This window comes from Enterobacter sp. AC1 (assembly GCF_050434705.1).
In the GTDB taxonomy this organism is placed as follows: domain Bacteria; phylum Pseudomonadota; class Gammaproteobacteria; order Enterobacterales; family Enterobacteriaceae; genus Enterobacter; species Enterobacter cloacae_L.
On the sequence record NZ_JBNDIZ010000007.1, the window covers coordinates 56,244 to 113,914 of the forward strand.

The window sequence follows — 57,671 nt, forward strand, 5'->3', positions numbered from 1 at the left end:
GACCGTTTACAGCGCCAACCGCTTTCAGTACGCCTTTGCCCAGGAAGCGGGATTTGTCGCCATCGCGCAGTTCCAGCGCTTCGCGGGAACCGGTAGAAGCACCTGATGGAGCAGCAGCCATACCAACGAAACCACCTTCCAGGTGAACTTCGGCTTCAACGGTCGGGTTACCACGGGAGTCGATGATTTCACGACCGATGACTTTAACGATTTTGGACATTAGATTTTCCTCAGTACAAGTTAAACTAAAACTCCAGACAAACAACGCGTACCAGGGTACGCGTTGCCGTTCTAACTTTTTTTACTTCGCCTGACGCTTCTGGTACTCGCTGGCGGCCTTCACGAAGCCTGCAAACAGCGGATGCCCGTCACGTGGCGTAGAAGTAAATTCCGGGTGGAACTGGCAGGCGACAAACCAAGGATGGTTTGGCACTTCAATGATCTCGACTAACTGATCATCCCCGGAGCGGCCCGCAACACGCAGGCCCGCGGCTTCAATTGGTTTCAACAACATGTTGTTGACTTCATAGCGGTGACGATGGCGCTCGGTGATGACCGGCTCGCCATACAGCTTGCGAACCACGCTATCGTCAGACAGCTGGCAGGCCTGTGCGCCAAGACGCATGGTGCCACCCAGATCGCTCTTCTCGGTACGGACTTCGACGTTACCTTCTTCGTCACGCCATTCAGTGATAAGCGCCACTACAGGGTACTTACAGTCTGGCACAAATTCCGTAGAGTTCGCGTTTTCCATTCCCGCTACGTTGCGCGCAAATTCGATCAGCGCAACCTGCATACCCAGGCAGATGCCGAGGTATGGAATATTGTTTTCACGCGCATAGCGCGCGGTGGCGATCTTGCCTTCCACACCACGGTAGCCGAAGCCGCCAGGGATAAGGATAGCATCCAGATCTTTCAGAATTTCGACGCCACGCGTTTCAACATCCTGCGAATCAATCAGCTTGATGTTCACGGAGACGCGGTTCTTCAGACCACCGTGCTTCAGCGCTTCGATCACTGACTTATAGGCATCCGGCAGTTCAATGTACTTGCCGACCATTCCGATAGTCACTTCGCCTGCCGGATTGGCTTCTTCGTAAATAACCTGTTCCCATTCAGACAGGTTAGCTTCCGGACAGTTCAAGCTGAATCGTTTACAAATATAATCGTCCAGGCCCTGAGATTTCAACAGGCCCGGGATTTTATAAATGGAATCGACATCTTTCATTGAAATAACGGCTTTTTCAGGCACGTTACAGAACAATGCAATTTTCGCACGTTCGTTCGCCGGAACGGCGCGATCGGAACGGCAAACCAGGATGTCTGGCTGAATACCAATGGAGAGCAGCTCTTTCACAGAGTGCTGAGTCGGCTTAGTTTTCACTTCACCTGCGGCTGCCATGTAAGGCACCAGCGTCAGGTGCATGAACAGCGCGTGTTCACGACCAATATCGACCGCCAGCTGACGAATCGCTTCCAGGAATGGCAGGGATTCGATATCACCCACGGTACCGCCGATTTCCACCAGCACCACGTCGTGGCCTTCGCCACCCGCAACAATGCGTTCTTTGATTGCGTTAGTGATGTGCGGGATAACCTGAACGGTTGCACCCAGATAGTCACCACGGCGCTCTTTACGCAGAACGTCGGAGTAGATGCGGCCAGTCGTGAAGTTGTTACGACGGGTCATTTTGGTGCGGATGAAACGCTCGTAGTGGCCAAGATCCAGATCGGTTTCAGCGCCGTCTTCAGTAACGAACACTTCCCCGTGTTGGATTGGGCTCATGGTGCCCGGATCGACGTTGATGTACGGATCCAGTTTCATCATGGTCACATTGAGGCCACGGGCTTCAAGAATGGCTGCGAGGGAGGCTGCGGCAATGCCTTTACCCAGAGAGGATACAACCCCGCCGGTCACAAAAATATAGTTCGTTGTCATGCTGAACCTGAGAAGTTAGGGTGAAACGATGGAATAACCAGGACGGGAAAGTAGTATACCCGAACACGGCGAGCGCCACAAACTTTCATTCTCCGTCTCCATTCCAGGCCATGACAAACATAAGGAGTGAGAAAATAGCCCCTTTTGGGTAAATGTTTTTGACGCAAATCAAGCGCTTGTCATTTAAAAAATCACACAAATTGCGCTTGATCGCAAAATTCCGTTAGAGATCAGATTCCTGGCGTTTTACTTCCTGCCAGACTTCTTCCATCGCCTCGAGGTCAATTCCACTCATTTCCAGGCCTCGCGAGGACACAATCCGCTCAACTTCGCGAAAGCGTCGTTCGAATTTTATGTTGGCTTTTTGCAGGGCCGTTTCCGCTTTTACGCCCAGGTGGCGCGAAAGGTTGACGGTCGCAAACAGCAGATCGCCCACCTCTTCTTCAAGCTTCGCTTCATCCACTACCGCCTGCTGCGCTTCGTGCATCACTTCGTCAATCTCTTCGTGCACTTTGTCCAGCACCGGGCCGAGGGAGGTCCAGTCAAAACCCACGGCGGAGCAGCGTTTCTGAATTTTATGCGCGCGCATCAGCGCGGGCAGGCTCATTGGAATGTCATCCAGCGCAGAGTGCTGGGATTTTTCTGCGCGCTCGGCGCTTTTAATTTGTTCCCAGCGGGCCAGCACCTCGGTGCTGTTCCCTGCGGTGGCATCGCCGAAAATATGGGGATGACGGCGCTCCAGCTTGTCGCTGATGGCAGCGCAGATATCGTCAAAGTTAAAGCGCCCTTCTTCCTGCGCCATTTGCGCATAGAACACCACCTGGAAGAGCAAATCGCCCAGCTCGCCGCGCAGGTCGTCAAAATCTTCGCGGGAAATGGCGTCCAGCACCTCATAGGTCTCTTCGAGGGTATACGGGGCGATGGTGGCAAAAGTCTGCTCTTTGTCCCACGGGCAGCCGTTTTCCGGATCGCGAAGGCGTTTCATAATGCCGAGCAGGCGGTCGATTTGAGTCATAATCTGTTCCATTAAAAAACAAGCCGGTTGGCGGCAAAGCCTTACCCGGCCTACATAAGAAAGTGCAGTTAACCGCCGTGCAGACGACGCGCGTCAATCACATCCGGTACCTGGTTCAGTTTGCCAAGCACGCGGCCCAGCACCTGCAGGTTATAGATTTCGATGGTCATATCGATGGTGGCAAGCTGCTCGCGGGTATCGCTGCGGCTGGCAACGCCCAGCACGTTGACCTTCTCGTTGGCGAGAATGGTGGTGATATCGCGCAGCAGACCGCTGCGGTCGTTCGCGGTGACGCGAACCACCAGCGAGTAACCGGCGGAATAGCTTTCGCCCCAGACCGCTTCCACAATGCGCTCCGGCGCATGAGACTGAAGCTCGGCAAGCTGGTCGCAGTCGGAACGGTGAATCGAGATCCCACGCCCCTGAGTGATAAAGCCGACGATGTCGTCCCCGGGAATCGGCTGGCAGCAGCGGGCAATGTGGTGCATCAGATTGCCCACGCCCTCGACCACCACGCGACCGTTGTCTTTGCTGCGCTGCTGCGGCGCGTAGGTTTTCTGCTGCAGCTGCTTCAGCGCCGCCGCGTCCTGCTCTGCGGCACTTGGCTTATTGAACTGCGCCTGCAGGAAATTCACCATCTGATTCAGACGGATATCACCGCCGCCAATGGCCGCTAACAGCTCGTCAAGCTCGTTGAAGTTGTAGCGCGGCAGCAGGAATTTCTCCGCCTCTTTCAGGCTTATCCCGATATGCTCCAGCTCGTCGTCAAGAATCTGGCGACCGGCAAGGATATTCTTGTCACGATCCTGTTTACGGAACCAGGCGTGAATTTTCGAGCGCCCGCGGCTGGTGGTGACATAACCCAGGTTCGGGTTAAGCCAGTCCCTGCTCGGGTTGGGCTGCTTCTGGGTAATGATTTCAATCTGGTCACCCATCTGCAGCTGATAGGTAAACGGTACGATACGCCCGCCAATTTTCGCTCCGATGCAGCGGTGCCCCACATCGCTGTGGATGTGGTAGGCAAAATCGAGCGGCGTGGAGCCTGCCGGCAGGTCGACAACGTCCCCTTTCGGGGTAAACACATACACCCGGTCGTCGAAGACCTGGCTGCGCACTTCGTCAAGCATCTCGCCGGAGTCGGCCATCTCTTCCTGCCACGCAATCAGCTTACGCAGCCAGGCAATGCGGTCTTCATGGCCTGAACGCGCCCCGCCGGACGTGCCTTCCTTGTATTTCCAGTGCGCGGCGACGCCCAGCTCAGCGTCCTCATGCATCTGCCTGGTGCGGATCTGAATCTCAACCGTTTTGCCGCCAGGGCCAAGCACAACGGTATGGATAGACTGGTAGCCGTTAGGTTTCGGGTTGGCGACATAGTCATCGAACTCATCCGGCAGATGGCGGAAGTGAGTGTGTACTATCCCCAGCGCGGCGTAGCAGTCCTGCAGACGCTCCGCCACGATACGCACGGCGCGCACGTCAAACAGCTCGTCAAAGGCGAGGTGCTTCTTCTGCATTTTGCGCCAGATGCTGTAGATGTGCTTAGGTCGGCCGTAGACTTCAGCGCGCACGTTCTCTTCTTTCATCGCCTGGCGCAAACCGCCGACAAATTCATCGATATAGTGTTCGCGGTCGATACGACGCTCGTGCAGGAGTTTGGCAATGCGTTTGTATTCCGCCGGGTGCAGATAGCGGAAGCAGTAATCTTCCAGCTCCCACTTCAGCTGACCAATCCCTAAGCGGTTCGCCAGCGGTGCATAAATGTTCGTACACTCTTTGGCAGCCAGCACGCGCTCGTCTTCCGGCGCATCTTTCACTTCACGCAGATGGGCGATACGCTCGGCAAGCTTGATGACCACGCAGCGGAAATCATCCACCATGGCCAGCAGCATCCGGCGAACGTTATCGACCTGTTCTGAGGAGACGGAATCGGTATGCGCGGCTTTAAGCTGGCGAATGGCCGCCATATCGCGCACGCCGTGGATAAGCGCAACGACGGATTTCCCAACGCTGTCGCCAAGCACGTCTTCGCTGACCACGTCCGCATCCGCAAGGGGGAAGAGAAGCGCGGCCTGCAGCGTTTCGATGTCCATGTTCAGCATGGACAGGATTTCAACCATCTCCACGCCGCGCCACAGGAGAAGATCGGCGTCGGTATGCCCCTGCGTGGTGCGCAGACAATAGGCCCAGGTTTCGGTTAAGCGTTCACACGACTGCTGGCTGGAAATTCCCAGACTTGCGATCCATTTTTGTGGGTCAAATTCCCCAGCTTTATTCAGATGTGCACTTCTTACCGCAACCATTGTCCTCTCCTTTAGGGACCAGGGCCTGTCGAAGTCGACAAGCCAAACTCATTAAATGTGCTCGAACAACACCATCGATTCCAGATGCCCAGTGTGCGGGAACATGTCCAGCATTGCCAGACGCTGAATCTGGTAACCCGCGCTGAGTAATGCCTCGCTATCGCGGGCAAGCGTTGCCGGGTTACAGGAAACATAGACCACACGCTTCGGCGCGAGTTTAATTATATGCTGCATTACACCCGGGGCACCTGCACGCGCCGGGTCGAGAAGAATTTTATCAAAGCCCTGCTTTGCCCACGGCTGTTGAGTCACATCTTCCTCAAGATTTTGATGAAAGAATGTCACATTTTGCAAGCCGTTCTGTTGCGCGTTCTCCTGTCCTTTCGCCACCAGCGCGTCAACGCCTTCAACGCCGACGACGCTGGCTGCCATTCGCGCCAGCGGTAGCGTGAAGTTGCCCATTCCGCAGAACAGGTCGAGCACCCGATCGCTTTTTTGAACGTCCAGCCACGCCAGCGCTTTCTCAACCATCTGCTGGTTAACGCCGTCATTCACCTGAATGAAATCCCGCGGGCTGAACGTTAAGCGTAGCCCGTTTGACGCATACCAGGGCGCATCGCCGGTAACCTGCTCAAGTATCTCGCTTTGTGGTGCCAGGAAAAGCGCCAGGTCGTGGGAATGCGAAAAGCGTTCCAGTTTTTCGCGATCTTTTTTCGACAGCGGCGCGGTATGGCGCAGGACCATGAGCGGGCCATTGTTTGCCATAACCAGTTCCACGTGCCCGAGGTAGCGAACGCCGTCCAGTTCAGAAAGGCAGGTGCGCACGTCCGGAAGTAACGCCTCAAGATGGGGCACCAAAATGGGGCACTGATTCACATCAACGATGTCGCTGGAGCCGGCCTTGCGAAACCCCATCTCCAGCCGCGCCGTTTTTGGCTGATAGCTCAGGCTCAGGCGCGCGCGACGGCGATAGCCCCAGGGCTCGTCGGCAAGGATCTCATCAACGTCGTGTTTAAGCAGGCGCGCCAGGGCGCTGCTTTTGCTTTTTTGCTGTAATTCTAAGCTCGCATGCTGTTGCTGGCAGCCTCCGCAAACCCCAAAATGTGCGCAGCGGGGCTTGACGCGCTCCGGGCTGTCATTGAGGCGACGCTTAACCTGCCCGCGCGCGAACTGGCGTTTATCTTCCGTCAGCGTAATTTCTGCTCGTTCTGTTGGCAGCAAACCTGTTATAAACAGAGCCTTACCGTTGTGACGCGCCACCCCCTGACCGAAAGGATCGAGGTCCGTGGCTTCAACGGTTATGATTTCACGCGTCGTCACGCGTCGCTTTGCAGAGTAGAATTGCGCCATCGCCGAGATTTTTCTCAAATAAACATAATTATCTTAATTGTCCCATAACGGAACGCCATGACCAACTACAGCCTGCGCGCGCGCATGATGATTTTGATCCTCGCCCCCACCGTTCTCATCGGTTTGCTGCTGAGTATCTTCTTTGTGGTGCACCGCTATAACGATTTGCAGCGACAGCTGGAAGATGCAGGAGCGAGTATTATCGAACCGCTTGCCGTCTCCAGCGAGTACGGCATGAACCTGCAAAATCGCGAATCCATTGGTCAGTTAATCAGCGTACTCCACCGCCGTCATTCGGATATCGTCCGCGCCATCTCCGTGTACGATGAACATAACCGCCTGTTTGTGACCTCGAATTTTCATCTCGATCCGGCAGCCCTGAAGATCCCGGACGGTACGCCGTTCCCGCGCCACCTCACCGTGCTGCGGCGCGGCGATATCATGATTCTGCGCACGCCGATCGTTTCGGAAAGCTATTCACCCGATGAGTCTGCGCAATCTGACGCCAAATCCAGCAACAATATGCTGGGATATGTGGCACTGGAGCTGGATCTCAAGTCAGTCCGGCTACAGCAGTACAAAGAAATCTTCATCTCTGGCGTGATGATGCTGTTCTGCATTGGTATTGCGCTGATCTTCGGCTGGCGCCTGATGCGCGACGTGACGGGCCCCATCCGCAACATGGTTAACACGGTTGACCGCATCCGCCGGGGACAGCTCGACAGCCGGGTGGAAGGGTTTATGCTGGGCGAGCTGGATATGCTGAAAAACGGCATCAACTCGATGGCCATGTCGCTGGCGGCGTACCACGAAGAGATGCAGCACAACGTTGACCAGGCCACGTCCGACCTGCGCGAAACGCTGGAGCAGATGGAGATTCAGAACGTTGAACTGGATCTGGCGAAAAAGCGCGCTCAGGAAGCGGCGCGTATTAAATCTGAATTCCTTGCCAATATGTCGCACGAGCTGCGTACGCCGCTCAACGGCGTGATCGGCTTTACCCGCCTGACCCTGAAAAGCGAGCTCAACCCGACTCAGCGCGACCACCTGCACACCATTGAGCGCTCGGCCAACAACCTGCTGGCGATCATTAACGACGTGCTGGACTTCTCCAAGCTGGAAGCGGGCAAGCTTATCCTGGAAAGCATTCCGTTCCCGCTGCGCAGCACGCTCGATGAAGTGGTGACGCTGCTCGCTCACTCGTCGCACGACAAAGGCCTTGAGCTGACGCTCAACATTAAAAACGACGTGCCGGATAACGTCATTGGCGATCCGTTGCGCCTGCAGCAGGTCATTACCAACCTTGTCGGGAATGCCATTAAATTCACCGAAAGCGGTAACATCGACATTCTCGTAGAGAAGCGCTCCATCAGCAGCAATAAGGTCCAGATTGAAGTTCAAATCCGCGATACAGGCATCGGTATTCCGGAGCGGGATCAGTCGCGGCTGTTCCAGGCGTTCCGTCAGGCGGACGCCAGTATCTCCCGTCGTCATGGCGGTACCGGCCTGGGGCTGGTGATCACGCAGCGACTGGTGAACGAGATGGGCGGCGATATCTCTTTCCACAGCCAGCCGAACCGCGGATCAACCTTCTGGTTCCACATTAATCTGGATCTCAATCCGAACGTGCTGACCGATGGTCCGGTGACGGACTGCCTGAAAGGCAAGCGCCTGGCCTACGTCGAACCGAACGCGGCGGCAGCGCAGTGCGCGCTTGATATCTTAAGCACCACGCCGCTGGAGGTGGTCTACAGCCCAACCTTCTCCGCCCTTGCCGTTGAGCATTACGACATTCTGCTGATGGGGATCCCGGTTACCTTCACCGGCGAACTGACCATGCAGCAGGAGCGGCTGGCGAAAGCCGCGTCGATGACTGACTATCTGCTGCTGGCGCTGCCTTGCCACGCCCAGCTCAATGCAGAAGAGTTGAAAAATGACGGGGCCGCCGCATGTCTGCTTAAACCGCTCACCTCGACCCGCCTGCTGCCCGCGCTCACCGAGTACTGCCGTCTTAGCCAGCATGCCCTCCCGCTGATTAACGACGAGCAAAAATTACCGATGAGCGTAATGGCGGTGGATGATAACCCGGCAAACCTGAAGCTCATTGGCGCATTGCTTGAAGACCAGGTTCAGCACGTTGAGCTGTGCACCAGCGGCGCGCAGGCGGTTGAACAGGCTAAGCAGATGCAGTTCGATTTAATCCTGATGGATATCCAGATGCCGGGTATGGATGGCATTCGGGCCTGCGAGCTTATCCACCAGCTGCCGCACCAGCAGCAAACTCCGGTTATTGCGGTCACCGCGCATGCGATGGCCGGCCAGAAAGAGAAGCTGCTGAGCGCCGGGATGAATGACTATCTGGCGAAGCCAATCGATGAAGAGAAGCTTCATAACCTGCTGTTGCGCTATAAGCCGGGTCATATTGGCGGGACGTACACGGTTTCCAGTGAGCAGGTTGAAATCAGCGTCAATCAGAATGCGACCTTTGACTGGCAGCTAGCCCTGCGCCAGGCGGCAGGTAAACCCGATTTGGCCCGCGAAATGCTGCAAATGCTGGTCGCGTTTCTGCCGGAAATCCGCAACAAGGTTGAGGAGCAGCTGGTGGGTGAAAACCCGGAAGAACTGCTGGAAGCGATCCACAAGCTGCACGGTAGCTGTGGGTACAGCGGCGTACCGCGTCTGAAAAATCTTTGCCAACTGCTGGAGCAACAGCTGCGTGCAGGTACCCCGGAATCGGAGCTTGAACCGGAGTTTCTGGAGCTGTTGGATGAGATGGATAACGTGACGCGGGAAGCGATGAAGGTGTTAGGGAACTGAGGTAAAAGCCCGATGGCGCTACGCTTACCGGGCCTAAAGGTACAGGTGCGGCCTGATGCCCTCACCCCGCCCCTCTCCCACAGGGGTGAGGGTTCCCCACAAAATAATGCCTGCACGGACGACCCCCTCTCCCTTGAGGGAGAGGGCTGGGGTGAGGGGGAACATACGGCTCTGGTGGTCATTCCGTTCACTTCATGTTCCTTGCAACTCTGTAACGTCATGACCTGTGAACGTGCCAGGGTGGCTCAATCGCCACCACCCTGGCGACCCGGGCTCCCGGCGGTAAATCGCCGCTTCGCGGTGCCCTCAGCTTATTCCTTCGGGCTCTCGGGTCGGGCATGAGCCTGCATCCCTGCAGGCCACGCCCTCTCGGCGCATCCCTGCGCCTCGCCCCGGCCCTACGGAAACGCTTCGGCGATTTACAGCCGGACCAGGGCATCGCTGTAAGCCATTAATTTTTCCGAAGCAACATTCACCGCTTCCGGTTAAAAAAATTACCGGGGCTCCCTCAGCCCACAGGGAGAAGGAGAACTACATCCCCTGCCCGACTTTCAGCACCGCCGCGATATTCCTTGCGGCCATTCTGACGTTCTCGCTGGCATTTTCCAGCGCATCTTCCAGCGAGCAGATGGTGTAGATGACGCTAAACACCGCATCAATACCGTGATCGTGTACCACGCCAACGTCCGCCGTCAGGCTACCCGCAATGCCGATGACGGGTTTGTTAAAGCGTTTCGCCACTTTCGCCACGCCTACCGGGACTTTACCGTGGATCGTCTGGCTATCGATGCGACCTTCTCCCGTGATCACCAGATCCGCATCGGCCACCTGGTCGGCCAGGTGTAGCGCATCGGTCACGATCTCAATGCCCTGACGCAGCTGCGCGCCGCAAAAGGCGTACAGCGCTGCCCCCATGCCACCCGCCGCGCCGCCGCCCGCAAGGTTAAGCACGTCGATATCCAGATCCCGGGCAATGACTCTCGCATACTGTGCAAGCGCGTTGTCCAGGGTAACGATCATCTCAGGCGTAGCCCCCTTTTGCGGGCCAAATACGGCTGACGCACCATCCTTTCCGGTGAGCGGGTTCGTCACATCACAGGCGACTTCAATCCGGCACGCCGCCAGACGTTTGTCCAGCCCGCTCAGGTCGATACGGGCAAGATTTCCCAGCTCGCCCCCGCCCTGCCCAAGGGGCTGCCCACTGTCGTCCAGCAGCTTTGCCCCCAGCGCCTGCACCATCCCTGCGCCACCGTCATTGGTCGCACTGCCGCCAATGCCAATAATGATATGCTTAACGCCTGCGTCCAGCGCGTGACGAATAAGTTCTCCCGTGCCCCAGGAGGTCGTTTTCAGGGGGTTACGCTGCGAAGGGACGACCAGCTCCAGGCCGCTTGCAGCCGCCATTTCAATAAAAGCACTCTGCTCGTCACCGGATAAGCCATAAAACCCTTCCACGCGCTCACCCAGCGGGCCGGTCACCGGAACATGCACAATGCGTCCCTGCGTTGCTGCGATCATCGCCTCAACCGTCCCTTCGCCACCGTCCGCGACCGGCAGTTTGACGTAAACCGCCTCGGGAAAGATCTCGCGAAAACCACGCTCTATCGCTGTCGCAACCTCAAGCGCACTCAAACTTTCCTTATACGAGTCCGGTGCGATAACAATTTTCATAAGCCATCCTTACGCATAGTCGTTACGTTAAGCATACACCACGTAAAAGACCGCCAATGGGAGCGGTCCCAATGCGTTTATCGTACCATGCACGGGCGTTTATTGTCGAATGTCCAGTCCGGAAACAGATACTGCATCGCCATCGCGTCGTCGCGTGCGCCCAGGCCGTGTTTTTGATACAGCTCGTGGGCCTTCATGAGCTGGTCCATATCCAGCTCAACCCCCAGCCCCGGTGTTGAAGGCACCTGCACCATGCCACCTTTGATCTCAAACGGCTGCTTAGTCAGACGCTGATTACCTTCCTGCCAGATCCAGTGCGTGTCGATTGCTGTAATCTTGCCCGGCGCGGCAGCGGCAACGTGAGTGAACATCGCCAGCGACACGTCGAAGTGGTTGTTGGAGTGCGAGCCCCAGGTCAGGCCAAACTCGTGGCACATCTGCGCCACGCGCACCGACCCCTGCATCGTCCAGAAGTGCGGGTCAGCCAGCGGAATGTCGACAGACTGTAATGACAGGGTGTGTCCCATCTGACGCCAGTCGGTGGCAATCATATTGGTCGCGGTCGGCAGCCCCGTGGCGCGACGGAATTCTGCCATCACTTCACGGCCAGAGAAGCCTTGCTCCGCCCCGCACGGATCCTCCGCGTAGGCCAGTACGCCCTTAAGCTGCTTGCCGATCGCGATCGCTTCATTAAGGGACCAGGCCCCGTTCGGATCGAGCGTTACGCGCGCCTGCGGGAAACGTTTTGCCAGCGCGGTGACGGCTTCCGCCTCTTCCTCACCGGCCAGCACGCCGCCCTTCAGTTTGAAATCATTGAAGCCATATTTTTCGTACGCGGCCTCGGCCAGACGTACCACCGCATCCGGGGTCATCGCCTCATCGTGGCGGAGACGGTACCAGTCGCATTGTTCGTCCGGCTGGCTTTGATACGGCAACGGCGTCAGCTTGCGGTCGCCGACAAAGAACAGATAACCCAGCATTTCGACCTCGCTGCGCTGCTGCCCTTCGCCCAACAGCGACGCAACGTTAACCCCCAGATGCTGGCCCAGCAGATCTAACATGGCGGATTCAATACCGGTCACCACATGGATTGTGGTGCGCAGATCGAAAGTCTGCAGGCCACGGCCACCGGCATCGCGATCGGCAAAGGTGTTGCGAACGGTATTGAGAACATTTTTGTACTCACCCAGCGTTTTGCCCACTACCAGCGGAATGGCATCTTGCAGCGTTTTGCGGATCTTCTCCCCGCCCGGAATTTCACCCACGCCGGTATGGCCGGCATTGTCTTTAAGAATCACAATATTGCGGGTAAAGAATGGCGCATGCGCGCCGCTCAGGTTCATCAACATGCTGTCATGGCCCGCAACGGGAACGATCTGCATGGAGGTGACTACAGGGGTAGAAAAAGTACTCATCGTTCAATCCTTTTATCAGTGACGTCCAAAAACAGGGCGCTTACGGTCAAATGTCCAGCCGGGAATAAGGTACTGCATCGGGCCCGCGTCGTTACGCGCGCCGCCCGGCAATTTTTTATACGCCTCATGGGCTTTATGGATCTGATCCCAGTCAAGCTCCACGCCCAGGCCCGGTGCATCCGGTACGGCAATCTTGCCATTTTTGATTTCCAGCGGATTTTTCGTCAGGCGGGCTTCCCCCTCCTGCCAAATCCAGTGGGTGTCGATGGCGGTCGGGTTACCCGGCGCTGCCGCGCCAACGTGAGTAAACATCGCCAGTGAAATGTCGAAATGATTGTTCGAGTGACAGCCCCAGGTCAGGCCCCACTCGTCGCACAACTGCGCTACACGCACGGCGCCCGAGAGCGTCCAGAAGTGTGGGTCCGCCAGCGGAATGTCGACGGCGTTGAGCATCACCGCATGGCCCATTTCGCGCCAGTTGGTGGCGATCATATTGGTCGCCACCGGCAGCCCGGTGGCACGACGGAACTCGGCCATCACTTCGCGGCCCGAGTAGCCCTGCTCCGCGCCGCAAGGATCTTCCGCATAGGTCAGGACATCCCCCAGCCCTTTGCACAGGCTAATCGCTTCATCCAGCAGCCATGCGCCGTTCGGGTCAACGGTGATGCGCGCATCCGGAAAGCGCTTCTTCAGCGCCCGGGCCGTTTCAATCTCCTGCTCGCCGGGCAGCACGCCGCCCTTCAGCTTGAAATCCTTAAAGCCGTAGCGATCCTGCGCGGCCTCGGCCAACCGGACTACGGCCTCCCCGGAGAGCGTCTCCTGATGGCGCAGCTGATACCACTCATGGTTGCCCGGCGAACGGTCCAGATAAGGCAGATCGGTTTTATTACGGTCGCCTACGTAGAACAGGTAGCCCAGCACCGTTACCGCATCGCGCTGTTTGCCCGGGCCCAGCAGTTCGCAGACCGGAACGTTCAGCGCCTTACCGAGCAAATCGAGCAGAGCGGCTTCCAGCGCGGCAACCGCGTTGACGCGCAGTTCAAACGTCCAGGCACCTTTACCGAACGTATCAAAGTCTGCCGACTGATTGCCCTTATGCACCCGCTGAACCACTTTGTTCAGACGGGCAATCTCCTGGCCCACCACCTGCGGAATGGCATCGACCAGCGTCTGGTAAATCACCTCTCCGCCCGGCGCTTCGCCCACGCCGGTATTCCCCGCGCTGTCGGTCAGTACCACGATATTGCGGGTAAACCAGGCGTTATGCGCGCCGCCAATGTTGAGCAGCATGCTGTCCTGTCCGGCCACCGGAATGACCTTCATCTCAGTGACGACTGGGCTTGATTGCGTTGTCATTATTCACGCTCCGCAACAGGCTTAAGTTCGATGCGTTTAATATCGCCGACCAGCACCAGGTAGCTCAGCACCGCCACCAGCGCATGCACACCCACGTAAATCAGCGCGCCGTTAAAGGAGCCGGTGGTGCCGACGATGTAGCCGATAGCGATTGGCGTCACAATGCCGGAGATGTTGCCGAACATGTTGAACAGGCCGCCGCTCAGGCCGCTGATCTCTTTCGGCGCCGTATCCGCCATCACCGCCCAGCCCAGCGCGCCAATGCCTTTGCCGAAGAAGGCCATCGCCATAAAGCCGATAATCATCCACTCTGCGCTGACGTAATTACAGAACACCATGGTCATGGAGAGCAGCATGCCGAGCACAATCGGCGTTTTACGCGCGATGTTCAGTGACCCCGTTCGGCGCATCAGCCAGTCGGAAATTACCCCGCCGAGCACGCCACCGACGAAGCCGCAGATTGCCGGGACCGAGGCAACAAATCCCGCTTTCAGAATCGACATGCCGCGAGCCTGCACCAGGTACACCGGGAACCAGGTGATGAAAAAGTAGGTTAAGGCGTTAATACAGTACTGGCCCAGATAGATGCCGATCATCATGCGCGAGCCGACGAGCTGTTTGATCTGCGACCATTTCTGGCTGAACGGGACTTTTGCTTTTGCGGATTTCTGATCCATGTTGATCAGCGCTCCGCCTTCCGCGATGTACTCCAGCTCTTTTTTGTTCACGCCAGGATGCTGGTTGGGTTCGTGGATCACTTTCAGCCAGACGAAGCTGATGACGATCCCAAGCCCGCCCATGAAGAAGAAGACGTGCGACCAGCCCACCTCATGCGTCAGCCAGCCCATGATTGGCGCGAAAATCACCGTTGCGAAGTACTGTGCGGAGTTGAAAATCGCTACCGCCGTTCCCCTCTCCTGCGCCGGGAACCATGCCGCCACAATGCGGCTGTTGCCCGGGAAGGAAGGTGCTTCCGCTAAGCCCACCAGGAAGCGCAGCGTGAAGAGCGCCACGATAATGCCGAAGCCGCTGAAGATATCGACAAACCCCTGCAACAGGGTAAACATCGACCAGATAAAGATGGACCAGAAATAGACGCGCTTAGAGCCAAAGCGGTCCAGCAGCCAGCCGCCAGGAATTTGGCCGATGACGTAGGCCCATGAGAATGCGGAGAAAACGTAACCCATGCCCACGGGATCAAGGCCGATATCTTTTGCCATTTCAGAGCCGGCAATCGACAGCGTGGCGCGGTCACCATAGTTAAAGGACGTGACGATAAACAGCATCACCACTATCCAGTAGCGGGCATTGGTGCGCTTTTCAGCGCCGCTCGCTGCGTGGCTTAATGTACTCATTGTTGCACTCCTGAAACATAGCTTTCGCCAGGTTCACTCTGTACAGCACCGTAGGGTAATCAGAATGAGATTTGTGTTTGTCGTTTTGGTACGGCCTGAAGCCGTTTTATAGTGACCGGGAAAGTATATGAAGGAGTGCCTCTTCACCTCACCGTGCAGAAACACAGTATTTAAGGGTGTATGAGAGGTTGTTTATGGCATAAGCCCAGGATAGTGGAAGATGGTTCACGGAATTGGGTTTGGTGTAGAGATATTGCCGGGTGGCGGCTTCGCCTGACCCGGCCTGGACAACCCGTTGGCCTCGCAAGCGAAGCGCCGCCGGGCAGAGCGTTATTTGAGAAGTGAGGCCCAGTTCTCCACCCACGGGTTTGATTCGCTTTCTGGCTCCGGGTGTTCGCCTGCGTCTATCAACAGCATCTCGCCGACGCGCTGGGCGCTCTGCTCCTGCAAAAGCGCATCGAACTGCTTACCGCCGCCGCAGAAGTTGGCGTAAGAGCTGTCGCCGAGGGCAATGATGCCGTAGTGCACGTCCGGCTGATAGCCTAGCTGGTCCTTAATTCCCTGGAACAGCGGCACGATGCTGTCCGGCAGATCGCCCTGCCCGGTGGTGGAGGTCACCACCAGAATGTATTTATCTTTATACTTTTCCCAGTCAGCCAGTTCCGGGTCTTCGTAGACCGTGGCTTTATGGCCCTGGCTGGCGAGTATTGCCTCAGCCTCTTCCGCTACCAGCAGCGAGTTGCCGTACATTGTGCCGACAAAAATGCCTACTTCAGCCATGTGTTTTTCCCATAATGAATGCGCTTACCGTTCATCCTGAACGTTGCCCGTTACAAACTCAACCCTTTCATTTTTGGGGAGTTGCCCCAGCCAGCCAAACTGTGACAGCGCCAGCATCCAGACGTCGTCCAGCCCCGCGCGGATCGTCAGCGGTTCACCGGTAAACGGGTGCGTCAGGCTAAGCTCGCTCGCGTGTAACATCAGACGGCCGCAGCCGAAATGTTCGGCAGCACTGCGGTTCTGACGCAGATCGCCATGTTTGCTGTCGCCAATAATCGGGTGACGCAGATGCGCAAGATGCCGTCGCAGCTGGTGCTTACGCCCGGTTTTGGGCAAAAGCTCAACCAGGCTGTAGCGTGTGGTCGGAAATTTGCTGGTGGCCACCGGCATTTCGGTCGTCGCCATGCCGCGATAATCCGTCACTGCGGGCTGCGGGCCCTTGTCATCGCGGGCAAATTTATCGGCGATTTTGTCCAGCTCCTCCACCAGCGGGTAGTCCAGCGTGGCGGACTCCGTGAGCCAGCCGCGGACGATCGCGTGATAGCGTTTCTGGATCTGGTGCTGTTCGAACTGCTGAGACAGCAAACGGCCGGCTTCGCTGGACAGCCCCATCAGCAGCACGCCGGAGGTCGGCCTGTCGAGACGATGGGCGGTAAAAACATGCTGACCAATCTGGTCGCGCACCGTTTGCATCACCACCACTTTCTCGTCGCGATCGAGCCAGCTTCGGTGCACCAGCCAGCCTGATGGTTTATTTACCGCCACCAGCCACTCGTCCTGATAGAGGATCTCAAGCGTCATGCCTCTTCACCGGCAAACAGGGCATCCAGTTTTTCCAGTTCGGCCAGCATCACGTCGCGCGCGGGGTGCGTCGCCTCCAGCGCCATTTCATAATAGGGAGAGACAGCAAATGCCTGCGGCAGCGGGTGGCCGCCCTCAAGCAACGCGTGCATGCGCGGGATCAACACCCACTGCAGCCACTCAAACGGGGCCAGCGTATCCAGGCAGAAGGGCTGGGTGCTTGCGAACGCATCTGGCTGCGGCGCGGTCTCCTGCCACAGCTGATGTTGGCGCAAAAGGGCTTCGATGGCGTGCAACTGAGCACGAACGCTATCGTGTTGCGTCATGGTAACCTCAACTGAAAAAGTGAACGGCGCGCAGCATAGCATTGCGGAAGGCAGAAATAAAAAAAGGGAGCACTGTAAAAACAGTGCTCCCGGTTCGTTTCGCAGCATTCCAGCTACAATTCGTGCTCCCTGCTCATCCGTGACAACTTTTCCTGAAGCCCGAAGGCCTGGTCATCCGTAAACCTGTACATCCTGCACACATCTTCCTGACGTGTTTGTTTCATCCTGAAACGTCCTGGTCTTCCTGACCCACCGACCATCCTGACCGGTTCTCGTTCTCCTTCCTGGAGGTGTCCCTTACGCATCCTGCGTTATCCGCTTGCTTCATCCTGAAGCCTTCCTGCAGCGCCATCCTGACGAGTCCTGAGTAAGAAACGCCATCATCCTGATGTTCGTTTCTCGTGTCGGCATCCTGTCGACGGAGATAGAATCCGCTATTCCGCTTCGTCTTACAACCCACCCTGTCAGCGTTGTGAGCCGTAAGAAATCCCTAAAAAAGAGCGTAAGAGCAAGTAATCCATTGAAAAACAGTGTGATAATAATCTTAATTAATTGAGGCGATACTGAATGTTCCAGCGATCTCTCACAAACCTTGTAAGAGATCTCTCACACGCGCTGTAGCATCATGGATTACAGAAGTGGCTCAAGTCGGGTAAGGAAATCCGCAAGTGAGGGGGCGAGGGTCTCGCGATTGCGGGTGCCGATAGTCTCTTTAATGACTTCGCCGGACAGGTTACAGACGGAGATAACGTCCAGTTCGCTGTCGAGCGTGGCGATAAAGAGCGTAGGAGAAAGCTTAAGACGTTTTTGCGTGACCAGATGACCAATCAGGTTTTCCTGAACACGCTGCAGATCGTCTTCGCTCCAGGTCTGCAACAGCGTCAGCGTGATATCAGCAAAGCGTGCAGGCATATCCCCTGCAAACTGCGTGGCGTAAAACGCATGAACCGCTGGTTGTACCACAATGTCCATTGCGCGTTCAACCGCATTTACATTTTGCGCACCGGTGTTGGGCTTCGGCTGCCAGATAACGTAATCGTCAAATGAAGAGATAATGCACGGCGAAGGTACGCCATATAAATCAGGACTTTGTGGCCACGTGCCCTGCTTTTCATGCCATGCGTCGCAATAGCGGGTTGTGAAGGTAGTAAGGGCATTTGCCGTTTCAATGTCCACCGATTTCTCTCTTCTTGTCAGACAGGATAAACTCAGGGCATAAGTGTACCTGTAAAGTGGCTATGAAACATGTCTTACGAAAATCATCAGGCATTAACCGGCTTAACGCTGGGTAAATCGACCGACTACCGCGATACCTACGATGCAAGCCTGCTGCAGGGCGTGCCGCGCAGCCTGAATCGCGATCCTCTGGGTCTGCATGCGGACGCGCTGCCGTTTGTCGGCGGTGACATCTGGACGCTGTACGAACTCTCCTGGCTCAACGCGCGCGGGCTGCCGCAGGTGGCGGTGGGCCACGTTGAGCTGGATTACGCCAGCCAGAATCTGGTTGAATCCAAAAGCTTCAAGCTTTATCTCAACAGCTTTAACCAGACTAAATTCAACAGCTGGGACGACGTTCAGCATACCCTGGAGCGCGACTTAAGCGCCTGCGCACAGGGCAAGGTGAGCGTTTCACTGTATCGCCTGCACGAGCTGGAGGGCCAGCCGATTGCCCACTTCAACGGAACCTGCATCGACGATCAGGATATCGAGGTGGAGAATTATGAATTCAGCGCCGATTACCTCGAAAACGCGGCAAGCGGAAAGGTGGTCGAAGAGACGCTGGTCAGCCATCTGCTGAAGTCCAACTGCCTGATCACCCACCAGCCGGACTGGGGTTCAGTGCAGATCCAGTACCGCGGACCGAAAATCGACCGGGAAAAGCTGCTGCGCTATCTGGTGTCGTTCCGCCATCACAACGAATTTCACGAGCAGTGCGTGGAGCGCATCTTTAGCGATATTCAGCGTTTCTGCCAGCCAGAAAAACTGAGCGTTTACGCGCGGTATACCCGCCGCGGCGGTCTGGATATCAACCCGTGGCGGACCAATACCGACTTTGTCCCTGCGACGGGTCGGCTGGTACGCCAGTAATATAAATATTTTCACAATATGCGCGGTATCTTCCGCGCTTTAGGTTGTGAAACGTCACGCGGCAAGGCTATTGTAATCAACAGGGAAAGACGATAATCGTCCCGTAAGGAGCTCACTTGATTACACATATTAGCCCGCTTGGCTCAATGGATATGTTGTCGCAGCTGGAAGTGGACATGCTTAAACGCACGGCCAGCAGCGATCTTTATCAACTGTTTCGTAACTGTTCACTTGCCGTACTGAACTCCGGAAGCCTGACAGATAACAGTAAAGAACTGCTGTCCCGCTTCGAAAGCTTTGACATCAACGTGCTGCGCCGCGAGCGTGGCGTGAAGCTTGAAGTCATCAACCCGCCGGAAGATGCCTTCGTCGATGGGCGCATTATTCGTTCACTTCAGGCTAACCTGTTTGCCGTGCTGCGCGACATCCTGTTTGTTAACGGGCAGATCCATAACGCAGGACGTTTCCAGCATCTCGACCTGGAAAGCTCGGTCCATATTACCAACCTGGTATTCTCTATTTTGCGCAACGCCCGCGCCCTGCACGTCGGCGAAGCCCCGAACATGGTCGTCTGCTGGGGCGGTCACTCCATTAACGAAACTGAATATCTCTATGCCCGTCGGGTGGGGACGCAGCTCGGCCTGCGCGAGCTGAATATCTGTACCGGCTGTGGCCCGGGGGCGATGGAAGCGCCCATGAAAGGAGCGGCGGTCGGGCACGCGCAGCAGCGTTACAAAGAGGGGCGGTTTATCGGCATGACCGAGCCGTCAATCATCGCCGCTGAGCCACCTAACCCGCTGGTTAACGAGCTGATCATCATGCCGGATATCGAGAAACGTCTTGAGGCGTTTGTCCGTATCGCCCACGGCATTATCATCTTCCCGGGCGGCGTGGGGACAGCGGAAGAGCTGCTCTATCTGCTGGGGATTCTGATGAACCCGGCCAACAAAGATCAGGTTCTGCCGTTGATCCTGACCGGGCCAAAAGAGAGCGCAGACTACTTCCGCGTGCTTGACGAATTTATCGTCCACACGCTGGGCGAAGCCGCGCGCCGTCACTATCGCATCATCATTGATGATGCCGCAGAAGTGGCGCGTCAGATGAAAAAAGCGATGCCGCTGGTGAAAGAGAACCGCCGTGATACTGGCGATGCCTACAGCTTTAACTGGTCTATCCGTATCGCGCCGGACCTGCAAATCCCGTTTGAGCCATCGCATGAAAATATGGCGAACCTGAAACTCTACCCGGACCAGCCGGTGGAAGTGCTGGCAGCCGATTTGCGTCGTGCCTTCTCCGGGATTGTGGCGGGCAACGTCAAAGAAGTCGGCATCCGTGCGATTGAGCAGTACGGTCCGTACAAGATCCACGGCGACCCGGAGATGATGCGCCGTATGGATGACATGCTACAGGGCTTCGTCGCTCAGCACCGCATGAAGCTTCCGGGCTCCGCCTATATTCCTTGCTACGAAATCTGCACATAGCGCTTAGCAGCGTCTCATCAAAGCCGGGCCGCGCTGTCGCGCGTCCCGGCTTTTTTTATTACTGAAGCAATTCATAGGCATCACTTATGACTTTTACAATTTTTTCACAAAAGCAAACGATTACCTGGTTTTAACAACCATAAATTATCAGCCTTAATCCAAATTACCTGCCAGAAAATACTAAAAACCCATTTCTTTACAGCCAAAGACACCTATATCACGGGTCTGTCTTTCAGACCACATGTCGTTAGTGGTAGCCTTCGCGCCCGTAAATTCTCTTTGATGTTTTTTTAACAGATAAATGGTCTAAAGATGCCCACATCATAAGTGGATTATTGCATTTGGGATCGGGATCACTGATAGATTCATAACGAGAATGTATCTTTCCGCCCGCCAATAGTTACGGGCGAAAATTATTAAAAAACCGTCACTGAACGAATTTCATATTACCGTCAGGCACTTTTTCATCGGATTTGACTAAAAAACCTGACAATTCGCTTCCTCCAGGAGATACAGATGGAAACCACTCAAACCAGCACCGTTGCTTCGATTGAATCCCGAAGTGGTTGGCGCAAAACGGATACCATGTGGATGCTTGGCCTTTACGGCACAGCAATCGGCGCTGGTGTACTGTTCCTTCCTATCAACGCAGGCGTCGGCGGTCTGATCCCGCTGATCATCATGGCTATCATCGCTTTCCCGATGACCTTCTTCGCACACCGCGGTCTGACCCGCTTCGTGCTGTCCGGTAAAAATCCGGGTGAAGACATCACTGAAGTTGTTGAAGAACATTTCGGCGTTGGCGCAGGTAAACTGATTACCCTGCTCTACTTCTTCGCGATTTACCCAATCCTGCTGGTTTACAGCGTGGCGATCACCAACACCGTAGAAAGCTTCATGGCGCACCAGCTGCACATGACGCCGCCTCCGCGCGCCATTCTGTCTCTGATCCTGATTGTGGGCATGATGACCATCGTGCGCTTCGGTGAGCAGATGATCGTGAAAGCGATGAGCGTGCTGGTGTTCCCGTTCGTGATTGCACTGATGGTGCTAGCCTGCTACCTGATCCCACAGTGGAACGGTGCAGCGCTGGAAACCCTGTCCCTGAGCAGCGCATCTGCAACCGGCAACGGCCTGCTGATGACCCTCTGGCTGGCAATTCCGGTGATGGTCTTCTCCTTCAACCACTCCCCAATCATCTCTTCCTTCGCCGTTGCGAAACGTGAAGAGTACGGTAATGGCGCAGAGAAGAAATGCTCCAGCATCCTGGCACGCGCTCACATCATGATGGTACTGACCGTTATGTTCTTCGTCTTCAGCTGCGTACTGAGCCTCTCTCCGGCGGATCTGGCGGCAGCGAAAGAGCAGAACATCTCTATTCTGTCTTACCTCGCGAACCACTTTAACGCACCGGTTATTGCGTGGATGGCTCCTATCATCGCGATTATCGCTATCACCAAATCCTTCCTCGGCCACTACCTGGGCGCGCGTGAAGGCTTCAACGGTATGGTGATTAAATCTCTGCGCGGTAAAGGCAAGAGTATTGAAATCAACAAGCTGAACAAAATCACTGCACTGTTCATGCTGCTCACCACCTGGGCGGTAGCAACGCTGAACCCAAGCATCCTGGGCATGATTGAAACCCTGGGTGGCCCGGTTATCGCGATGATTCTGTTCCTGATGCCGATGTACGCGATTCAGAAAGTCCCTGCGATGCGTAAATACAGCGGCCATATCAGCAACGTATTCGTTGTGATTATGGGCCTGATTGCCATCTCCGCCATTTTCTACTCGCTGTTCAGCTAATATCTCCAGCGCCGTCCTCGGGCGGCGCACTCCTCCCCTCTGACTGATAGCAATGGACGCATCATGATTAGCGTATTCGATATTTTCAAAATCGGTATTGGTCCTTCCAGCTCTCACACCGTCGGACCAATGAAAGCCGGTAAACAATTCACGGATGACTTGATTGCACGCGGCATCCTGCACGACATCACCCGCGTGGTTGTCGATGTGTACGGCTCGCTGTCCCTGACAGGGAAAGGCCACCATACCGATATCGCCATTATCATGGGCCTGGCGGGAAACCTGCCGGATACCGTTGATATTGATGCGATCCCTGGCTTCATCCAGGACGTCAACACCCACGGTCGCCTGCTGCTGGCAAACGGCGCACACGAAGTGGAATTCCCGGTTGACCACTGCATGAATTTCCATGCGGACAACCTGTCGCTGCACGAAAACGGTATGCGTATCACCGCGCTGGCCGGCGACAAAGCGGTATACAGCCAGACTTACTACTCTATCGGCGGCGGTTTCATCGTCGACGAAGACCACTTTGGTCAAACCCATACCTCGTCCGTCGAGGTGCCGTATCCGTACAAAACGGCGGCGGACCTCCAGCGTCACTGCCAGGAAACGGGCCTGTCCCTCTCCGGCCTGATGATGAAAAACGAGCTGGCCCTGCACAGTAAAGAAGAGCTGGAACAGCACTTCACCAGCGTCTGGGAAGTGATGCGCGGCGGTATCGAGCGCGGCATCACCACCGAAGGCGTTCTGCCGGGCAAGCTTCGCGTGCCGCGTCGTGCGGCCGCGCTGCGCCGTATGCTGGTCAGCACCGACAAAACGACCACGGACCCGATGGCCGTCGTGGACTGGATCAACATGTTCGCCCTGGCGGTAAACGAAGAGAATGCCGCAGGCGGCCGCGTTGTGACAGCACCGACCAACGGTGCCTGCGGCATTGTTCCGGCAGTGCTGGCGTACTACGACAAGTTTATTCGTGAAGTAAACGCGAACTCTCTGGCCCGCTATCTGCTGGTCGCCAGCGCGATTGGTTCCCTGTACAAGATGAACGCGTCCATTTCTGGTGCAGAAGTGGGCTGTCAGGGTGAAGTGGGCGTGGCCTGCTCTATGGCGGCAGCGGGTCTGGCAGAGCTCCTGGGCGCAAGTCCGGCGCAGGTGTGCATCGCGGCCGAGATTGGCATGGAGCACAACCTGGGGCTGACCTGTGACCCGGTAGCCGGACAGGTACAGGTACCGTGCATCGAGCGTAACGCCATCGCCTCCGTTAAGGCGGTCAACGCGGCGCGTATGGCGCTGCGCCGCACCAGCGAGCCGCGGGTCTGTCTCGATAAGGTTATCGAAACCATGTACGAAACCGGTAAAGATATGAACGCCAAATACCGCGAAACCTCTCGCGGCGGTCTGGCAATGAAGATCGTTACCTGCGATTAAGCCTCTCAGGAAGCCTCGTTTTGCGAGGCTTCTTCCTGTTTTCCCCGCCATTCATAGTTTCACGCTGCTGACAGTGTTACCCTTCACGTATTAGATAGAAGGGAGATTATCTGTGGCCGTTCATTTACTTATCGTCGATGCTCTTAACCTGATCCGCCGTATCCATGCGGTACAGGGCACGCCCTGTAAGGACACCTGTCTGCACGCGCTGGAACAGCTTATTCGCCACAGTGAACCTACCCACGCGGTCGCGGTATTTGATGACGAAGCGCGCAACAGCGGCTGGCGGCATCAGCGCCTCCCGGACTATAAAGCAGGGCGTGCACCGATGCCGGACGACCTGCATGCCGAAATGCCCGTTATCCGCGCCGCCTTTGAACAACGCGGTGTCCCATGCTGGGGGGCGCACGGCAATGAGGCGGATGACCTGGCGGCTACGCTTGCGGTAAAGATTGCCAGCGCCGGGCATCAGGCGACGATCGTCTCAACCGATAAAGGCTACTGTCAGCTCCTCTCTCCCACGATCCGTATCCGCGATTACTTCCAGAAACGCTGGCTTGACGCCCCCTTCATCGCCGGTGAGTTTGGCGTCTCGCCTGAGCAACTGCCCGACTATTGGGGGCTGGCAGGGATAAGTAGCTCAAAGGTACCGGGTGTGGCGGGCATAGGGCCGAAGAGTGCCGCACAGCTGCTGACGGATTTTCAGAGCCTGGAGGGGATATACGCCAGGCTGGATGAGGTACCAGAAAAATGGCGCAAAAAGCTGGAAGCGCATAAAGAGATGGCGTTTATCTGCCGGGATGTGGCGACGCTACAGACGGATTTGCAGCTGGACGGGAATTTACAGCAGTTGCGGTTGGAGCGTTAACGCTTTTCTGTAAGCCCGGTAAGCGTAGCGCCACCGGGCAATACAACACGGACTATCGCTCGTCGCGACGCCCGCCCACGGCCGCCCACCAGCGACGCACATGCACCGTCACCTCTTCACGATCGTGATACAGCTGACGCGCCTGAATGACCACGTTAATACCGTGTTCGTCCATCTGCTCCTGAATGTAGGCCAGGTTCTGCGACACTTCCTCGTAGCGCTTTTTCATCGGCAGCTTGAGGTTGAAAATCGTCTCGCGACACCAGCCGTTCACCAGCCAGGAGGCCATCAGCGCGGCCACTTTTGCCGGTTTCTCAACCATATCGCACACCATCCACGAGATGTTGTTACGGTTTGGGCGATAGCGGAAGCCGTCTTCACGCAGCCAGGTAACCTGCCCGGTGTCCATCAGGCTTTGCGCCATAGGGCCGTTATCGACAGAGGAGACCCACATATTGCGTTTCACCAGCTGATAGGTCCAGCCGCCCGGGCACGCGCCGAGATCGACGGCGTACATGCCGTTTGCCAGACGCTCATCCCACTCATCCGCCGGGATAAAGACGTGGAATGCCTCTTCCAGCTTCAGGGTGGATCGGCTTGGCGCATCGGCCGGGAAGCGCAGGCGCGGGATGCCCATAAAGAAGGGAGAGTTGTTGGTGGTATACGAGTAGCCTGTATAGCAGCAGCCCGGCGCAATAAAGAAGATATGCACCACCGGACGCTTCGGCGTTTCGTAGTTCGTCAGCACGCCCGCATCGCGCAGCGCCGCGCGCAGCGGCACGGTAAACTTGCGGCAGAACTTCATCAGCTCTTTGCTTTCGTTGGTATCCGCGACTTCAACGCGCAGATCACCGCCCTTCTCCACTACGCCCTGCAGCATGCCGACGATTGGCGTAATGCGATCTTCCGGCGGAAGATCCTTCAGCAGCTCGCCCGCGACAAACATCTGGCGGGCGAAGATCAATGAGCTGAACGGCAGTTCGCGCGCCAGCTTATCTGCATCTTCAGGCTGATAGCATTCGAATACCACATAGCCCGCGTTCTCTTTCACGCGGGCAAAGCCGAAGACTTCGCGTTTCGCCGCTTTATCGGTAATTTCCGCGGCGCACTCTTTCTCAAACCCCGGGCGACAATATAAAACAACCTTATTCATGAACAACGCCCTTGCGTTTCAGACGGATAGCTCCGATAAACATTAATACCCAACCCGCCAGGAAGCTGATGCCGCCGACAGGTGTAACAAACGCCCACAGGCGTAAATGCGAAAGTGCCAGACAGTAAAGGCTGCCGCTGAAAAGCACCGTGCCCAGCGCCAGAAAGACGCTGCTCCAGTAAAACCAGATGCTGATACGGCGCTGCATCGCCACCGCCAGCCCAAAAATAGCCAACGTATGGAACGCCTGATATTCAAGGCCGGTCTGGATCCAGCCCATCTCTACTGCGCCCAACGATTTGCTTAAAACATGTGCGCCAAAAGCGCCCAGTGCAACAAAAATAAAGCCACTCACCGCGGCAAAAATCAGCATGAATCGGCTGGTCATGTTTAAGTCCTGAATTGATGCGTGCCCGGCACACAAACGTTATTGTTCATACCTGAAGCGGAATTTTTCTTGCTCGCTTGCCGCTTTCGCCAGTATCCACTGCCGGAAAGCGGCTATTTTACCCAGTTCTGCCTGACTGTCATGACAAACCAGATAGAACGCATTCTTGCTGACCAGTACATCATTAAAAGGGCAAACCAGACGGCCTGCCTCAATTTCGGACTGCGCCATCACGTTGTTCGCCAACGCCACGCCCTGTCCGTGAATGGCAGCCTGTAACACCATCGCACTGTGGCTAAAAATGGGTCCCTGCTGCACGTTTATATGAGTAAGACCTAATTGACGGGTATAAGTTTGCCAGTCGCGGCGAGAAGCATCATGCAAAAGCGTATGCTTAGCCAGGTCAGCGGGTGATTTCAGCGCCTTGTCGCCCGTTAACAGCAGCGGAGAACAGACCGGCAGGAGATATTCTGCGTATAATTTCTCGACGCGCAAGCCCGGCCAGTTACCGCGACCATAAAAAATAGCGACGTCCACATCATCGGCCAGCTTGTCTTCCTGACGATCCACCGCCTGGATTCGAACGTCGATCCCCGGATAAGCTGAGTTAAAGCTTGAGAGTCTGGGCACCAGCCATTGAATGGCAAAACTGGGCAATAAACTGACGGTCAGGGCACCTTTTGCACTGCGAGCCTGAAGCTTGCGCGTGGCTTCAGTGAGCTGGGAAAAAATCTCTTTAATATCCTGAAAATAGCTCTGCCCCTCTTCGGTCAACAGCAACGATCGGTTGCGTCGACGAAACAGCTTAAGGCCCAGAAAATCCTCCAGAGACTTGATTTGATGACTTACTGCGGCCTGTGTCACAAAAAGCTCATCTGCTGCGCGGGTAAAGCTCAGGTGACGTGCTGCTGCATCAAAAACACGTAATGCATTGAGGGGTGGCAATCGCTTTGACATGGTTATCTGGCTTAGATGTTAACGGATTTTAACAAACAGGAAACAACGTTTAACCTATTAGTTTTTTTTATCTGAGCCATTATAATTTGTCCGTTGAGGAACTACCAGCAAATACCTATAGTGGCGGCACTTCCTGAGCCGGAACGAAGAGCTTTTTTCGGAATGCGTGTTCTGAAGGGCTTTTGGCTTACGGTTGTGATGTTGTGTTGTTGTGTTTGCAATTGGTCTGCGATTCAGACCACGGTAGCAACGCTACCAATTTTTCACTTCCTGTACATTTACCCTGTCTGTCCATAGTGATTAATGTAGCACCGCCAATTTGCGGTGCTTTTTTTTGCTTATCGATCTGTTAATGCTCGATCTCTTTCATCTCTTTCACGTCCGTGCGGTTGATCTGCTGCTTGTTCCCGTTAGCATCTTTGTATGAAATCATCCCGGTATCGTTATCGGTTGTCGGTTTCCCTTCCGAAACGATGGAACGACCATCGTTGGTGTGCATGACGTAGTTGTTACCAGAACAGGCGCTCAGGGCAAAAGTAAACGCACAGGCAGAAATGATTGCAGCTGTCTTATTCATGATTATTCTCCTTTAGCAATTAATGCTATTCAAACCTCGATTTATAACAGGCTAAAACATCCGCCTAACACTATTTAGCATAACCTGCTTTTTCAGGGGCATGAGGATAAGCAGACAATTCTGATAGATATCAACCTCCTTGCCCTGGCGCTGAAATTGCGCGACGATCGCATTATTGATACGAGGAATCCCATGAACGCTTTCAGCCCTGCGCAGTTCCGCGCCCAGTTTCCGGCGCTGGCCGATGCCGGTATTTACCTTGATAGCGCCGCCACCGCCCTTAAGCCACAGGCGGTGATTGAGGCGACGCAGCAGTTCTACAGCCTCAGCGCCGGCAACGTGCATCGCAGCCAGTTTGCCGAAGCGCAGCGATTAACCGCGCGCTATGAAGCCGCACGCGATCAGGTCGCGCGCCTGCTCAATGCCGAAAGCGGGAAAAACATCGTCTGGACGCGCGGCACGACAGAGGCCATCAATATGGTGGCCCAGTGCTACGCGCGCCCACTGCTTCAGCCGGGCGACGAAATCATCGTCAGCGAGGCGGAGCATCACGCCAACCTGGTGCCGTGGCTGATGGTGGCTGAGCAAACGGGTGCACGCGTGGTGAAACTCCCTCTGGGTTCAGACCTTCTGCCCGACGTGGCCCGCCTACCAGAGCTGATTACTCCCTGCAGCCGCATTCTGGCGCTCGGACAGATGTCGAACGTCACCGGTGGCTGTCCGGACCTGGCGCAGGCCATTCGCATCGCGCATGCCAGCGGCATGGTCGTGATGGTCGACGGCGCGCAGGGCGTGGTGCATTTCCCGGCCGACGTGCAGGCGCTTGATATCGATTTTTATGCCTTCTCAGGACATAAGCTCTACGGGCCAACCGGTATCGGGGCGCTGTACGGTAAACCGGAACTGCTGGCGCAAATGACGCCGTGGCTCGGCGGCGGCAAAATGATTACCGAAGTGACCTTCGAGGGCTTTAAAACGCAGGAAATACCTTACCGTCTTGAGGCGGGGACGCCGAACGTGGCCGGCGTCATTGGCCTGAGCGCCGCGCTCGAGTGGCTGGCTGAAACAGACATTGTTCAGGCTGAAAGCTGGAGCCGGGGACTGGCGACGCTGGCAGAGGAAGAACTCAAAAAGCGCCCGGGTTTCCGCTCGTTCCGCGTGCAGGACTCGAGCCTGCTCGCCTTTGATTTTGCGGGCGTGCACCATAGCGACATGGTGACGCTGCTGGCCGGGTATGGCATTGCCCTGCGCGCCGGCCAGCACTGCGCCCAGCCACTTCTGGCGGCGCTTGGCGTGAGCGGTACGCTGCGCGCCTCGTTTGCGCCCTACAATACGCAAAGCGACGTTGACGCGCTGGTTGCCGCCGTCGATCGCGCCCTTGAAATACTGGTGGATTAATGACTCACGCAGATTTAGCCGGACATCCGTTTGGCACAGTCATCACAGAAGAGACCTTAAAGCAGACCTTCGCCCCGCTTTCGCAGTGGGAGGATAAATATCGCCAGCTGATCCTCCTCGGTAAGCAACTACCGACCCTGTCTGACGAGCTTAAAGCGCAGGCAAAAGAGATCGCGGGCTGTGAGAACCGCGTCTGGCTGGGCGTAAGCGTCACGGGCGAGAAGCTGCATTTCTTTGGCGACAGCGAAGGACGTATCGTACGCGGGCTACTGGCGGTACTGTTAACCGCCATTGAGGGAAAAAGCGCGGCGGAGCTGCTGACGCGCTCGCCGCTGGCGCTCTTTGATGAGCTGGGACTGCGCGCGCAGCTGAGCGCTTCGCGCGGCCAGGGCCTTATCGCACTAAGCGAAGCCGTGCAGGAAGCCGCACGTCAGGTTCAGGCCTGACGTTCCGCCTTCGCCATCATCTTCTTCAGAGCGTGAGACACCGCCACAAAGCCAAAGGAAGCGGTCACCATGGTGGCCGCACCAAAGCCTGAGGCGCAATCCATCCGTTTTGGCCCTTCCGCCGTGCTTTTCATCGCGCAGACTGAACCATCCGCCTGTGGGTAGACCAGCGCTTCGGTCGAAAACACGCAGTCAACGCCCAGCTTGCCTTTGCTGTTCTTCACGACGTTAAAGTCGCTCTTCAGGCGTTCACGCAGCTTGGCCGCCAGCGGATCCTGAATGGTTTTCGCCAGATCGGCCACCTGGATCTGCGTCGGATCGATTTGCCCGCCCGCGCCGCCGGTGGTCACCAGTGGAACCTTGTAACGACGACAGTACGCGATCAGCGCCGCTTTGGGACGCACGCTGTCGATAGCGTCAATCACGTAGCTATAGCCTTTACTCATGTATTCGGCGACGTTGTCTGCCGTCACAAAATCATCAATTACCGTGACCCGACATTCAGGGTTGATCAGGCGGATACGTTCCGCCATGACCTCCGATTTTGCCAGGCCGACGCTATCACGCAGGGCATGGATTTGACGGTTGGTGTTGGTGACGCAAACGTCATCCATATCAATCAGCGTGATGGCGCCAATACCGGTTCTCGCCAGCGCTTCTGCCGCCCACGAACCCACACCACCAATGCCCACGACGCAGACGTGTGCATCCGCAAACAGCTGCAGGGCTTTTTCACCATAGAGACGTGCCGTGCCGCCGAAACGCTGGCGCCAGGCATCGCTGATTACCACAGACATAAAACCTCAGATGTAAAAAGGGTGAGGTTTTCCTCACCCTGAACAGTAATCCGTATTCCGCTCAGAATACCACAATCAGCCGCTGAATACGTTTCCGGCGCCAGGCGCTGCCTTCAGCACCCATACGCGTCCGTAATGGTTATACCAGCCTGCACGGTGGCCGGCATCAGGGCCAATGCCCTGATAGATATCGAAGTGCTGGCCTTTAATCGCCCCGCCGACATCCAGCGCCACCATCAGACGCAGCTCATACTGACCGTTGAATTTGCCGTTGTTGTCCAGCAGAGGGACTTCCGCCAGCAGCGTAGTGCCCGCAGGGATTATGGAACGGTCCGATGCCACCGACGCCCGGCCAATCAGCGGAACGGCGCTTGCCCCTTTCACCGGGGCAAAGTTTTGCGGTTTAAAGAAGACGAACGACGGGTTCTGCTCCAGCAGCTCGCGCACCTCGGCTTCACTGTGTTTTTCGCCCCACTCGCGGATCGCCTGCATCGACATGTCTTCTTTCTTCACTTCGCCGCGGTCGATCAGCACCTTGCCGATGCTGCGGTAGGCATGGCCGTTTTTACCGGAATAACTGAAGAAGTTAAGCGGTGAACCATCGCCAAAATCAATGTAGCCGCTGCCCTGAACGTCCATGATGAAGTTATCCATCAGGGAGTTGCTGTAGGCCAGAACGTAGTTTTCGCTCAGCGCACCGGAATAAATCTCGGCGCGGGACGGCAGGCGCCCCCGCTTTGGCGGCATACGATAAATAGGGTACTGGAATTCGCCCTGACGCGTGTGTCGCGCCTGAATCACGGGCGTGTAATACCCGGTGAACTGGACGTTGCCGTAGTTATCCGCCCCTTCCATCTGCCAGGCATCGATACCAAACTGGCGCATATTGCGCGTATCACCGCCCGCCCGCAGCCAGTCCTGAACCGCGCTATAGACGCTACTCTGAGAGCCATACAGGCGCGGCGACGCGTTGCGTATCTGGTAAACCTGCTCGGAAAAATCACCGGCGTTAATCGGTGCGCCAACGGCATCAGGCTGATTAACTAAAGAGAAAGGCTGGGATAACTTCCCGTCTTTATACTGTTGACCGCGATCGGTCGGTTTAGAAGAGCAGGCCGCAAGAATGGCTACCATTGCGCCCGTCATCAGATACTTCGCCCAACGTCCTTTCATTATATCTCGTCTTTAAGTTGCCCATTTCCGCGTGATGAAGATAACAAACCGCCAGGGCTAATGAAATGCGATCCCATGCCCTTTGGCAAATTTTGCGCAAAAAATAGCCCAAACAGAGCCATGCCGTTCAATTTGCATACAAAATCATGATTTATGTGAAAAAGGGGTTGCATCACAAACCTATCCGAGTATAGTGCGCATCCACGGACGCGGGGTGGAGCAGCCTGGTAGCTCGTCGGGCTCATAACCCGAAGGTCGTCGGTTCAAATCCGGCCCCCGCAACCAATTAAAATTTGATGAAGTATCTTCTACGACTGTAGAAAGACGGACGCGGGGTGGAGCAGCCTGGTAGCTCGTCGGGCTCATAACCCGAAGGTCGTCGGTTCAAATCCGGCCCCCGCAACCAATCAAATTTGAAGAAGTAAGTTTCTACAAGAGTAGAAAGACGGACGCGGGGTGGAGCAGCCTGGTAGCTCGTCGGGCTCATAACCCGAAGGTCGTCGGTTCAAATCCGGCCCCCGCAACCAACACTTCTAAAACAATAAACACCCTCAAGGGTGTTTTTTTGTTTTTGTCGTTTGTGAAACTGCCGGGCGTTCACCCGGCCTGAAAGATTTACCCGCGTCGCGCCAGCGTCGCCCCGTCTGAGAAATACGCACGTATCCCTGCCAGAATCGACTCCGCTACCTCCTGCTGGAATTTTGCCGTCTTGAGCTTGCGCTCCTCTTCCACATTACTGATAAAAGCTGTCTCAACCAGAATGGACGGAATGTCCGGCGCCTTGAGTACCGCAAACCCGGCCTGTTCTACGCTGTTTTTATGCAGCTTATTGATGTTGCCCAGCTTGCCCAGCACCGCTTTACCAAATTTCAGGCTGTCGTTGATGGTCAACGACTGCACCATATCGAACATGGTGTGGTCGACGTAGCGGTCACCGCTCTTGCTCACGCCACCAATAAGGTCCGAGGCGTTCTGGGTGTCCGCAAGATATCTCGCGGCGGTACTGGTCGCGCCTTTGGTTGAGAGTGCAAACACCGACGAGCCGCTTGGCTGACGGCTGGTAAACGCATCCGCATGGATCGACACGAACAAATCTGCGCGCTGCTTCTGCGCTTTCGCCACCCGAACCTTGAGCGGAATAAAGATGTCTTCATTACGCGTCATATAGGCGCGCATATTGCCTTCTTTATCAATCAACGCCTTCAGACGACGGGCAATTTGCAGCACCACGTCTTTTTCACGCGTGCGATATTTCCCCACCGCACCGGAGTCTTCGCCGCCGTGGCCGGGATCGAGCATGATCACAATCGGACGATCGCGCCCTGCTTTCCCCGGCTGCGGACCGCTTTGCGCAGGCGGAACCTGACGCTGCAGATCGCCTTTGTTGTAATCCTCCAGCAGCGCAAGCAGCGGATCCTGAATATCCGTCGCATTTGCCGGGTAGAGATCCATCACCAGACGCTCTTTAAACGTGGCGACAGGCGCAAGGGCAAACAGCTGCGGCTTAACGTTCTGCTTCAGTTCAAACACCATGCGCACGGTTTGCGGATCAAACTGCCCGACGCGCGCCGATTTAATAAACGGATCGTCGCCGCGGATCTGCGCCGCCATTCCTTTCAGCACGGAGTTGAGGTTAACGCCTTCGAGATCCACCACCACACGTTCAGGGTTGCTGAGGGCAAATTGCTTATATTTCAGTACGCGATTCGATTCGACCGTCACGCGCGTATAGGTCGATGACGGCCAGACGCGCACCGCGACGACCTGACTCGTGGCGGCAAGGCCGACCTGACTGACGCTAAGCAACCACATTGCCCCGGCCCCTTTTAACAAACGGCGGCGGCTTATTGCTGAATTGGATCCCGACATGCTTCTCCCGAGCAAGAACACTGACTGATATACAAAATGTCCAGATTGACCGAAAACTTTAACGAATGACGCATAAACTGTCATCTATAAAAGGGTAAACAATCATACGCTAACGCACGGATTACTTATCATTTTCTGTGGGTCGCGGAAAATTTGCGCTTGCACACGCGCCCACAATCGAATAAAAATACAGAAATTACGAATAAACATTCATTAAGGGTTGTGCCATGGTGAAGGAACGTAGAACCGAACTGGTCCAGGGATTCCGCCATTCTGTTCCCTATATCAACGCCCATCGGGGAAAAACGTTTGTCATCATGCTTGGCGGCGAAGCCATTGAGCATGAAAATTTTTCCAGCATCGTCAATGACATTGGCCTGCTGCACAGCCTCGGGATCCGCCTGGTCGTGGTCTATGGCGCGCGTCCACAGATTGATGCCAACCTGGCCGCCCATCACCACGAGCCGATTTACCACAAACATACCCGCGTTACGGATGCGAAAACCCTTGAGCTGGTGAAGCAGGCGGCGGGTCTGCTGCAGCTGGATATTACGGCGCGCCTGTCGATGAGCCTCAACAACACGCCGCTGCAGGGGGCGCATATCAACGTCGTGAGCGGCAACTTTATCATTGCCCAGCCGCTCGGCGTGGACGACGGCGTCGATTATTGCCACAGCGGGCGCATTCGTCGAATTGATGAAGAAGCCATTCACCGCCAGCTGGACAGCGGAGCCATCGTGCTGATGGGCCCGGTGGCGGTTTCCGTCACCGGTGAAAGCTTTAACCTCACCTCGGAAGAGATTGCCACGCAGCTGGCAATCAAGCTGAAGGCGGAGAAAATGATTGGGTTTTGCTCCTCCCAGGGGGTCGTGAACGCTGAAGGAGCAATCGTGCCAGAACTCTTCCCGAACGAAGCCCAAGCGCGCGTGGAAGCGCTGGAAGAAGAAGGAGACTACCACTCCGGCACCGTGCGTTTTTTGCGCGGTGCGGTGAAGGCCTGCCGCAGCGGCGTGCGCCGTAGCCACCTGATCAGCTATCAGGAAGACGGCGCCCTGCTGCAGGAGCTGTTCTCCCGCGACGGCATTGGCACCCAGATTGTGATGGAGAGCGCGGAGCAGATACGCCGCGCCACCATCAACGACATCGGCGGCATTCTGGAGCTGATCCGCCCGCTCGAACAGCAGGGTATTCTGGTGCGTCGTTCGCGCGAGCAGCTGGAGATGGAGATCGATAAATTCACCATTATTCAGCGCGATAACCTGACCATTGCCTGCGCCGCCCTCTATCCGTTCCCGGAAGAGAAGATCGGTGAAATGGCCTGCGTGGCGGTGCATCCTGATTACCGAAGCTCTTCGCGCGGCGAAATGCTCCTTGAGCGCGTGGCAGCACAGGCGCGCCAGATGGGTCTGAGCAAGCTGTTCGTTTTGACGACGCGGAGCATTCACTGGTTCCAGGAGCGCGGATTCACGCCTGTGGATATCGACTCTCTGCCGGAAACGAAGAAAGAGATGTACAACTATCAGCGCCGCTCAAAAGTGCTGATGGCTGACCTGGGATAATGCAACGCTGCCGGGTGGCGCTGCGCTTACCCGGCCTGCATTTCTGACGTGGTTCAGAGGGACTCAAATATCGCGCTCAGCCCGCTTCGGCGCTCCGTGCGCGCGGCAATCGCCTGCACCAGCACGCGCTCGTCGGTATACAGCGACAGGCGCTGACGCGCGCGGGTAATGGCGGTATAGATCAGCTCGCGGGTAATGACGGGTGAAAGCTGCGTGGGCAGGATCAGCGCCGCATGGTTAAACTCGGAGCCCTGGGATTTATGCACCGTCATCGCCCACGCGGTTTCATGCTCGGGCAAACGGCTGGGCTGGAAAGACTTCACGCTGCCGTCCGGCATCTGGAACCAGACGCGCAGCCCCTGACCGCGATCGAGCGCAATCCCGATATCCCCGTTAAACAACCCCAGCGCGCTGTCGTTGCGGGAGATCATCACTGGACGCCCTTCATACCAGCGCGAATGCGGGGTACGGTATATTTTACGCTTTTGCGCCAGCAGCTGTTCCAGCCTGTCGTTCAGGCCGCTGACGCCAAATGGCCCTTCCCTCAGCGCACAGAGCAGCTGGTATTCGCCAAACGCGGCAATCACCTGCTCCGGCGTGCTTTGCTGCTGCACGCCCGTCAGGAAGTGCTGATACCCCAGCAGGGCATCGTCAAGCATCGCCTGATACTCTTCCCCGCTTTGCAGCGATTTCTTCTCAATGTCCGTAAAGGTGCCGTCAAATACCGCACAGGTTGTGTGCCGGTCACCGCGGTTTACTGCGGCCGCAAGCTGGCCGATGCCGGAGCTGCTGCCGAAACGGTAGCTCTTTTGCAGCAGGCACAGGCTGTCGCGCAGCGCCCCCGCGAGGGAGTGATTTTCAGAGGCGAGCGAACATCCGGTCAGTCGGGCCAGCTCCTCCGCGCGTTCAGCGGTATATCCCAGGCTGGCATACGTGCAGATATCACCGAGTACGGCGCCCGCCTCCACGGAGGCAAGCTGGTCGCGATCGCCGAGAAAAATGACGCGCGCGTGAGGCGGAAGCGCATCGATTAAACGCGACATCATCGTCAGGTCAATCATCGACGCTTCATCCACCACCAGCACATCAAGGTGCAGCGGGTTACCGGCATGATAACGCAGACGCTGGCTGCCCGGCTGCGCGCCAAGCAACCGGTGCAGCGTGCTGGCTTCGTTGGGGAAAAGCGCAAGCCGCTCTCCGCTAAGCGGCAGTTTTTGCAGCGCCCCGCCTAACGACTCCGTCAGACGAGCCGCCGCTTTACCGGTAGGGGCCGCCAGGCGAATACGACACTTTTGTTCGCCCGAAAGCTGAATCAGGGCCGCAAGCAGCTTTGCCACGGTGGTCGTTTTGCCGGTGCCCGGGCCGCCAGAAATGACCGAGATCCGTCGCGTTAGCGCCACGGCTGCCGCCACTTTCTGCCAGTCTGTTTCGTCGTCAGAGGTAAACAGCGTATCCAGCACGTGCCGAAGCTGTGCTTCATCGCAGGGAAGCGGGGCATTCGTCTCGCTGAAGAAGCGCGCTACCGTCAGTTCGTTACGCCACAGCCGGTTAAGATACAAACGCTCGCCGATAAGTATCATCGGCGTCCCGGTATCGGTTCCGCTAACGGCCGCCGAACTGAGTAATATCGCTTCCCAGTCCACGGTTTCACCCAGCAGAGCGAAACACGCCTGTAAAGCCGGAGGCATTTTCTCGTCCACCGCCAGACGCGACAGCGGCAGACACACGTGCCCTTCCCCCGCGTCTTTACTCAGAATGGCGGCGGCGAGCATCACGGCAGGCTCTTCGCCTGCCACCATCATGGCGAACTGCACGTCAAGGTGGCGTAGTAATCGTTGTTCAACCGCTTCCAGCAGTAGCGCCTGCATCGTCATGCCACCTCCTCCGTGCTCGCAGCAAACAGGTTATCCATTTTTTCAATCAGATCCGCAGCCGGACGCGTACTAAACACGCCGGAGCGCGGGTCGTTCGCGTCCACGCCGCGCAGGAACAGGTAAATTACGCCACCAAAATGGTCTTCGTAACGGTAATCGGCAATGCGATGGCGCAGATAACGGTGCAGCGCCAGGGTATAAAGCTGGTACTGCAGATCGTAGCGATGCATTTGCATGGCCGACGCCATCGCCTGTTGGGTATAGGCTTCGCTGCTTTCGCCCAGCCAGTTCGATTTGTAATCCAGCAGGTAATAGCGCCCCTGATGGCGGAAAACCAGGTCGATAAAGCCTTTTAACATCCCCTGCACCTGGCGGAAGTTCAGCGGCGGGCAGCCCGCGGATAGCGGATCGTACTCGCGGATTAGCGCATCAAGCGCCTCGGCCCTGAGCGGGCTGGCGATGGGGAGATAAAACTCCATCTCCACCTGTTTATCTTTGGCGGTCAACTGGCTAAGGGCGATCCCCTGCTCCGTGAGCGGAGCGTGCAGAACCGCGTGGATCCAGTCACGCAGAACCGGCACCCATTGAGCATCATAGCCCCCGCTCTGCAACATCTTCAGCACCCACTCTTCAGAGACAGGCTGAGTAAAATCCAGCTCTTCAAACAGGCTGTGCAAAAACGTGCCCGGAGAGGCTCCGCGCGGGAACTGATGCGGCGTGAGCACCGGCTCAACGGGTACGCTACCGGTCCCGGCGGCATCCACGTCCAGTTTTGGCATCAGATCCAGCGCAATACTCTGTCCGTGCTGCTGTAAACCGGAGTAGCTGGTGACGCGCCAGTCATCGGCAATCGTGCGGACAACCTGGCGGGCATACAGCTCTGACTCACGCGCGTCCGGCATTTGCCAGCGGCTATTATCAGGCTGTGCCGGAATATGCAGAGCAACATGCTCTGTGCAAAGGGATTCGATACACTGGCGCAGACCCGCCGCGTTTTTCGGTTCGCCGTGCTGAATAAGGCGCCCCAGCGCACTCAGGTGAAAATCACTCTCCCCGGTTTTTTCGCCACGACGTCGGAACAGAGGGGCAACGCCCAGGCTGCAGTGCCAGACAGAACGGGTCAGCGCCACGTAGAGCAGGCGTAAATCCTCCGCCAGACGCTCGGCCTCTGCCAGCTCAACGCTGGACTCCGCGTTGCTGAGATCGAGCACCGCCTCGAACGACTCGCGATCGTGGTAAAAGGCCTGATCCTGCACGCGGTAATTGGCGATAAACGGCAGCCAGACCAGCGGATACTCCAGCCCTTTCGACTTGTGAATGGTGACGATCTGCACCAGATGCTTATCGCTCTCAAGGCGCATCTGCTGGCTGGACGAATTGCTGTTCGGGTCGGCAATCTGCTGCGCCAGCCAGCGCACCAGAGCGTGCTCGCTCTCCAGCTGCGTGCCCGCTTCCTGCAAGAGTTCGCTGATATGTAAGATATCGGTCAGCCGGCGCTCACCGCCCGCTGTAGCCAGCATATTCTCCGCGATGTGGCGCTGTGCCATGAGCTCTCGCACCATTGCCATCACGCCGCGCTTCTGCCATTTCTCCCGGTAACGAACAAACTCTTCCACCACGGCATCCCACGCGGCCTCGTCATTGTTGAGCGCATCGATATCACGCGCGTTCAGCCCGAGCATCGCGCTGGCTAATGCGCTGCGCAGCGTGCTTTCCCGCTCCGGGGAAAGTACGGCCTGCAGCAGCCATAGCATCTCCTGCGCTTCCAGCGTTTCAAACACGCTGTCGCGGTTTGAAAGGTAGACGGAGGGAATATTCAGTAAGGTCAGGGCATCACGGATAAGCGAGGCCTCCTGACGGCTACGCACCAGCACCGTGATATCCGATGCCTTTACGGGGATGGCATCCTGGCCTTTCCAGAGTACCGCCTCGCCGCGTGCGCCCGCGCTGAGCCAGTCACGGATTTGCGCGGCACAGTGCTGGGCCATGGCATTTTGATAGTCGGCGACGCCGCAGCCGTCCCCGTCCAGCAGCCAGAAGCGCATGGCAGGCTGCGTCTCGCCGTTAAATTCGAAGCGCAACGAGGCATTTTTCTCAGCAAACTTTACCGGCTGGAACGGGATCTCCCGGAACATAAACGCCGTATCCATGCGGCTGAACAGCGCATTGACGCTTTCCACCATGCCGGGAGATGAACGCCAGTTGGTATCCAGGGTGTAGTGCGCCTCAACTTCACTGCGGGCCTTCATGTAGGTGAAAATATCCGCACCGCGGAAGGCGTAGATGGCCTGTTTAGGATCGCCGATTAACAACAGCGCGGTGCCGGGCTGCTGGCGCCAGATACGGCGAAAAATACGGTATTGTTGAGGGTCGGTATCCTGAAATTCGTCAATCATCGCCACCGGGAAGCGGGTGCGAATAGCGGCGGCAAGCGCCTCGCCATTTTCACTGCACAACGCTGCATCAAGGCGGCTTAGCATATCGTCGAACCCCAGTTCTCCCCTGCGGCGTTTCTCGCGGGCGACGGCTTCGCGGATCTCCGTCATGGCACGAGTGATCATCAGATCGTTGAGCGTTAAGGGCTCAGCCAGCAGGGTTTCAATCGCCACAAACAGGGGATGCTCGGGCACAATACCGTCGGGTTTGGTTCGCTCAACGAGGAAACGCCGGGAGAATTTCTCCAGCGCGTCCGGGAGCTGGTAGCCCCGCGTCTCTTCCTGCGCCCAGGCGCTGATCTTGTCGATCCATTTCCCCTGATTGCCGCGGTTAAACTTGCGACGGTCAATCCCGGAATTTTCGATGATGGCGTCAATTTCGCCGACTGACTCAATCCACTTTTGCTTGATGTCGACAATTCGCGCGATGATTTTTTCATGGCGTGATGCCAGGGTTTCATCCGCCGGCGGCGGAGATTTGATTACCGGCGCTTCCCCCTGAAGATAGCGATCGATCGCGCGCAGCAGCGCCTCAGGGCCTTTCCACAGCGCGTGTACCGCTTCGGCGATATCGCGCTGTAACGGGTAGCAGTGGCGACGCCAGAAGTCCGCGCAGGCCTGATAGCGAAGCACGGTTTCATCTTCAATGAGCTGCTGTTCAAACAGCATGCCGGACTCAAACGCATTCAGGCTCAGCATGCGCTGGCAAAAACCGTGAATGGTGAAGACGGACGCTTCGTCCATCTGCCGTTCGGCCAGAAGCAGCCACTGTGCGGCCTGCTTCCTGTCGGCAATCTCTTCCAGAAGACTGGCATAGAGGGGGTTATCTGAAGTCTGACGCAGACAGGCGATGCGCAGCTCGTGGATGTTGGCGCGAATACGGCCGCGCAGCTCTGCGGTGGCGGCCTCGGTGAAGGTCACCACCAGCAGCTCCTCCACGCTCAACGGACGGGGAAAAGCGGCGTTGTCGCCGAGCCCAAGCAGCAGGCGCAGATAGAGCGCGGCGATGGTGAAGGTTTTTCCCGTTCCCGCTGAGGCTTCAATCAATCGTTCACCCTGCAGAGGTAAACGTAAGGGATCAAGGGACTCAGCGGTATCGGTCATTCTTTCTTACTCCAGGGCATAGATTGCTGCAGCGCGCTGACGCTCTTCCAGACTTTCCAGCCATGGGGGTTAACGTACTCCGTTTTCCCGTTCTGGCTACCGGAAACCTGAGACAGGATGGTCATTCCCTGCGGCTTAATCACCGCCTGATGGAAGAAGTCGGCAACCTTCTGCGGCGTCAGCTGTTTTATCTCGGCCACTACTTTATCACGCGAATCAAATTTCAGATTACCGCGATCGAAATCTTTGCTCAGCTGTGAGGCTTCTTCACCCAGCGTCTGCGGCGGCTGCATCACCTGCGCGATGACGGCCTGCTGGATCTGGGCGAACTCTTCCGGCTTCATGGCGCGCAGTTTTGCTTCCACCTGCGGGAAGAAGGCCTGATAACGCTGCCAGAGATAAGCCGGCTGCTTATCGCTGCTTTGCAGCAGGAAACCCAGCCCCCACTGACGACCGACATTCATGGAGAAAGCGAACACCGCGTAGCCAAGCTGCTCTTCCGTGCGTAACTGGTTATAGAACCACGGCTGAATAATTTGGCCCAGCACGGCACTCTGCGCTGAGCTTGAGAATTCATCATAACCCGTTGGCACAAATACCGCGGCCAGGGCGGAATCCGTGCTGTTTCCCGCCTTTTCAAAAATCACATTCTGTTTTTTCTCAACCAGTACGTCCTGGTTGCGGCACCACTCGTCGCCTTTCGAACCGAGCTGAGTACGCACGTTCTCCGCCAGCGTTTTGGCCTGCTCCTCGCTCATGTTACCGACAATCAGGAACTCCGGGCGCGTATTGGTTTTCAGCGCGTCACGGTAGGTGAGCACGTCTTTTAACGTGATAGAGGGCAGTAAGGCGCGGCGATCTTCACGCTGAAAATAGGGAATTTGCGACAGCATCTGCGCTGGCATGAGCGCCAAATCGTAAGCTTTCCCCTTCTCCGCAGAATCCATCATCTGCGCATACCACGATTTGGCCTGCTCAAACTGTTCTTCCGTAGGCGTATAGCTGAAATAGCCCTCCAGCAGTGCCTGGAACAGCTGAGGCAGGCGCTGGGTGTAGCCGTTTGCATTGAGCATCAAACCATTATTGGCATTGGTCGAAAAGCTGATTCCCCCTACGGCCGCCTGGTTGCTAAGCTGGTCGAGCGCGATACCGGCGAGATAATCGTTGAGCGCGAACATCACCTGGTTTTTAGCGCTATTCATTGCTTTCGGGTTACGCAGCACCACGCTGACATCGACTTTTGGCTCGCTGGCGAAATAGCGGCTTGGGGTATACACCACGCGCAGCGTCGGCTCATCAATGATAAGCGCCGGGTGCGGATAGTCCTTCGTGGTTTTGACCAGCGAGAAATCATCCGGAATATAGGGGTTCAGCTCCGGCAGCTGCAACGCTATCTCTCCGGCCTTCTTCTGCCAGTCGGCGAAGGTCTGAGCGCTGATTTTATCCACCTGATACGGGGCATCGACAAAATAAGCCGTTTTGTTATGCGGTTCGTCCGGGCTGATGTACCAGATACGGGCATTCTCCGGCGTCATCATCGCCAGGCGCGCTTTTACCGCCTCGGCATCATACCGGTCAGCAATATTCACCGCGTCGAGGGTGTGCTCCACCGGCACGCGAATCATGGTGTCCGCCAGCCACTCCACGTAATCCATGTCGCGGGTAATGGACGGGTAACGGAAATCGAGATCCAGCACGTGCGCCAGCTCATCAAAGTAGCGCTTGTCGACGCCTTTATCGCGCAGCAGACTGAGATAGCTGAAGATAGCCGCCACAACCTCATCACGGTTTGCCAGCCCTTTGTCGGTGAGGGTTGCGGATATCGCCAGCACGCCGCTATTGCCGTTTACAACCGGATCGGAGTCGGCGCGAATGCCTTCTACCAGTCCTTGTTTTTGCAGCCAGTCAGAAAGCGTACCCGGGCTACGGTTACCAATCAGATAGGTCACCAGCTCATCGGTTTTACTGCGAAACTGCGCCGTGTTGTTATCAATGCGGAATTCAACGCGCAACACTTTGCGCGGCAGGGCGGGCACGTAGTGGATCACGATGCCTTTCTGCGCATCCGTCACTACCGGAACATTTATTTGCGGCAGGTCGATATTTTTATTCGGCACCCGACCAAACGTTTTGGCCGCCATGCCGGCCAGCTCTGGCAACGGTTTATTGCTGTAGATAACCGCTTTCATCAGGTTAGCGGAGTAGTATTTATCGCGAAACGCGTGCAGCGCATCCAGAACCGGGCTGTTCGGTTTATCGCTCAATGTCTCCAGGTTACCGCCGGAGAAACGAGAACCCGGGTGCGCAGGGTTGATGGTTTCGGCGCTCACCTGCGCCATGCGCATACCGTCCCGCGAGCGGGCCATGGTCAGCTCGGCATTTACCGCATTGCGTTCACGATCGGCGTATTTTTTATCCAGCAACGGGGCGGCGATGGAGTCAGCAAGACGATCGACCGCCCCTTCCAGCGCATCGTTCTCGACTTCGAGATAGAAGGCCGTGCGGTACGGTGCCGTACTGGCATTGTGGCTGCCGCCATGCATCTTGAGAAATTCGGACAGGCTATCTGGCTGCGGGTATTTTTTTGACCCCATCAGCGTCATATGTTCCAGATAGTGTGCAAGCCCAGGATGGGTTTCAGGATCTTCCAGCGACCCAACCGGCACCACCAGTGCCGAGAGGGACTTTACCGCCTGCGGGTCAGAAACCAGCAGCACGGTCATCCCGTTATCAAGGCGAATAGCCTGATACTGACGGGTATCTTTTTCGCTCTTACGGATAGTTTCCTGAACGGGTTGCCAACCGGAGTCTGCCTGAGTGACAGGTGCCCAAAGGGCGACAAACAAAACCAACGCTTTAAACAAGGTGCTGCCTGGCATTACGACCTCTTTATCACGGCTACATCATTAACAAACTGCGTGCTGGACACGCCAGCATCTCTTTCTTTGGGTACATCAGTCCGTGATAAGAAGTGCATCATAAATGAACACCCCATGCTGCGCAATTTTTATACAGCGCTCAGGACTGATTAAATTTGAACAACGGTAACAGATAGCGCTGCGCCTCTTCCTTGATGGTCTCGAAGTACTCTGGCTCAAGCGTGCGCCATAAGCGCTGATACCAGACATCTTCACCTTCGCCCCGCACCATCATGTTTCCTTCGTAGGCCTGCATAAATTTACTGCGCGCTTTTTGCAGTGACGCCTCGTCCGTTAACATCGCATCATTCTGCGCGTCATAACAGGCTTTTATCCAGGCGCCGCCGCTTTCCGGCAGCAGCAGAAGCGGTTTGTTCATTCCCTGACGGTAGCCCTCAATGTACAAAGACAGGTAACTTAACGCCTGCTCCGCCTCCATCGGCGGGAAGCGCCACTCGCCCTCTTTGCGCACGAAAATCCGGCTTTCGCCTTTATGACCACCCGCACTGTAGACAAGATGTTCCAGCCAGAGTTGCAGCCCCTGAGAAACGCTCAGCATAGAGGGCCGCCAGCGCAGCAGCCCATCCGGCTGAACCTGAGTTAACCAGCCCGTGAGCTGTACACCGTTGCACATGAGATCGATTTCAAGACTTTTTCCGGGCTGTCGGCACGCTCTTACGCGCTCGGCCAGAGCGGTCATCTCCATGCACTGCGCCTCCCAGACGATCTCCCCGAACGCCCCATACGGCAGTTGCCCTGCCGCACGGTAGCGGCGGTAGAGTTTGTCAGCGTCTTCCTCTTCAACCAGCGCATTCAGCAGTTGGAGGTTTAGCTGATAGCGCTCCAGCCCTTCCAGCGTAAACGGTTCTGCCTCAGGAATTTCGCTCTCTTCAGAACGGAAGTTAACCTGCAATCGTTGCTGGAAGAAAGCGCGCACCGGATGCGCCCAAAACCGCTGAAGCTGTTCGAAGGTGAGGGTATCAATCGGCCGCGGGTCAAGTTCCTGAATGAAATCGGTATGCGCGCTACCCTCCTTTTTCGCCGCCGGTAGCCACTCCTGCGCATAGCTCTGGCGCTCGCTGGCAACGTAGTTCATTGGGTCAAACGGCATGCGGCTGTGGAAACAGGTGATATGGGCTTTCACCCTCTGCTCGCTTTCATCGCAGTTGCGCTCTTCATCCCCCGGCAGGTAGTGGCTCTGGCCGATATAATCCACCAGTTCCTGCACCAGAACGGAAGGGAAACGCTCGCTGTTATCCTGAATGGAACGGCCGATGTAGCTGATATAAAGCGTGTTCTGTGCGGAAATGAGCGCTTCGAGGAAGAGATAGCGGTCATCATCGCGCCGGCTACGGTCGCCCCGCTTTGGATCTGCACTCATCAAATCAAACCCCAGCGGTGCCAGCGCGCGCGGATAAACGCCGTCATTCATGCCCAGCAGGCAGACCACTTTGAATGGGATAGAACGCATTGGCATCAAAGTACAGATATTGATAGGGCCGGCCAGAAAACGCTGGCTGATTCGCTCCTGGTCAAGCCGCTGCGTCAGCTCGTCTCTCAGCAGTGATAAAGGAATCGCCTCGTGATAATGGGAGTTTACGCCCTCGTCGACGATAGCCTGCCACTGCGTTTCAATGAGCGCCATCGCCGCTTCGGTGTCGCTGTCCGGCAAGAAGAAATCAGTAAGTAGCGCCCTGCAAACCGGGAGCCACTCTTCAAGCGGGCGCGGCTGCATCAGCTCGCGACGCCAGCGGTTAAGCTGCATCAGTAGCGACGCTAAATGCCCCACCAGTTCAGCAATTAACCCGCTGGACTCATCGTAAGGCAGAACCTCATTCCACTCGCCCTGGCTGCTTTCCATGGCGTAGCCCAACAGCATACGCGTCAGGCCAAATCGCCACGTGTGTTGCCCGGTTGGGGGAAGCTCGAACTCCTGGACGTTATCGTCGTCAATGCCCCAACGCACGCCAGACTCGTTCACCCACTGGCGAAGGTAGCGCAACCCTTCTTCATTGATGTTGAAGCGTGCGGCCAGCACGGGAACATCCAGTAACGCCAGGACATCTTCGGAGATAAACCGGCTATCCGGCAGGGACAGCAAAGTAATAAACGCCTGTAACACCGGATGAGATTGACGGGCGCGACGGTCCGAAATGGCGTAAGGCAGGTATCGCTCGCCCGTCGCACTGCCAAAGACGGCCTGAATGAAGGGGCTGTAGCTGTCGATATCCGACACCATCACCACGATATCGCGCGGCGTCAGTTCGGGATCGTCCTGCAGCATCGCCAGCAGCCGATCGTGAAGCACTTCAACCTCACGCTGCGGGCTATGGCAAACGTGGAGACTGATACTGCGATCGTCAGCCTCCAGCTTCCGTTTCCTGTCGCTGCGTTCAAACTCGTTCGCCGTCACGCCCATGACGGCACGGTTTTCCAGATCCAGAATATCTAACTGAATATTGTGCAGCAGGCTATCCGGGGCGATCTCCACAAAAGCATCCACGTCGCCTTCGCCTGAGGAGGTGATGTCTGAGAGCATGTGAATGTAATCACGCCCCAGTTTCCCCCATGAGGCAAGCAGTGGGTTCGGCAGGTTCTGAATACCGTTTTCATCGAACAGCTGCGCGGCAGAGGCTCCGTCTTTAAACAGAGGCACGGTACGCTCTTCAAAAAGGCGTCGCCTCTGGCGGGTCACAAGCCGGGAAAGCCAGCGACCATCCTGAATATCACCCCAGTACTGGCGGCATGGATTCGTAAATAAAATATGAATGTCGATATGCTTACCCAGCGCATTCAGCGCCTGCAGGTAAACCGGCGGCAACGCCGAAATACCGCAGATAAACACGCGAGAAGGCAATCGCGCTGGTCGTTCAGCGCTGTTTTGCAGAATGGAGATAAACCGTTGATAGAGGTTGGCACGGTGCCACTTAGGCTGACCAAGTTTCTCCGTATGTTCCACCAGCGCTTTCCACAGGGGAGCCTGCCAGGTCTGCGCTTCCGGTAATCCTTCCACAAGCTCGCCGGCTTCCCAGCGAGTCAGCCATTCCGGGCGGTAAACCAGATACTGGTCATAAAGATCGGCTGTGCGCGACGCTAGCTGGAACAGCTTGCGTTTATCGGTATCGTCATTGAGGTAGTGACGCAGCATGGCGAACTCATCGTGCTGCAGCATTTCTGGCAGCAGCGCCATAAGCTTCCAGCTCATGCCTTGCTTGTTAAAGGCGCTTTGCTCCGGGATGTCCGGCAACACGCGGACAAACATCTCCCAGATAAAACTCGCGGGCAGCGGGAAATCAATATTCGCGGCTATACCAAATTTACGGGAGAGCGACATTTGCAGCCACTGTGCCATACCGGTGCTCTGCACCAGCACCATCTCAGGCTCAAAAGGATCGTCAAGCCGCTCGCGCTCAACGATAAATTCCATCAGTGCTTCCAGCACATCCAGACGATTTGAGTGGTAAACCCTTAACATAGACGCTCCCGACTACTGGCTAACCGGGCAATGCAGACGCGTTAACTGACCGCGCCGCCCCAGAGGAGAAATAAGTGTAACCGTGATGCTGACACATCCGGCGAGCGTTGTCTGCCCCCGACTGGCCTGCCAGCCTGCGGGGATAACATTTGTTGAGAGCTGTGACTGATTCCAGGCATGGTGCCAGAGCTGGCGATACTGGTTAAACACGGTAAACCGCGCTGCCAGCGCCCGCTGATAACCCGAGAGCGCCGTCACGACAACCACCAGCAGCATCATCGCCAGCAGCACCTCTACCATGCTAAACCCCTTTTCTCGGCCTACGGCAACTGACATAACGCGCTCTCCTTCAGTGGACAAAAATCACTCCAGCCGTGAGGCGAAAAGCGAATTTCCCCGTTCACACTCTCTCCTGCGCGCCAGAGCTGCAGGTCGTTGTCTCCGGCAATCAGTAACACATGTGCCTCGTTCAGTCGCCGCAAACAAACTCGCCCCGAAGATGCTTTTTTGCACTGAACCTGCGGCTCTGCTGACCAGCGCTGAACGCGTCCCCACTCAAGCGCCGACTGCACAGACGCCTGTTGCTGAAGCGAGCGACGCTCACCGCCAACGATCGCACTAAACGTTGTAAGCTGCTGGCTGAGTCCGGTGAGGATCAGCGTACCGAGCACCAGTAAAAGCAGAACCAGAGCCAGCGAAGACATCCCGCGCTGTCGGTTCACAGGTTGTACCCCGTAACCGTATACCAGGCCTGCCAGGGTTCCCCCTGTTCGCCTTTACGAATGGCAGCCAGGTCTATAGTCAGTTCTGGCGCAAAACCGGCATGTTCAACTTTGCTCACCACAAAGCGCGTAATGACAAGCCTGTCAGGGTCAGTGAGCTTTTCCCATCCTTTTCCTTCACACGACGTTGCGCCACGCAGGGTTTCCAGCACGCCTGATTCCAGACGAAAACCGGTGCTGTCATTTTCTGATGCTGTGCTATCCCATTTGCCGTTACTGTTGGCGTCCCACCGCACAATGACGCAACTGCCCTGCCTTGCCGTCACCAGCGCTTGTCCCTGACAGTTACCCGCGCAGTATCCCGCGCGCTGAAGCTGTTTTCCGAGCGCAAACAGGCGTTGCCAGATCTCTTCCTCCAGCTCTCGCTGGCCGGATTGCAGTAAGACAGCCTGCTGTAGCCCGGGTAAAAATCGCGATGCGCTTATCAGTAAAAGGCTGCTTATTGCCGTGGCAATCAGCACTTCAGTCAGTGAGAAACCGCGCTGTCTCATCAGCATAAACCTCCCTCTGAGACCTTACATATCCTGATGCGCCCTCCGTTTGAGACAATAACCAGCCATGCTCCTGCCCGACTTTGAACGCGTATCCGCCCTGCCCACGCCGTATCCCTTAATCCATAAAACCCCAGAGACGGCGTTAATTCACTCACCGTGACGTCAGGCCAGAGTGGGATCAGTACAAAGGGACTGCCTTTCTCACAGCTTTGCACAGCAGAACTCACCAGACAGTCTCTTCCGCCCTCCCGCAGAAGGGTAATTTGGTGGTCGCGGTTGTGCAGGTTGGCATGGTTGCGCAGAAACAGCAGGTAGTCTCGGACCTGACAGGCGGTTTGCCACAGCCGCTGCTGCCGTTGCCAGCTGTCCCAGCCGTACAGACCTGAGGCGCTAAGTATAACGACCAGCGAAATGGCGACCAGCGTTTCGATAAGCGTAAAACCGTTCTCTTTTTTCATACCGGGAGTGTGGCGAAGCGCCGTGGACATGACGAGCAGCGAATTATCGTTTTACGAGGCGTTATCCGCAGAATTGGGAGAGTTGCAGCGCGTTGCACGCTTTCTGGATAGCGCTTCGGGAAACGAGATGAAGACGAAAAAAAACCGGCGCTAAAAAGCACCGGTTGTGTCACGCTTTATCGCATCAGATAGCAACAGGTGCTTTGATGCCAGGGTGCGGGTCGTAACCTTCAATCTCAAAATCATCAAAGCGGTAATCGAAGATTGACGCCGGTTTGCGTTTGATAATCAGCTTCGGTAGCGCACGCGGCTCGCGCGTCAGCTGGAGATGCGTCTGTTCCATATGGTTGCTATACAGATGGGTGTCCCCACCGGTCCAGACGAAATCGCCCACTTCCAGGTCGCACTGCTGCGCCATCATGTGGACTAACAGCGCATAGCTGGCAATGTTAAACGGCAGGCCAAGGAACACGTCGCAGGAGCGCTGGTAAAGCTGGCAGGAAAGCTTGCCATCCGCCACGTAGAACTGGAAGAACGCGTGGCACGGTGCCAGCGCCATTTTATCCAGCTCGCCCACGTTCCAGGCGGAAACGATGATTCGGCGCGAGTCCGGATCGTTTTTCAGCTGGTTCATCACGGTGGTGATCTGATCAATGTGGCGGCCGTCAGGCGTTGGCCACGCGCGCCACTGCTTGCCGTAAACCGGGCCCAGGTTGCCGTTTTCATCTGCCCATTCGTCCCAGATGGAGACGTTATTTTCATGCAAATACGCAACGTTGGTATCGCCTTGCAGGAACCAGAGCAGTTCATGAATGATCGAGCGCAGGTGGCAGCGCTTTGTCGTCACCAGCGGGAAGCCTTCTTGCAGATTGAAGCGCATCTGGTGGCCAAAAATGGAGAGCGTACCGGTACCGGTGCGGTCGTTTTTTGGCGTGCCCTCATCGAGCACTTTTTTCATCAATTCAAGATACTGTTTCATGGTTCCTCAGGAAAGTTGTTGCTGTGGACGACGACGATACGCCCAAATCATCATAATGGCACCCGCGACAATCATCGGAATGGAGAGGATCTGCCCCATGCTGATGTACTGTACCCACTCGCCGGTAAACTGCGCATCCGGCTGACGGAAGAACTCGACGATGATACGGAATGCGCCATAGCCAATCAGGAACAGACCGGACACAGCCCCCATTGGACGCGGTTTGCGGATAAACAGGTTCAGAATGATAAACAGCACCACGCCTTCCAGCGCCAGCTCGTACAGCTGAGACATATGGCGCGGCAGAACGCCGTAGGTATCGAAAAGGGATTGCCACTCCGGGTGTGATGGCAGCAGCGCCATATCTTCCGCACGCGAGCCCGGGAACAGCATGGTAAAGGATACGCTCGGGTCGACGCGGCCCCACAGCTCACCGTTGATGAAGTTGCCCAGACGACCAGCCCCCAGCCCAAACGGGATCAGCGGAGCGATAAAATCTGAAACCTGGAAGAAGTTGCGTTTGGTGCGTTTGGCAAAAATCACCATCACCAGGATCACACCAATCAGGCCACCGTGGAAGGACATGCCGCCGTCCCACACGCGGAACAGATAGAGCGGATCGTTCAGGAATACCGGGAAGTTATAGAACAGTACGTACCCAATACGGCCACCGAGGAACACGCCGAGGAAGCCCGCATACAGCAGGTTTTCAACTTCGTTTTTGGTCCAGCCGCTGCCAGGACGACTGGCGCGACGGCCAGCGAGCCACATGGCAAAAATAAAGCCCACCAGGTACATCAGACCGTACCAGTGAAGCGAAACAGGTCCTACTGAGAAAATGACCGGATCAAATTCCGGAAAATGCAGATAACCACTGTTCATCTGTCACCACAAGATGTTGTTATTCCGCTGAAAGTGGACAGCGGTAGAAATGCGATTCTGCCGTAAGCAGAGGCTCCAAAGTTGCGAATCATAGCATAAGGCGGGCGCGGAGGATGCGCCAGAGATGTAAAAGATGTGTATAGGGTATTGTGCAGCCTGATGCCCTCACCCCAGCCCTCTCCCACGGGGAGAGGGAGAAATGCAAATTAGCGGCCGCCGCGGATCAGGCCGCCCATGCCGCGTCGTTCCATAAACGCAGCGACCTGGTGGCGAACCTCAGCGGCCAGCTGCGCGTCAAGGCTGCGTTCAGCCAGCTCGCGGGCATCCTCGATATCGATATGCCGCAACAGGTACTTCACGCGTGCGACGGCCCTGCCGTTCATCGACAGGTGGCGATATCCCAGACCAATCAGGATCGCAACGCACATTGAATCTCCTGCCATTTCACCGCACAGGCGTAAATCAATGCCGTACTGCTCCGCTTCACGAGCAATCATCGCCAGCGCGCGAATGATCGCCGGATGCAGGCTATCGTAAATACTGGCGACGCGGGTGTTGTTACGGTCGACGGCCAGAATATATTGCGTCAGGTCGTTCGTGCCGACGGAGATAAAATCAACGCGGTTTGCCAGCTGCGGTAGCATAAAGACCATGGAAGGCACTTCGAGCATCACGCCAATCCGCGGTTTCGGGATGGCATAGCCGATCATCTCTTCCACTTCACGGCCAGCGCGTTCGATCAGTCGACGCGACTCGTCAATCTCATCAATGCTGGTGACCATTGGCAGTAAGATGCTGAGGTTGCCCGTCGCCGCATTTGCGCGCAGCATGGCGCGCACCTGGATCAGGAAGATCTCAGGCTGATCGAGCGTAATGCGGATCCCACGCCAGCCCAGACACGGGTTTTCTTCGCTGATCGGCATATAGGGGAGCTGTTTATCCGCTCCGACGTCCAGGGTACGCAGAGTGACAGGTTTGTCGTTAAACATCTGCAGCATGCCCTGATACTGCGCCACCTGCTCCTCTTCGGAGGGGAAACCGCTCTGCAGCATGAACGGAATTTCGGTGCGGTACAGGCCAATACCGTCGATGCGGCTACCGAGCTTTTCTTCGTGCTCGGGGCTTAAACCGGCATTGAGCATCACTTTGATTCGCTCACCGCTTTTTAGCTGTGCGGGCAGGTTAACGTCATCTTCTGCCAGCTTGCTTAATTCGTTCTCTTCGCTGATAAGACGCTGGTATTCCTGGAGCAGGACCGGCTCAGGATCGACCAGCAGCTCACCGCGGTAGCCGTCGACCACCAGCGTACGTCGGTGCAGTACCGACGGCTGGATATCCGCCCCCATGACGGTGGGAATACCCAGCGCGCGCACCATAATGGCCGCATGTGAGTTGGCTGCACCATCGCGCACCACGACACCGGCCAGCCTGTCCTGAGGCAGTTCAGCCAGCGTCGTAGCCGAGAGTTCGTCGGCAACCAGAACAAACCGTTTTGGCCAGGCGTTCGGCCCCTGAATAGTGTCATCAAGATGAAACAGCAGGCGCTGCCCCAGGGCTCGCAGATCGCCTGCGCGCTCTTTCAGGTAACCGTCGGTCAGTGCCGCAAATTGGTCGGCAAATTTTTCGATAACCTTCTTAACCGCCCACTCTGCGACCGAACCTTTATCCACTTCCGCAAAAAGCTCACGACGCAGACGCGCATCGGAGAGCAAGTGCGAATAAAGGTCGAAGATGGCCGCCGTCTCTTTTTGCGCGCCTGCGGCAAAGCGCTTGCTGTAACGGCGAAATTCATTTGCCGCCTCTTCCAGCGCGGCGGTAAGGCGCTCGCGCTCAAGCGCTTCATCAAGCGTTGAGGCTTCGTAAACCTGCTCCATTAACGGCAGCGTGGCGTCCATCCAGCCTTCAGCAATCGCCACGCCTGGCGATGCCGGAAGGGCGCGAATGCGCGTATGGCGATACTGACCAAAAAGCGCGGCAAGCTGAGACTGAGAGAGAATTGCCGCCATCTGCGTGGCCAGCGTTACGAGGAAAGACTCTTCGCTTTCATCGTACTGACGTAGCTCGCGCTGCTGGACAACCAGCACGCCGAGCAGCTGACGACGCTGGATAATCGGCACGCCAAGGAATGCGCGGAAGCGCTCTTCTTTAACGGAAGGGATATATTTAAAGCTAGGGTGTTTTTGCGCGTCAGCCAGGTTGATAGGTTCAGCCAGTCGCCCAACCAGGCCCACGATACCTTCATCAAATGCGAGCGTGACGGTGCGTCCACGTGGTTTTTTCAAACCACGGGTCGCCATCAGGTAATAGCAGCGCCGATCGTGGTCGGCCAGATACACCGAACAGACCTCGGTTTCCATCGCAAGGCAGATATCAGTGACCAGAATATTCAGCGCCTCGTTCAGACGCGGCGCGCTGGCCACCTTCTCGACTATTTCTCGCAAGCGGGTGAGCATGATTTGCGTAGCTTAACCTCTTTTACGTCGCCAGGCAGGTGCGCTCTGCGGCTTAGGCGGGATCTCCTGAAGCTGCATCACCACACTTGCAAACTCTTTCATCACCCTACGGTAAACATCGCGTTTAAATGACACGACCTGACGAACAGGATACCAATAGCTTACCCATCGCCAGCCATCGAACTCCGGCGTACTGCTGGTTTGCATATTGATGTCTGAATCGTTGCCCACCAACTGCAACAGAAACCACTTCTGTTTCTGGCCGATACAAACCGGCTTTGTGTCCCAACGCACCAAACGTTTCGGTAACTTGTAACGCAACCAGTTGCGGGTCGAAGCCAGGATGCGAACATCTTTACGGCTTAAACCGACCTCTTCAAAAAGCTCCCGGTACATCGCTTGTTCTGGGGACTCTCCCGGATTGATCCCGCCTTGCGGGAACTGCCAGGAGTGCTGACCATATCGCCGGGCCCACATTACCTGGCCCTGACGATTACAAATTACTATTCCTACGTTCGGGCGGTAGCCATCGTCATCAATCACCGGACTACCCCAAACTAAACCTGATATATGAATGATTGTTTCACACTACAGGGAGGCGGTAAACCACTCTCTTACAGGGCTGCAGCCTAATAACATTTGAATAACTCACAAATAAGTGCTGAGTTATAAACAGATGAGAGTCAGCAAAGGGAATTTTATTCACCTTTTCTGTGGATATAGTTGTGAAGAAGTGTCTGATTACCGATGAACAACCTTCATCGACCTCTTACATCATCTAAACGCCATTTTAGATAAAATTTTTATTTTCATATAGTTAAACATGTTTCTGGCAACCAAAAGCAGAATAGCGTGACGATCATCACATCAGGGATCGTCGTGCTGATGAAAGATCGAACAGCGTCGGTTTTATCCACAGATTGTGCCAATAAGTTAGTCACAATTTGTCTGAAAATTCGATTTTCATCGCACGTCAAGGCTGTAAATTGAAACAGTAGTCAGGGTTATGCCCAGTTATCCCACTTTTCTGTGGATAACATGGTGTAAGATCCTGTTCATTGTCAGTGACCAGATTTGAACAACCCATTTTCTGAGGCGAGTGCAACGATTTCAAAACAATAAAAAATCCTATAAATCATAGAGATGTCATATTGGTACAGAAAAAGTTAAACTCTATCCACAGGGGACAATTTCTTCGTTTATTTTTTAATCAAAAGGTTACCGTCATGCATCCGCTTACACCCTTGCTCTTACCTCCCTCTAGCGAAAGCCAGCTGCTGCAGCAGGCACAGCGCCTGGCAGGCTTCTCGCTTGGCGAGCTGGCGGCATTGGCAGGGCTTCAGATCCCGAAGGATCTGAAACGGGATAAAGGCTGGATCGGCATGCTGCTTGAGCTGTGGCTGGGTGCCAGCGCGGGGAGCAAACCAGAGCAGGATTTTGCCGCGCTTGGCGTAGAGTTAAAAACCATTCCCATCGACAGCCTGGGGAAACCCCTTGAGACCACCTTCGTCTGCGTTGCGCCATTAACCGGCAATACCGGCGTAACGTGGGAAACCAGCCACGTTCGCCACAAGCTAAAGCGCGTCCTGTGGGTACCGGTTGAAGGTGAGCGTCAGATCCCGCTGGCAGACCGTCGCGTTGGCGCACCGCTGCTCTGGAGCCCGAGCGACGATGAGGAGCACCAGCTGCGCCTGGACTGGGAAGAACTAATGGACATGATTGTGCTTGGGCAGGTCGAGCGCATTACCGCCCGTCACGGTGAAGTGTTACAGCTGCGCCCGAAAGCGGCCAACAGTAAGGCGCTCACCGAGGCAATCGGCGCGCAGGGCGAGCCAATACTGACCCTGCCGCGCGGTTTTTATCTCAAAAAGAATTTCACCGGCGCGCTTCTTGCTCGCCATTTTCTTCTAAAAACATAGTTTTTTACTTATTTTGCGAGCTCCCAAACATAATCATCTGGTTTTTAAGATTTTACCGCTTCCTCCTGTTGCCATATCGGGTTAAAACTAAACTATGATTTGATACGAGCCAGATGAGGACGATAACGATGAAAAAATGGGCAGTGTTAGTTTCAGCAGTCGGTTTAGCATTTGCCGTATCCGGATGTAGTAGCGATTACGTTATGGCGACTAAAGATGGGCGAATGATCCTGACTGACGGTAAACCCGAAGTCGACGATGATACCGGTCTGGTCAGCTATCGCGATCAGCAAGGCAATAAAATGCAGATCAATCGCGACGAAGTCTCGCAAATTATCGAGCGATAAACAGAGAGAGGTCAGTAGCTTGCTGGCCTTTTTGATTTTTTTCTTCCCCTTTTGCTTCCCCTCTGCCATGTTTATATTCCTTTGTCGGGTACACCCTGACGCGGTCTATATGTCTAATGAGGAAGCCGGCTATGCATTATCACCGTATCCCCCACAGCGCTCTGGAAATAAGCCAACTGGGGTTGGGCACGATGACATTTGGTGAACAAAACAGCGAAGCCGATGCCCATGCGCAACTCGATTATGCCGTCAGCCAGGGCATTAACCTGATTGATGTCGCAGAGATGTACCCTGTTCCGCCACGTCCGGAAACGCAGGGACTTACCGAAACCTACGTCGGTAACTGGCTGGCAAAACACGGTAACCGTGAAAAGCTGGTGATTGCCTCAAAAGTCAGTGGCCCCGCGCGCAACAACGATACCGGGATCCGCCCGAATCAGGTTCTCGATCGCAAGAATATCCGCGCCGCGCTGGATGCCAGTCTGAAGCGCCTGCAAACCGACTATCTCGACCTCTACCAGGTGCACTGGCCGCAGCGTCCAACCAACTGCTTCGGTAAGCTCGGCTACAGCTGGAACGAGAGCGCCCCTGCCGTTACGCTGCTGGAAACTCTGGAGGCGCTGACCGAGTGCCAGCGCGCGGGAAAAATTCGCTATATTGGCGTATCTAACGAAACGGCCTTTGGGGTAATGCGCTATCTGCACCTGGCAGATAAACACAATCTGCCGCGCATCGTCACTATCCAGAACCCGTACAGCCTGCTTAACCGCAGCTATGAGGTAGGTCTGGCCGAAGTGACGCAGTATGAAGAAGTGGAACTGCTCGCCTATTCCTGTCTCGGCTTTGGCACGCTGACGGGGAAATACCTGAACGGCGCAAAGCCGGCCGGAGCGCGTAATACCCTCTTTAGCCGCTTCACCCGCTACAGCGGCGAACAGACCCAAAAAGCCGTTGCAGCCTATGTGGATATCGCAAAGCGTCACGGTCTTGACCCTGCGCAGATGGCGCTTGCCTTCGTGCGTCGTCAGCCGTTTGTTGCCAGCACCCTGCTGGGTGCGACCACCATGGAACAGCTGAAAACCAATATTGAGAGTTTCCATCTGAGCCTGAGTGAAGAGGTGTTAGCGGAGATTGAAGCGGTGCATCAGGTTTATACGTATCCTGCGCCGTAATAAAAGCAAAACGGCAACGCACGTTGCCGTTTTTAGGGTTTGCTCCCTCTCCCTGTGGGAGAGGGCCGGGGTGAGGGCATCAGGCCGCACATCTCAACGCCGACGCTGCCAAATCCATAAGCCCGCAATTGCCAGAGCGAACAGCCCGCCAAACCCGACGCCAATCCCCACCACCGGCGCACCGACTTTTACCGCCAGAGAATAGAGCCCCAGCATCAACAGCATCGCCAGGTTTTCACCCAGATTTTGTACCGCGATAGCATTTCCCGCCCCGACGGTCTGCTTGCCACGCTCCTGCAGCAACGCGTTCAGCGGTACCACGAAGAAGCCCCCCAGAATGCCAATCAGGACGAGGAGGCCATTAGCGGGTAATAACGCATGCTGCAGGGAAAAAATAAGCACCACGACGCCAATCAGGATCCCTGCCGGCATACAGCGTGCTACCGTCTCAAGCGTCACCAGCTTCGCCGCAGCGCCGGCCCCAACCACAATGCCGATGGCCACCATCGCATTAAGATAGGTCGGCGTCGCGTTGTCAGTAATCCCCAGCGCCACCGGCACCCACAGGACCAGCAGGAAGCGCAGCGTAACGCCCGCGCCCCAGAACATACTGGTCCCCATCAGGGAGAAACGCGTCTCTCCGTTACGCCACAGCACGCGACAGGCATTAAAGAAACTGCCGGTCATCGGCTTAAAGCGCCAGGATTGACCCGGGCGAGCCACCGGAAGTTTTGGTATGAACAGGTTAGCGACGACCGCGCCGCCATATACCACCGCACACACGCCCAGCGCTGCCAGGACATGCCAGTCGGCCAGTACGCCGCCCGCAACGGAGCCGAGCAGGATAGCGGCAATGGTTGACGACTCCATCAGGCCATTGGCTTTCACCAGCTTATCACCCGTGGTCAACTCTCCGAGGATGCCATACTTCGCCGGGGAGTACGCGGCGGCGCCAATGCCCACCAGCGTGTAGCCAATAAACGGATTGAAACCAAAGCAAATACTGGCGGCACCCAGCAGCTTGAGGCCATTGGCAAACATCATCACCCGACCTTTGGGGAAACTGTCCGCCACCTGCCCCACAAACGGGGCAAAGATAATGTAAGCGCCCACAAACACCATCTGCAGGATCGGCTGACTCCAGTCGGGGTAAAACTCGGCTTTCAGCAGCGCCAGAGTGGCAAACAACAGCGCGTTATCGCCGAACGCAGAGAGAAACTGCGCGGCAATGACGGCCATCATGCCTTTCGACCTCAGTGAAGT

Annotated in this window: 45 protein-coding genes, 3 tRNA genes and 1 pseudogene (2 of these 49 cut by a window edge); 16 read left to right on the plus strand and 33 right to left on the minus strand. The window is 56.2% G+C overall.

Annotated elements, in window-relative coordinates:
• From eno to rlmD, 5 genes are all read right to left on the minus strand, one after another.
• Positions 1 to 220, minus strand: the start of a protein-coding gene (eno, locus tag M2433_RS18465) for a phosphopyruvate hydratase (protein ID WP_045330584.1). It extends 1,079 nt beyond the left edge of the window; only the first 220 of its 1,299 coding nucleotides appear in the window; it begins with the start codon at positions 218 to 220; its stop codon lies beyond the left edge, outside the window.
• An 81-nt stretch (positions 221 to 301) separates the two neighbouring features.
• Positions 302 to 1,939 carry a glutamine hydrolyzing CTP synthase gene (pyrG, locus tag M2433_RS18470; RefSeq protein ID WP_047348013.1) on the minus strand — a complete coding sequence of 546 codons (1,638 nt, stop codon included), beginning with the start codon at positions 1,937 to 1,939 and terminating at the stop codon, positions 302 to 304.
• A gap of 223 nt (positions 1,940 to 2,162) precedes the next feature.
• Positions 2,163 to 2,954, minus strand: coding sequence for a nucleoside triphosphate pyrophosphohydrolase (gene mazG / locus M2433_RS18475; RefSeq protein ID WP_429056097.1), 792 nt, complete (start codon positions 2,952 to 2,954; stop codon positions 2,163 to 2,165).
• Positions 2,955 to 3,022: 68 nt separating this feature from the next.
• Complete coding sequence (relA, locus tag M2433_RS18480) at positions 3,023 to 5,254, minus strand: GTP diphosphokinase (protein WP_429056099.1); 2,232 nt, start codon at positions 5,252 to 5,254, stop codon at positions 3,023 to 3,025.
• A 51-nt stretch (positions 5,255 to 5,305) separates the two neighbouring features.
• A complete protein-coding gene (gene rlmD / locus M2433_RS18485; RefSeq protein WP_429056101.1) occupies positions 5,306 to 6,604 on the minus strand; it encodes a 23S rRNA (uracil(1939)-C(5))-methyltransferase RlmD in 1,299 nt (432 codons plus the stop codon).
• 57 nt (positions 6,605 to 6,661) lie between these two features.
• On the opposite strand from rlmD, the gene barA reads away from it, so the two are divergent.
• Positions 6,662 to 9,421, plus strand: coding sequence for a two-component sensor histidine kinase BarA (barA, locus tag M2433_RS18490; RefSeq protein WP_429056103.1), 2,760 nt, complete (start codon positions 6,662 to 6,664; stop codon positions 9,419 to 9,421).
• Positions 9,422 to 9,952: 531 nt separating this feature from the next.
• Here the strand turns inward: barA and M2433_RS18495 are convergent.
• The 8 genes from M2433_RS18495 to syd form a co-directional block, all read right to left on the minus strand.
• Entirely contained in the window at positions 9,953 to 11,092 is a 1,140-nt protein-coding gene (locus M2433_RS18495) for a glycerate kinase (protein ID WP_429056105.1), read from the minus strand.
• Positions 11,093 to 11,169: 77 nt separating this feature from the next.
• Complete coding sequence (gudD, locus tag M2433_RS18500) at positions 11,170 to 12,507, minus strand: glucarate dehydratase (RefSeq protein ID WP_429056107.1); 1,338 nt, start codon at positions 12,505 to 12,507, stop codon at positions 11,170 to 11,172.
• A gap of 15 nt (positions 12,508 to 12,522) precedes the next feature.
• A complete protein-coding gene (locus M2433_RS18505; protein ID WP_429056109.1) occupies positions 12,523 to 13,863 on the minus strand; it encodes an enolase C-terminal domain-like protein in 1,341 nt (446 codons plus the stop codon).
• Complete coding sequence (gene gudP, locus M2433_RS18510) at positions 13,863 to 15,218, minus strand: galactarate/glucarate/glycerate transporter GudP (RefSeq protein ID WP_429056111.1); 1,356 nt, start codon at positions 15,216 to 15,218, stop codon at positions 13,863 to 13,865. The genes M2433_RS18505 and gudP overlap by 1 nt, the downstream gene beginning before the upstream one ends.
• Before the next feature lie 330 nt (positions 15,219 to 15,548).
• Positions 15,549 to 15,998: a flavodoxin gene (locus tag M2433_RS18515; RefSeq protein WP_023294459.1), complete on the minus strand. Its 450-nt coding sequence runs from the start codon at positions 15,996 to 15,998 to the stop codon at positions 15,549 to 15,551.
• 24 nt (positions 15,999 to 16,022) lie between these two features.
• Entirely contained in the window at positions 16,023 to 16,799 is a 777-nt protein-coding gene (gene truC, locus M2433_RS18520) for a tRNA pseudouridine(65) synthase TruC (protein ID WP_429056112.1), read from the minus strand.
• Complete coding sequence (locus tag M2433_RS18525; RefSeq protein ID WP_429056114.1) at positions 16,796 to 17,125, minus strand: YqcC family protein; 330 nt, start codon at positions 17,123 to 17,125, stop codon at positions 16,796 to 16,798. Before M2433_RS18525 ends, truC begins: the two co-directional genes overlap by 4 nt.
• Before the next feature lie 630 nt (positions 17,126 to 17,755).
• Positions 17,756 to 18,301 carry a SecY-interacting protein gene (gene syd, locus M2433_RS18530; protein WP_429056116.1) on the minus strand — a complete coding sequence of 182 codons (546 nt, stop codon included), beginning with the start codon at positions 18,299 to 18,301 and terminating at the stop codon, positions 17,756 to 17,758.
• A gap of 69 nt (positions 18,302 to 18,370) precedes the next feature.
• Here syd and queF point away from each other — a divergent pair, with 69 nt between their 5' ends.
• The 5 genes from queF to xni all read left to right on the plus strand — a co-directional run bounded on the left by queF (position 18,371) and on the right by xni (position 24,799).
• A complete protein-coding gene (queF, locus tag M2433_RS18535) occupies positions 18,371 to 19,213 on the plus strand; it encodes an NADPH-dependent 7-cyano-7-deazaguanine reductase QueF (protein ID WP_429056118.1) in 843 nt (280 codons plus the stop codon).
• Between the two features lie 116 nt (positions 19,214 to 19,329).
• Positions 19,330 to 20,694: a nucleotide 5'-monophosphate nucleosidase PpnN gene (gene ppnN, locus M2433_RS18540; RefSeq protein ID WP_047348003.1), complete on the plus strand. Its 1,365-nt coding sequence runs from the start codon at positions 19,330 to 19,332 to the stop codon at positions 20,692 to 20,694.
• A gap of 516 nt (positions 20,695 to 21,210) precedes the next feature.
• Positions 21,211 to 22,500: an HAAAP family serine/threonine permease gene (locus M2433_RS18545; RefSeq protein WP_223561424.1), complete on the plus strand. Its 1,290-nt coding sequence runs from the start codon at positions 21,211 to 21,213 to the stop codon at positions 22,498 to 22,500.
• 63 nt (positions 22,501 to 22,563) lie between these two features.
• Positions 22,564 to 23,931: an L-serine ammonia-lyase gene (locus M2433_RS18550; protein ID WP_429056119.1), complete on the plus strand. Its 1,368-nt coding sequence runs from the start codon at positions 22,564 to 22,566 to the stop codon at positions 23,929 to 23,931.
• Between the two features lie 112 nt (positions 23,932 to 24,043).
• Positions 24,044 to 24,799, plus strand: a complete 756-nt coding sequence (gene xni, locus M2433_RS18555; RefSeq protein WP_429056121.1) for a flap endonuclease Xni — start codon at positions 24,044 to 24,046, stop codon at positions 24,797 to 24,799.
• A 52-nt stretch (positions 24,800 to 24,851) separates the two neighbouring features.
• On the opposite strand, the gene rlmM is transcribed toward xni, so the two are convergent.
• From rlmM to M2433_RS18575, 4 genes are all read right to left on the minus strand, one after another.
• Entirely contained in the window at positions 24,852 to 25,952 is a 1,101-nt protein-coding gene (gene rlmM, locus M2433_RS18560; protein WP_047347999.1) for a 23S rRNA (cytidine(2498)-2'-O)-methyltransferase RlmM, read from the minus strand.
• Positions 25,945 to 26,340 carry a DUF423 domain-containing protein gene (locus tag M2433_RS18565; protein WP_429056123.1) on the minus strand — a complete coding sequence of 132 codons (396 nt, stop codon included), beginning with the start codon at positions 26,338 to 26,340 and terminating at the stop codon, positions 25,945 to 25,947. Before M2433_RS18565 ends, rlmM begins: the two co-directional genes overlap by 8 nt.
• A 39-nt stretch (positions 26,341 to 26,379) precedes the next feature.
• On the minus strand, positions 26,380 to 27,297 hold the full coding sequence (gcvA, locus tag M2433_RS18570; RefSeq protein ID WP_047347998.1) for a glycine cleavage system transcriptional regulator GcvA: 918 nt from the start codon (positions 27,295 to 27,297) through the stop codon (positions 26,380 to 26,382).
• Between the two features lie 349 nt (positions 27,298 to 27,646).
• The gene (locus M2433_RS18575; protein ID WP_008499648.1) at positions 27,647 to 27,874 is read right to left on the minus strand and encodes a YgdI/YgdR family lipoprotein; all 228 of its coding nucleotides are present in this window, start codon (positions 27,872 to 27,874) and stop codon (positions 27,647 to 27,649) included.
• Between the two features lie 192 nt (positions 27,875 to 28,066).
• On the opposite strand from M2433_RS18575, the gene csdA reads away from it, so the two are divergent.
• Positions 28,067 to 29,272: a cysteine desulfurase CsdA gene (gene csdA, locus M2433_RS18580; RefSeq protein WP_429056124.1), complete on the plus strand. Its 1,206-nt coding sequence runs from the start codon at positions 28,067 to 28,069 to the stop codon at positions 29,270 to 29,272.
• Complete coding sequence (gene csdE, locus M2433_RS18585) at positions 29,272 to 29,718, plus strand: cysteine desulfurase sulfur acceptor subunit CsdE (RefSeq protein WP_429056125.1); 447 nt, start codon at positions 29,272 to 29,274, stop codon at positions 29,716 to 29,718. The genes csdA and csdE overlap by 1 nt, the downstream gene beginning before the upstream one ends.
• Here csdE and tcdA read toward each other — a convergent pair.
• Both tcdA and mltA read right to left on the minus strand, forming a co-directional pair.
• Complete coding sequence (gene tcdA / locus M2433_RS18590) at positions 29,709 to 30,515, minus strand: tRNA cyclic N6-threonylcarbamoyladenosine(37) synthase TcdA (RefSeq protein WP_008499651.1); 807 nt, start codon at positions 30,513 to 30,515, stop codon at positions 29,709 to 29,711. The two genes, csdE and tcdA, sit on opposite strands and share 10 nt — an antisense overlap.
• Before the next feature lie 75 nt (positions 30,516 to 30,590).
• A complete protein-coding gene (gene mltA / locus M2433_RS18595) occupies positions 30,591 to 31,688 on the minus strand; it encodes a murein transglycosylase A (protein WP_059311721.1) in 1,098 nt (365 codons plus the stop codon).
• A 208-nt stretch (positions 31,689 to 31,896) separates the two neighbouring features.
• Here mltA and M2433_RS18600 point away from each other — a divergent pair.
• The 3 genes from M2433_RS18600 (at position 31,897) to M2433_RS18610 (ending at position 32,215) form a co-directional block, all read left to right on the plus strand.
• Positions 31,897 to 31,973 (plus strand) — tRNA-Met (locus tag M2433_RS18600).
• Positions 31,974 to 32,017: 44 nt separating this feature from the next.
• Positions 32,018 to 32,094: transfer RNA gene (locus tag M2433_RS18605), tRNA-Met, on the plus strand.
• A gap of 44 nt (positions 32,095 to 32,138) precedes the next feature.
• A tRNA-Met gene (locus M2433_RS18610) sits at positions 32,139 to 32,215 on the plus strand.
• Positions 32,216 to 32,303: 88 nt separating this feature from the next.
• Here the strand turns inward: M2433_RS18610 and amiC are convergent.
• Positions 32,304 to 33,557, minus strand: a complete 1,254-nt coding sequence (amiC, locus tag M2433_RS18615) for an N-acetylmuramoyl-L-alanine amidase AmiC (protein WP_023309036.1) — start codon at positions 33,555 to 33,557, stop codon at positions 32,304 to 32,306.
• Between the two features lie 227 nt (positions 33,558 to 33,784).
• Here amiC and argA point away from each other — a divergent pair, with 227 nt between their 5' ends.
• Complete coding sequence (gene argA, locus M2433_RS18620) at positions 33,785 to 35,116, plus strand: amino-acid N-acetyltransferase (protein WP_059311720.1); 1,332 nt, start codon at positions 33,785 to 33,787, stop codon at positions 35,114 to 35,116.
• A gap of 53 nt (positions 35,117 to 35,169) precedes the next feature.
• On the opposite strand, the gene recD is transcribed toward argA, so the two are convergent.
• From recD to rppH, 12 genes are all read right to left on the minus strand, one after another.
• Positions 35,170 to 36,990: an exodeoxyribonuclease V subunit alpha gene (gene recD / locus M2433_RS18625; protein ID WP_429056128.1), complete on the minus strand. Its 1,821-nt coding sequence runs from the start codon at positions 36,988 to 36,990 to the stop codon at positions 35,170 to 35,172.
• Positions 36,987 to 40,529: an exodeoxyribonuclease V subunit beta gene (gene recB / locus M2433_RS18630; protein WP_429056129.1), complete on the minus strand. Its 3,543-nt coding sequence runs from the start codon at positions 40,527 to 40,529 to the stop codon at positions 36,987 to 36,989. Before recB ends, recD begins: the two co-directional genes overlap by 4 nt.
• Positions 40,526 to 43,408: a pitrilysin gene (gene ptrA, locus M2433_RS18635; RefSeq protein ID WP_429056131.1), complete on the minus strand. Its 2,883-nt coding sequence runs from the start codon at positions 43,406 to 43,408 to the stop codon at positions 40,526 to 40,528. The genes recB and ptrA overlap by 4 nt, the downstream gene beginning before the upstream one ends.
• Before the next feature lie 139 nt (positions 43,409 to 43,547).
• Positions 43,548 to 46,922 carry an exodeoxyribonuclease V subunit gamma gene (recC, locus tag M2433_RS18640; RefSeq protein WP_429056133.1) on the minus strand — a complete coding sequence of 1,125 codons (3,375 nt, stop codon included), beginning with the start codon at positions 46,920 to 46,922 and terminating at the stop codon, positions 43,548 to 43,550.
• Between the two features lie 12 nt (positions 46,923 to 46,934).
• Positions 46,935 to 47,258 (minus strand): prepilin-type N-terminal cleavage/methylation domain-containing protein, encoded by a 324-nt coding sequence (locus M2433_RS18645; protein WP_429056134.1) that lies wholly within the window; start codon positions 47,256 to 47,258, stop codon positions 46,935 to 46,937.
• On the minus strand, positions 47,243 to 47,644 hold the full coding sequence (locus M2433_RS18650; protein WP_429056136.1) for a DUF2509 family protein: 402 nt from the start codon (positions 47,642 to 47,644) through the stop codon (positions 47,243 to 47,245). Before M2433_RS18650 ends, M2433_RS18645 begins: the two co-directional genes overlap by 16 nt.
• Positions 47,641 to 48,201, minus strand: coding sequence for a prepilin peptidase-dependent protein (locus tag M2433_RS18655; RefSeq protein ID WP_429056137.1), 561 nt, complete (start codon positions 48,199 to 48,201; stop codon positions 47,641 to 47,643). Before M2433_RS18655 ends, M2433_RS18650 begins: the two co-directional genes overlap by 4 nt.
• Positions 48,195 to 48,656: a prepilin peptidase-dependent protein gene (locus tag M2433_RS18660; RefSeq protein WP_429056138.1), complete on the minus strand. Its 462-nt coding sequence runs from the start codon at positions 48,654 to 48,656 to the stop codon at positions 48,195 to 48,197. Before M2433_RS18660 ends, M2433_RS18655 begins: the two co-directional genes overlap by 7 nt.
• A gap of 184 nt (positions 48,657 to 48,840) precedes the next feature.
• Positions 48,841 to 49,635, minus strand: coding sequence for a thymidylate synthase (gene thyA / locus M2433_RS18665; protein WP_014885081.1), 795 nt, complete (start codon positions 49,633 to 49,635; stop codon positions 48,841 to 48,843).
• A gap of 6 nt (positions 49,636 to 49,641) precedes the next feature.
• Positions 49,642 to 50,517, minus strand: a complete 876-nt coding sequence (gene lgt / locus M2433_RS18670) for a prolipoprotein diacylglyceryl transferase (protein ID WP_429056140.1) — start codon at positions 50,515 to 50,517, stop codon at positions 49,642 to 49,644.
• Positions 50,518 to 50,723: 206 nt separating this feature from the next.
• Positions 50,724 to 52,970 carry a phosphoenolpyruvate--protein phosphotransferase gene (gene ptsP, locus M2433_RS18675; protein WP_429056142.1) on the minus strand — a complete coding sequence of 749 codons (2,247 nt, stop codon included), beginning with the start codon at positions 52,968 to 52,970 and terminating at the stop codon, positions 50,724 to 50,726.
• 12 nt (positions 52,971 to 52,982) lie between these two features.
• Positions 52,983 to 53,513 (minus strand): RNA pyrophosphohydrolase, encoded by a 531-nt coding sequence (gene rppH / locus M2433_RS18680; RefSeq protein WP_013098553.1) that lies wholly within the window; start codon positions 53,511 to 53,513, stop codon positions 52,983 to 52,985.
• Between the two features lie 442 nt (positions 53,514 to 53,955).
• Between rppH and M2433_RS18685 the strand changes: the two are divergent.
• The 4 genes and pseudogenes from M2433_RS18685 to M2433_RS18700 form a co-directional block, all read left to right on the plus strand.
• Positions 53,956 to 54,045 (plus strand): annotated as a pseudogene (locus tag M2433_RS18685) (hypothetical protein); the annotation flags it as partial.
• A 151-nt stretch (positions 54,046 to 54,196) separates the two neighbouring features.
• A complete protein-coding gene (gene mutH / locus M2433_RS18690; RefSeq protein ID WP_429056144.1) occupies positions 54,197 to 54,889 on the plus strand; it encodes a DNA mismatch repair endonuclease MutH in 693 nt (230 codons plus the stop codon).
• Between the two features lie 128 nt (positions 54,890 to 55,017).
• Complete coding sequence (locus M2433_RS18695) at positions 55,018 to 55,236, plus strand: YgdI/YgdR family lipoprotein (protein WP_032643191.1); 219 nt, start codon at positions 55,018 to 55,020, stop codon at positions 55,234 to 55,236.
• Positions 55,237 to 55,367: 131 nt separating this feature from the next.
• Positions 55,368 to 56,408 carry an NADP(H)-dependent aldo-keto reductase gene (locus M2433_RS18700; RefSeq protein ID WP_429056146.1) on the plus strand — a complete coding sequence of 347 codons (1,041 nt, stop codon included), beginning with the start codon at positions 55,368 to 55,370 and terminating at the stop codon, positions 56,406 to 56,408.
• Between the two features lie 93 nt (positions 56,409 to 56,501).
• On the opposite strand, the gene lplT is transcribed toward M2433_RS18700, so the two are convergent.
• On the minus strand, positions 56,502 to 57,671 hold the 3' portion of the coding sequence (lplT, locus tag M2433_RS18705) for a lysophospholipid transporter LplT (protein WP_429056148.1). The gene runs 24 nt beyond the window's last position; 1,170 of the gene's 1,194 nt are visible here — the last part of the coding sequence; its start codon lies beyond the right edge, outside the window; its stop codon occupies positions 56,502 to 56,504.

What these genes read in the sequence shown, in the direction of transcription:
- barA (WP_429056103.1), top strand. Translation starts at nt 6,662, where the DNA reads ATGACCAACTACAGCCTGCGCGCGCGCATGATGATTTTGATCCTCGCC.
- M2433_RS18505 (WP_429056109.1), bottom strand. Translation starts at nt 13,863, where the DNA reads ATGACAACGCAATCAAGCCCAGTCGTCACTGAGATGAAGGTCATTCCG.
- M2433_RS18550 (WP_429056119.1), top strand. Translation starts at nt 22,564, where the DNA reads ATGATTAGCGTATTCGATATTTTCAAAATCGGTATTGGTCCTTCCAGC.
- argA (WP_059311720.1), top strand. Translation starts at nt 33,785, where the DNA reads ATGGTGAAGGAACGTAGAACCGAACTGGTCCAGGGATTCCGCCATTCT.
- gcvA (WP_047347998.1), bottom strand. Translation starts at nt 27,297, where the DNA reads ATGTCAAAGCGATTGCCACCCCTCAATGCATTACGTGTTTTTGATGCA.
- recD (WP_429056128.1), bottom strand. Translation starts at nt 36,990, where the DNA reads ATGACGATGCAGGCGCTACTGCTGGAAGCGGTTGAACAACGATTACTA.
- rlmM (WP_047347999.1), bottom strand. Translation starts at nt 25,952, where the DNA reads ATGAATAAGGTTGTTTTATATTGTCGCCCGGGGTTTGAGAAAGAGTGC.
- M2433_RS18575 (WP_008499648.1), bottom strand. Translation starts at nt 27,874, where the DNA reads ATGAATAAGACAGCTGCAATCATTTCTGCCTGTGCGTTTACTTTTGCC.
- M2433_RS18525 (WP_429056114.1), bottom strand. Translation starts at nt 17,125, where the DNA reads ATGACGCAACACGATAGCGTTCGTGCTCAGTTGCACGCCATCGAAGCC.
- M2433_RS18495 (WP_429056105.1), bottom strand. Translation starts at nt 11,092, where the DNA reads ATGAAAATTGTTATCGCACCGGACTCGTATAAGGAAAGTTTGAGTGCG.
- M2433_RS18515 (WP_023294459.1), bottom strand. Translation starts at nt 15,998, where the DNA reads ATGGCTGAAGTAGGCATTTTTGTCGGCACAATGTACGGCAACTCGCTG.
- mutH (WP_429056144.1), top strand. Translation starts at nt 54,197, where the DNA reads ATGCATCCGCTTACACCCTTGCTCTTACCTCCCTCTAGCGAAAGCCAG.
- queF (WP_429056118.1), top strand. Translation starts at nt 18,371, where the DNA reads ATGTCTTACGAAAATCATCAGGCATTAACCGGCTTAACGCTGGGTAAA.
- recB (WP_429056129.1), bottom strand. Translation starts at nt 40,529, where the DNA reads ATGACCGATACCGCTGAGTCCCTTGATCCCTTACGTTTACCTCTGCAG.
- M2433_RS18655 (WP_429056137.1), bottom strand. Translation starts at nt 48,201, where the DNA reads ATGCTGATGAGACAGCGCGGTTTCTCACTGACTGAAGTGCTGATTGCC.
- relA (WP_429056099.1), bottom strand. Translation starts at nt 5,254, where the DNA reads ATGGTTGCGGTAAGAAGTGCACATCTGAATAAAGCTGGGGAATTTGAC.
- gudP (WP_429056111.1), bottom strand. Translation starts at nt 15,218, where the DNA reads ATGAGTACATTAAGCCACGCAGCGAGCGGCGCTGAAAAGCGCACCAAT.
- M2433_RS18695 (WP_032643191.1), top strand. Translation starts at nt 55,018, where the DNA reads ATGAAAAAATGGGCAGTGTTAGTTTCAGCAGTCGGTTTAGCATTTGCC.
- M2433_RS18565 (WP_429056123.1), bottom strand. Translation starts at nt 26,340, where the DNA reads ATGACCAGCCGATTCATGCTGATTTTTGCCGCGGTGAGTGGCTTTATT.
- M2433_RS18700 (WP_429056146.1), top strand. Translation starts at nt 55,368, where the DNA reads ATGCATTATCACCGTATCCCCCACAGCGCTCTGGAAATAAGCCAACTG.
- M2433_RS18545 (WP_223561424.1), top strand. Translation starts at nt 21,211, where the DNA reads ATGGAAACCACTCAAACCAGCACCGTTGCTTCGATTGAATCCCGAAGT.
- mazG (WP_429056097.1), bottom strand. Translation starts at nt 2,954, where the DNA reads ATGACTCAAATCGACCGCCTGCTCGGCATTATGAAACGCCTTCGCGAT.
- gudD (WP_429056107.1), bottom strand. Translation starts at nt 12,507, where the DNA reads ATGAGTACTTTTTCTACCCCTGTAGTCACCTCCATGCAGATCGTTCCC.
- tcdA (WP_008499651.1), bottom strand. Translation starts at nt 30,515, where the DNA reads ATGTCTGTGGTAATCAGCGATGCCTGGCGCCAGCGTTTCGGCGGCACG.
- M2433_RS18660 (WP_429056138.1), bottom strand. Translation starts at nt 48,656, where the DNA reads ATGAAAAAAGAGAACGGTTTTACGCTTATCGAAACGCTGGTCGCCATT.
- M2433_RS18645 (WP_429056134.1), bottom strand. Translation starts at nt 47,258, where the DNA reads ATGTCAGTTGCCGTAGGCCGAGAAAAGGGGTTTAGCATGGTAGAGGTG.
- thyA (WP_014885081.1), bottom strand. Translation starts at nt 49,635, where the DNA reads ATGAAACAGTATCTTGAATTGATGAAAAAAGTGCTCGATGAGGGCACG.
- rlmD (WP_429056101.1), bottom strand. Translation starts at nt 6,604, where the DNA reads ATGGCGCAATTCTACTCTGCAAAGCGACGCGTGACGACGCGTGAAATC.
- csdA (WP_429056124.1), top strand. Translation starts at nt 28,067, where the DNA reads ATGAACGCTTTCAGCCCTGCGCAGTTCCGCGCCCAGTTTCCGGCGCTG.
- mltA (WP_059311721.1), bottom strand. Translation starts at nt 31,688, where the DNA reads ATGAAAGGACGTTGGGCGAAGTATCTGATGACGGGCGCAATGGTAGCC.
- lgt (WP_429056140.1), bottom strand. Translation starts at nt 50,517, where the DNA reads ATGAACAGTGGTTATCTGCATTTTCCGGAATTTGATCCGGTCATTTTC.
- recC (WP_429056133.1), bottom strand. Translation starts at nt 46,922, where the DNA reads ATGTTAAGGGTTTACCACTCAAATCGTCTGGATGTGCTGGAAGCACTG.
- ptrA (WP_429056131.1), bottom strand. Translation starts at nt 43,408, where the DNA reads ATGCCAGGCAGCACCTTGTTTAAAGCGTTGGTTTTGTTTGTCGCCCTT.
- amiC (WP_023309036.1), bottom strand. Translation starts at nt 33,557, where the DNA reads ATGTCGGGATCCAATTCAGCAATAAGCCGCCGCCGTTTGTTAAAAGGG.
- ptsP (WP_429056142.1), bottom strand. Translation starts at nt 52,970, where the DNA reads ATGCTCACCCGCTTGCGAGAAATAGTCGAGAAGGTGGCCAGCGCGCCG.
- truC (WP_429056112.1), bottom strand. Translation starts at nt 16,799, where the DNA reads ATGACGCTTGAGATCCTCTATCAGGACGAGTGGCTGGTGGCGGTAAAT.
- csdE (WP_429056125.1), top strand. Translation starts at nt 29,272, where the DNA reads ATGACTCACGCAGATTTAGCCGGACATCCGTTTGGCACAGTCATCACA.
- pyrG (WP_047348013.1), bottom strand. Translation starts at nt 1,939, where the DNA reads ATGACAACGAACTATATTTTTGTGACCGGCGGGGTTGTATCCTCTCTG.